At 66.5% G+C, this 56,239-nt stretch carries 57 protein-coding genes and 2 tRNA genes (1 of these 59 cut by a window edge); 27 read left to right on the top strand and 32 right to left on the bottom strand.

The window, feature by feature from the left end; translation table 11 throughout:
- The 4 genes from U1839_RS16710 to U1839_RS16695 all read right to left on the bottom strand — a co-directional run.
- Positions 1-488: the 5' portion of a hypothetical protein gene (locus tag U1839_RS16710; protein ID WP_332804723.1), read on the bottom strand. Its footprint begins 403 nt before the window's first position; 488 of the gene's 891 nt are visible here — the first part of the coding sequence; its start codon is at positions 486-488; its stop codon lies off the left edge, out of view.
- Positions 489-542: 54 nt separating this feature from the next.
- Positions 543-1,757, bottom strand: a complete 1,215-nt coding sequence (gene kynU, locus U1839_RS16705) for a kynureninase (protein WP_332804722.1) — start codon at positions 1,755-1,757, stop codon at positions 543-545.
- 4 nt (positions 1,758-1,761) lie between these two features.
- A complete protein-coding gene (locus U1839_RS16700; protein ID WP_332804721.1) occupies positions 1,762-2,661 on the bottom strand; it encodes an alpha/beta hydrolase family protein in 900 nt (299 codons plus the stop codon).
- Positions 2,662-2,728: 67 nt separating this feature from the next.
- Entirely contained in the window at positions 2,729-2,899 is a 171-nt protein-coding gene (locus U1839_RS16695; protein ID WP_281130187.1) for a hypothetical protein, read from the bottom strand.
- A gap of 104 nt (positions 2,900-3,003) precedes the next feature.
- On the opposite strand from U1839_RS16695, the gene gcvA reads away from it, so the two are divergent.
- The 3 genes from gcvA (at position 3,004) to U1839_RS16680 (ending at position 8,238) form a co-directional block, all read left to right on the top strand.
- On the top strand, positions 3,004-3,903 hold the full coding sequence (gene gcvA, locus U1839_RS16690; RefSeq protein WP_332804720.1) for a transcriptional regulator GcvA: 900 nt from the start codon (positions 3,004-3,006) through the stop codon (positions 3,901-3,903).
- Between the two features lie 171 nt (positions 3,904-4,074).
- Positions 4,075-6,936, top strand: coding sequence for a TonB-dependent receptor domain-containing protein (locus tag U1839_RS16685; RefSeq protein WP_332804719.1), 2,862 nt, complete (start codon positions 4,075-4,077; stop codon positions 6,934-6,936).
- Between the two features lie 255 nt (positions 6,937-7,191).
- Positions 7,192-8,238 (top strand): rod shape-determining protein, encoded by a 1,047-nt coding sequence (locus tag U1839_RS16680; RefSeq protein WP_332804718.1) that lies wholly within the window; start codon positions 7,192-7,194, stop codon positions 8,236-8,238.
- Between the two features lie 701 nt (positions 8,239-8,939).
- Here the strand turns inward: U1839_RS16680 and U1839_RS16675 are convergent.
- The 7 genes from U1839_RS16675 to U1839_RS16645 form a co-directional block, all read right to left on the bottom strand.
- Positions 8,940-9,332 (bottom strand): hypothetical protein, encoded by a 393-nt coding sequence (locus U1839_RS16675; RefSeq protein WP_332804717.1) that lies wholly within the window; start codon positions 9,330-9,332, stop codon positions 8,940-8,942.
- Positions 9,307-10,092 (bottom strand): HNH endonuclease, encoded by a 786-nt coding sequence (locus U1839_RS16670; RefSeq protein WP_332804716.1) that lies wholly within the window; start codon positions 10,090-10,092, stop codon positions 9,307-9,309. The genes U1839_RS16675 and U1839_RS16670 overlap by 26 nt, the downstream gene beginning before the upstream one ends.
- A gap of 91 nt (positions 10,093-10,183) precedes the next feature.
- Entirely contained in the window at positions 10,184-10,396 is a 213-nt protein-coding gene (locus tag U1839_RS16665; protein ID WP_332804759.1) for a hypothetical protein, read from the bottom strand.
- Positions 10,397-10,450: 54 nt separating this feature from the next.
- A complete protein-coding gene (mazF, locus tag U1839_RS16660) occupies positions 10,451-10,789 on the bottom strand; it encodes an endoribonuclease MazF (protein ID WP_332804715.1) in 339 nt (112 codons plus the stop codon).
- Positions 10,783-11,037, bottom strand: a complete 255-nt coding sequence (locus U1839_RS16655; protein WP_332804714.1) for an AbrB/MazE/SpoVT family DNA-binding domain-containing protein — start codon at positions 11,035-11,037, stop codon at positions 10,783-10,785. The genes mazF and U1839_RS16655 overlap by 7 nt, the downstream gene beginning before the upstream one ends.
- Before the next feature lie 119 nt (positions 11,038-11,156).
- On the bottom strand, positions 11,157-11,501 hold the full coding sequence (locus U1839_RS16650) for a type II toxin-antitoxin system RelE/ParE family toxin (RefSeq protein ID WP_332804713.1): 345 nt from the start codon (positions 11,499-11,501) through the stop codon (positions 11,157-11,159).
- Positions 11,502-11,506: 5 nt separating this feature from the next.
- Positions 11,507-11,794: a type II toxin-antitoxin system ParD family antitoxin gene (locus U1839_RS16645; RefSeq protein ID WP_332804712.1), complete on the bottom strand. Its 288-nt coding sequence runs from the start codon at positions 11,792-11,794 to the stop codon at positions 11,507-11,509.
- A gap of 171 nt (positions 11,795-11,965) precedes the next feature.
- On the opposite strand from U1839_RS16645, the gene parC reads away from it, so the two are divergent.
- Entirely contained in the window at positions 11,966-14,224 is a 2,259-nt protein-coding gene (gene parC / locus U1839_RS16640) for a DNA topoisomerase IV subunit A (protein WP_332804711.1), read from the top strand.
- A 664-nt stretch (positions 14,225-14,888) separates the two neighbouring features.
- Positions 14,889-16,535: a putative bifunctional diguanylate cyclase/phosphodiesterase gene (locus tag U1839_RS16635; RefSeq protein WP_332804758.1), complete on the top strand. Its 1,647-nt coding sequence runs from the start codon at positions 14,889-14,891 to the stop codon at positions 16,533-16,535.
- Here the strand turns inward: U1839_RS16635 and U1839_RS16630 are convergent.
- The 3 genes from U1839_RS16630 to U1839_RS16620 are packed head-to-tail and all read right to left on the bottom strand — an operon-like array spanning position 16,484 to position 18,869.
- Positions 16,484-17,695 (bottom strand): CCA tRNA nucleotidyltransferase, encoded by a 1,212-nt coding sequence (locus tag U1839_RS16630; RefSeq protein ID WP_443030631.1) that lies wholly within the window; start codon positions 17,693-17,695, stop codon positions 16,484-16,486. The two genes, U1839_RS16635 and U1839_RS16630, sit on opposite strands and share 52 nt — an antisense overlap.
- Positions 17,692-18,294 (bottom strand): CoA pyrophosphatase, encoded by a 603-nt coding sequence (locus U1839_RS16625; protein WP_332804709.1) that lies wholly within the window; start codon positions 18,292-18,294, stop codon positions 17,692-17,694. Before U1839_RS16625 ends, U1839_RS16630 begins: the two co-directional genes overlap by 4 nt.
- Positions 18,291-18,869 (bottom strand): DUF1285 domain-containing protein, encoded by a 579-nt coding sequence (locus tag U1839_RS16620; RefSeq protein WP_332804708.1) that lies wholly within the window; start codon positions 18,867-18,869, stop codon positions 18,291-18,293. The genes U1839_RS16625 and U1839_RS16620 overlap by 4 nt, the downstream gene beginning before the upstream one ends.
- A 136-nt stretch (positions 18,870-19,005) precedes the next feature.
- On the opposite strand from U1839_RS16620, the gene U1839_RS16615 reads away from it, so the two are divergent.
- A complete protein-coding gene (locus U1839_RS16615) occupies positions 19,006-19,542 on the top strand; it encodes a cytochrome b (RefSeq protein WP_332804707.1) in 537 nt (178 codons plus the stop codon).
- 2 nt (positions 19,543-19,544) lie between these two features.
- Here U1839_RS16615 and U1839_RS16610 read toward each other — a convergent pair whose 3' ends face one another.
- Positions 19,545-20,057 (bottom strand): GNAT family N-acetyltransferase, encoded by a 513-nt coding sequence (locus U1839_RS16610; RefSeq protein ID WP_332804706.1) that lies wholly within the window; start codon positions 20,055-20,057, stop codon positions 19,545-19,547.
- Between the two features lie 93 nt (positions 20,058-20,150).
- Between U1839_RS16610 and U1839_RS16605 the strand changes: the two genes are divergently transcribed.
- The 3 genes from U1839_RS16605 to U1839_RS16595 all read left to right on the top strand — a co-directional run bounded on the left by U1839_RS16605 (position 20,151) and on the right by U1839_RS16595 (position 21,556).
- Entirely contained in the window at positions 20,151-20,783 is a 633-nt protein-coding gene (locus U1839_RS16605) for a glutathione S-transferase family protein (protein ID WP_332804705.1), read from the top strand.
- A gap of 66 nt (positions 20,784-20,849) precedes the next feature.
- Entirely contained in the window at positions 20,850-21,221 is a 372-nt protein-coding gene (locus U1839_RS16600; RefSeq protein ID WP_281128184.1) for a dihydroneopterin aldolase, read from the top strand.
- The gene (locus U1839_RS16595; protein WP_332804704.1) at positions 21,218-21,556 is read left to right on the top strand and encodes a Rossmann fold domain-containing protein; all 339 of its coding nucleotides are present in this window, start codon (positions 21,218-21,220) and stop codon (positions 21,554-21,556) included. Before U1839_RS16600 ends, U1839_RS16595 begins: the two co-directional genes overlap by 4 nt.
- Here the strand turns inward: U1839_RS16595 and U1839_RS16590 are convergent.
- On the bottom strand, positions 21,553-22,416 hold the full coding sequence (locus U1839_RS16590) for a hypothetical protein (RefSeq protein WP_332804703.1): 864 nt from the start codon (positions 22,414-22,416) through the stop codon (positions 21,553-21,555). The genes U1839_RS16595 and U1839_RS16590 overlap by 4 nt on opposite strands.
- Positions 22,417-22,681: 265 nt before the next feature.
- Between U1839_RS16590 and U1839_RS16585 the strand changes: the two genes are divergently transcribed.
- The 4 genes from U1839_RS16585 (at position 22,682) to U1839_RS16570 (ending at position 25,260) form a co-directional block, all read left to right on the top strand.
- Complete coding sequence (locus tag U1839_RS16585; RefSeq protein ID WP_332804702.1) at positions 22,682-23,296, top strand: energy transducer TonB; 615 nt, start codon at positions 22,682-22,684, stop codon at positions 23,294-23,296.
- A gap of 72 nt (positions 23,297-23,368) precedes the next feature.
- Entirely contained in the window at positions 23,369-24,133 is a 765-nt protein-coding gene (locus U1839_RS16580; RefSeq protein WP_281128180.1) for a MotA/TolQ/ExbB proton channel family protein, read from the top strand.
- A gap of 90 nt (positions 24,134-24,223) precedes the next feature.
- A complete protein-coding gene (locus U1839_RS16575; protein WP_332804701.1) occupies positions 24,224-24,700 on the top strand; it encodes an ExbD/TolR family protein in 477 nt (158 codons plus the stop codon).
- A gap of 131 nt (positions 24,701-24,831) precedes the next feature.
- Positions 24,832-25,260, top strand: a complete 429-nt coding sequence (locus U1839_RS16570; RefSeq protein ID WP_332804700.1) for an ExbD/TolR family protein — start codon at positions 24,832-24,834, stop codon at positions 25,258-25,260.
- A 239-nt stretch (positions 25,261-25,499) separates the two neighbouring features.
- Here U1839_RS16570 and dcd read toward each other — a convergent pair whose 3' ends face one another.
- The 5 genes from dcd to U1839_RS16545 form a co-directional block, all read right to left on the bottom strand.
- On the bottom strand, positions 25,500-26,054 hold the full coding sequence (gene dcd / locus U1839_RS16565) for a dCTP deaminase (RefSeq protein WP_332804699.1): 555 nt from the start codon (positions 26,052-26,054) through the stop codon (positions 25,500-25,502).
- A gap of 73 nt (positions 26,055-26,127) precedes the next feature.
- Positions 26,128-26,832 (bottom strand): GH25 family lysozyme, encoded by a 705-nt coding sequence (locus U1839_RS16560; protein ID WP_332804698.1) that lies wholly within the window; start codon positions 26,830-26,832, stop codon positions 26,128-26,130.
- Positions 26,829-27,287, bottom strand: coding sequence for a cytidine deaminase (locus U1839_RS16555; RefSeq protein ID WP_332804697.1), 459 nt, complete (start codon positions 27,285-27,287; stop codon positions 26,829-26,831). The genes U1839_RS16560 and U1839_RS16555 overlap by 4 nt, the downstream gene beginning before the upstream one ends.
- On the bottom strand, positions 27,284-27,970 hold the full coding sequence (locus U1839_RS16550) for a glycoside hydrolase family 25 protein (RefSeq protein ID WP_332804696.1): 687 nt from the start codon (positions 27,968-27,970) through the stop codon (positions 27,284-27,286). The genes U1839_RS16555 and U1839_RS16550 overlap by 4 nt, the downstream gene beginning before the upstream one ends.
- Before the next feature lie 13 nt (positions 27,971-27,983).
- Positions 27,984-28,466 (bottom strand): UPF0262 family protein, encoded by a 483-nt coding sequence (locus U1839_RS16545; protein WP_281128172.1) that lies wholly within the window; start codon positions 28,464-28,466, stop codon positions 27,984-27,986.
- Positions 28,467-28,564: 98 nt separating this feature from the next.
- Here U1839_RS16545 and U1839_RS16540 point away from each other — a divergent pair, with 98 nt between their 5' ends.
- The 4 genes from U1839_RS16540 to U1839_RS16525 all read left to right on the top strand — a co-directional run bounded on the left by U1839_RS16540 (position 28,565) and on the right by U1839_RS16525 (position 33,873).
- Positions 28,565-29,203, top strand: coding sequence for a lysoplasmalogenase family protein (locus U1839_RS16540; RefSeq protein WP_332804695.1), 639 nt, complete (start codon positions 28,565-28,567; stop codon positions 29,201-29,203).
- The gene (locus U1839_RS16535) at positions 29,200-29,634 is read left to right on the top strand and encodes a DUF488 domain-containing protein (RefSeq protein WP_332804694.1); all 435 of its coding nucleotides are present in this window, start codon (positions 29,200-29,202) and stop codon (positions 29,632-29,634) included. Before U1839_RS16540 ends, U1839_RS16535 begins: the two co-directional genes overlap by 4 nt.
- A 118-nt stretch (positions 29,635-29,752) precedes the next feature.
- Positions 29,753-32,539: a DUF2339 domain-containing protein gene (locus U1839_RS16530; protein ID WP_332804693.1), complete on the top strand. Its 2,787-nt coding sequence runs from the start codon at positions 29,753-29,755 to the stop codon at positions 32,537-32,539.
- The gene (locus U1839_RS16525) at positions 32,536-33,873 is read left to right on the top strand and encodes a DUF3999 family protein (RefSeq protein ID WP_332804692.1); all 1,338 of its coding nucleotides are present in this window, start codon (positions 32,536-32,538) and stop codon (positions 33,871-33,873) included. Before U1839_RS16530 ends, U1839_RS16525 begins: the two co-directional genes overlap by 4 nt.
- A gap of 38 nt (positions 33,874-33,911) precedes the next feature.
- Here the strand turns inward: U1839_RS16525 and U1839_RS16520 are convergent, their stop codons facing one another.
- The 6 genes from U1839_RS16520 to U1839_RS16495 all read right to left on the bottom strand — a co-directional run bounded on the left by U1839_RS16520 (position 33,912) and on the right by U1839_RS16495 (position 39,223).
- The gene (locus U1839_RS16520) at positions 33,912-34,097 is read right to left on the bottom strand and encodes a DUF4169 family protein (protein ID WP_332804691.1); all 186 of its coding nucleotides are present in this window, start codon (positions 34,095-34,097) and stop codon (positions 33,912-33,914) included.
- 8 nt (positions 34,098-34,105) lie between these two features.
- The gene (locus U1839_RS16515; protein WP_332804690.1) at positions 34,106-34,462 is read right to left on the bottom strand and encodes a DUF952 domain-containing protein; all 357 of its coding nucleotides are present in this window, start codon (positions 34,460-34,462) and stop codon (positions 34,106-34,108) included.
- Complete coding sequence (gene gyrA / locus U1839_RS16510) at positions 34,459-37,209, bottom strand: DNA gyrase subunit A (RefSeq protein ID WP_332804689.1); 2,751 nt, start codon at positions 37,207-37,209, stop codon at positions 34,459-34,461. The genes U1839_RS16515 and gyrA overlap by 4 nt, the downstream gene beginning before the upstream one ends.
- 107 nt (positions 37,210-37,316) lie before the next feature.
- Complete coding sequence (locus tag U1839_RS16505; RefSeq protein ID WP_332804688.1) at positions 37,317-37,910, bottom strand: hypothetical protein; 594 nt, start codon at positions 37,908-37,910, stop codon at positions 37,317-37,319.
- A gap of 64 nt (positions 37,911-37,974) precedes the next feature.
- Complete coding sequence (locus U1839_RS16500) at positions 37,975-38,685, bottom strand: SDR family NAD(P)-dependent oxidoreductase (protein ID WP_332804687.1); 711 nt, start codon at positions 38,683-38,685, stop codon at positions 37,975-37,977.
- A gap of 112 nt (positions 38,686-38,797) precedes the next feature.
- A complete protein-coding gene (locus U1839_RS16495; protein ID WP_332804686.1) occupies positions 38,798-39,223 on the bottom strand; it encodes a hypothetical protein in 426 nt (141 codons plus the stop codon).
- Between the two features lie 276 nt (positions 39,224-39,499).
- Between U1839_RS16495 and U1839_RS16490 the strand changes: the two genes are divergently transcribed.
- Positions 39,500-40,783 (top strand): hypothetical protein, encoded by a 1,284-nt coding sequence (locus tag U1839_RS16490; protein WP_332804685.1) that lies wholly within the window; start codon positions 39,500-39,502, stop codon positions 40,781-40,783.
- Positions 40,784-40,841: 58 nt separating this feature from the next.
- Here U1839_RS16490 and U1839_RS16485 read toward each other — a convergent pair whose 3' ends face one another.
- A complete protein-coding gene (locus U1839_RS16485) occupies positions 40,842-41,306 on the bottom strand; it encodes an Lrp/AsnC family transcriptional regulator (protein WP_332804684.1) in 465 nt (154 codons plus the stop codon).
- A 188-nt stretch (positions 41,307-41,494) separates the two neighbouring features.
- Here U1839_RS16485 and U1839_RS16480 point away from each other — a divergent pair, with 188 nt between their 5' ends.
- The 4 genes from U1839_RS16480 (at position 41,495) to U1839_RS16465 (ending at position 45,172) form a co-directional block, all read left to right on the top strand.
- Positions 41,495-43,804: a sensor histidine kinase gene (locus tag U1839_RS16480; protein ID WP_332804683.1), complete on the top strand. Its 2,310-nt coding sequence runs from the start codon at positions 41,495-41,497 to the stop codon at positions 43,802-43,804.
- A 2-nt stretch (positions 43,805-43,806) separates the two neighbouring features.
- Positions 43,807-44,841, top strand: coding sequence for a polysaccharide deacetylase family protein (locus U1839_RS16475; protein WP_332804682.1), 1,035 nt, complete (start codon positions 43,807-43,809; stop codon positions 44,839-44,841).
- Between the two features lie 18 nt (positions 44,842-44,859).
- A tRNA-Ile gene (locus tag U1839_RS16470) sits at positions 44,860-44,933 on the top strand.
- A 162-nt stretch (positions 44,934-45,095) separates the two neighbouring features.
- Positions 45,096-45,172 (top strand) — tRNA-Pro (locus U1839_RS16465).
- 85 nt (positions 45,173-45,257) lie between these two features.
- Here the strand turns inward: U1839_RS16465 and U1839_RS16460 are convergent.
- Positions 45,258-47,480, bottom strand: coding sequence for a hypothetical protein (locus U1839_RS16460; RefSeq protein ID WP_332804681.1), 2,223 nt, complete (start codon positions 47,478-47,480; stop codon positions 45,258-45,260).
- Between the two features lie 257 nt (positions 47,481-47,737).
- Between U1839_RS16460 and U1839_RS16455 the strand changes: the two genes are divergently transcribed.
- Together U1839_RS16455 and U1839_RS16450 are read left to right on the top strand one after the other, a co-directional pair.
- A complete protein-coding gene (locus U1839_RS16455) occupies positions 47,738-48,307 on the top strand; it encodes a MarR family winged helix-turn-helix transcriptional regulator (RefSeq protein WP_332804680.1) in 570 nt (189 codons plus the stop codon).
- Positions 48,308-48,315: 8 nt separating this feature from the next.
- Complete coding sequence (locus U1839_RS16450) at positions 48,316-50,631, top strand: TonB-dependent receptor (RefSeq protein WP_332804679.1); 2,316 nt, start codon at positions 48,316-48,318, stop codon at positions 50,629-50,631.
- Positions 50,632-50,878: 247 nt separating this feature from the next.
- Here the strand turns inward: U1839_RS16450 and U1839_RS16445 are convergent, their stop codons facing one another.
- The gene (locus tag U1839_RS16445; protein WP_332804678.1) at positions 50,879-51,142 is read right to left on the bottom strand and encodes a hypothetical protein; all 264 of its coding nucleotides are present in this window, start codon (positions 51,140-51,142) and stop codon (positions 50,879-50,881) included.
- A 127-nt stretch (positions 51,143-51,269) separates the two neighbouring features.
- The gene (locus tag U1839_RS16440) at positions 51,270-52,670 is read right to left on the bottom strand and encodes a M20/M25/M40 family metallo-hydrolase (protein ID WP_332804677.1); all 1,401 of its coding nucleotides are present in this window, start codon (positions 52,668-52,670) and stop codon (positions 51,270-51,272) included.
- 105 nt (positions 52,671-52,775) lie between these two features.
- Here U1839_RS16440 and ettA point away from each other — a divergent pair, with 105 nt between their 5' ends.
- From ettA to U1839_RS16425, 3 genes are all read left to right on the top strand, one after another.
- Positions 52,776-54,455, top strand: coding sequence for an energy-dependent translational throttle protein EttA (ettA, locus tag U1839_RS16435; RefSeq protein WP_281128152.1), 1,680 nt, complete (start codon positions 52,776-52,778; stop codon positions 54,453-54,455).
- Positions 54,455-54,916 (top strand): nucleoside deaminase, encoded by a 462-nt coding sequence (locus tag U1839_RS16430; RefSeq protein ID WP_332804676.1) that lies wholly within the window; start codon positions 54,455-54,457, stop codon positions 54,914-54,916. The genes ettA and U1839_RS16430 overlap by 1 nt, the downstream gene beginning before the upstream one ends.
- A 166-nt stretch (positions 54,917-55,082) precedes the next feature.
- Entirely contained in the window at positions 55,083-55,838 is a 756-nt protein-coding gene (locus U1839_RS16425) for a class I SAM-dependent methyltransferase (RefSeq protein ID WP_332804675.1), read from the top strand.
- Here U1839_RS16425 and U1839_RS16420 read toward each other — a convergent pair.
- On the bottom strand, positions 55,835-56,110 hold the full coding sequence (locus U1839_RS16420) for an acylphosphatase (RefSeq protein ID WP_332804674.1): 276 nt from the start codon (positions 56,108-56,110) through the stop codon (positions 55,835-55,837). The genes U1839_RS16425 and U1839_RS16420 overlap by 4 nt on opposite strands.
- Positions 56,111-56,239: the final 129 nt, after the last annotated feature.

Here is a 56,239-nt window from a genome sequence, read left to right as displayed (position 1 = left end):
GCGTCGCCGGGATGGGCGCGCGCTTGCGATTCGGCATTGGCCAGCGCGTCGCGCAAATGGCCCAGCACCGCGCCGCTGCGACCGGCGGCATTGGCGTCGGCGCCGGCGACATCGGCCTTGAGCAGCGCGCCGCCCGAGGCGGTGACCGTGGCACTGGCTGCCCGGGCGAAGGGGCGGGCGAGCGCCGGGTCGATGCGCAGCGTCATCTGCGCAGTGACGTTGTTCTGGTCGTCGCGGTTATAGCGCACCGCGATGATGCGGCAGCGCGCCGGGCCGAGCTGGTCGCAGCCCTTGGCATGGCTCTCCTGCACCGCCTCGATATGGCTGGAGGGGAGGCGATAGGCATAGCGATAGTCATAGGCGGCGGGCTGATCGGGGGCGCTCGCCGTCCGATCGGCTGGCGGTGCGGCGCCCGACGGATTGGCGGCGCCGTCGCACCCCGCGAGCAGCAGCAACGGCAGGCAGGTCGCCAGAAAGCGCATCGACATTCCCCCAGGTTCGCCCGGTTATAGCCGAGGTGGAAACATGGTTAAATCCCGCGATCAGGTGACGGCGTGCCGTTTCGAGAATGAAGGATCGCGGTGCGCGCCGTCGGCGAGAATCGCGCGCAGGATATCGCCCGCACGCCAAATTTCCTCATGCCCGAGATAGAGCGGCGTCAGGCCGAAGCGCAGGATGTCGGGGTCGCGGAAATCGCCGATCACGCCGCGCGCGATCAGCGCCTGGCACAGCGCATAGGCTTCGGGATGGCGGAAGCTGATATGGCTGCCGCGCCGCGCCGGATCGCGCGGCGAGACGCAGGCCAGGCCGAGTCCGGTGCCGATCGCGTACATCTGGTCGAACAGCGCCACGCTCTTGGCGTGGACTTGGGCGATATCGATCTCGTCCCACAGGTCCAGCGCCGCCTCGAGCGCAGCCATGCCGAGGATCGGCGGGGTGCCGGTGAGCCAGCGCGTCATGCCCGGCGCGGGGGCGTAGCTATCGGTGAAGGCAAAGGGGGCGGCGTGGCCCATCCATCCTGACAAAGGGTTTGCGAGCATTTCCTGCCACCGTGTGTGAACATGCAGCCACGCCGGGGCGCCGGGGCCGCCATTGAGGAACTTGTAGCCGCAGCCGACCGCGAGATCGGCATCGGCACCGTTGAGATCGATCGGCACCGCGCCCGCGCTGTGGCTGAGGTCCCACAGTATCAGCGCCCCGGCGTCATGCGCGCGCGCCGTCCAGGTTGCCATGTCGAAGCGTTCCGCGGTCTTGTAATGGACATGGGTCAGCAGCAGCAGCGCGACATCGCCGCCGAGCGCGCCCGCCAGCGCATCGCGCGGCACGGCGCGCAGGCTGGCACCGGGCACGCAGCCGACCGCGCCCTCGGCGATATGCAGGTCGGTCGGGAAATTGCCCTGTTCGCTGACCACCACGGTGCGCGCGGGATCGCGGCGCAGCGCGGCGACGATCAGTTTGAACAGATTGGCCGAGGTCGAATCGGCGACGATCACCTCGTCGGGCCGCGTGCCGATCAACGGCGCGATCTTCGCACCGAGGCGCTGCGGCGCGTCGATCCAGCCCTCGTTCCACGAACGGATCAGGCGCTCGCCCCATTGCCGATCGACCGCATCGGCGATCGCGGCGCTGGTGGCGCGGGGCAGGGCGCCCAGCGAATTGCCGTCGAGATAGATCACGCCGTCGGGCAGCGCGAAGCGATCGCGCAGGCGGCGCAGCGGGTCGGCGGCATCCTGTGCGCGGGCCCCATCCAGCGTCATGACGTCATTTCCGGGCAAAGGCTTGTCCGATCAACTCTTTCGTCGCGGCCCAGGCGGCGGTTTCGGGGGCGACCAGTTCGACATGGCCCGTCGCCGGCACGAAGCGGATGTTGACCGCGTCGCCGACAAGCTGTGCCCGCGCGACATAGCCGGTGCCGTGGTGCGGCGGGATGATGCTGTCCTGCGCGCCGTTGACGAGATCCTGCGGCACGCCGAGCGGCAACAGGCGCGGCACCGAGGTATCGGCATAGACATCGCGGTGCGCTGGCAGCGGCGGGCCGACGAGGCGCGCGATGACCTCGGTGCCGCAGCCCTGTTTGGGATCGGCGGCGGCAGCCTCGAGATCGGGCAAGCCGCCAAGGCTGACGACATGGGCGATCAGCAGCGGATGCACGCCGCGCAGCGGGTTGCTCGCCGGCAGCTTGTGGCGTGCCGCCAGCCACAGCGCGAGATGGCCGCCGGCGCTGTGCCCGACCGCGACGATGCGCGACGTATCGAGATGGAAGCGCGTCGCATTGCTCGCCAGCGCATCGGCCGCCGCGGCGACATCGGCAAAGGTGCCGGGATAGCCGCCGCCGGGCCGGTCGACGCCGCGATATTCGATGTTCCATACCGCATAGCCGGCATGGCGCAGGTCGTCGGCGACCCAGTTCATCAGGTCGCGCGTGGCGATGTCGGTGGTCCAGCAGCCGCCATGGACCATCAGCACGGTCTTGAACGGCCCGGCGGCCTTGGGCAGCCACACATCGACCTGCTGCAGCGCGTCGCCACCATAGGACAGGGTCGCGTCGGGCGCGGGTCGCGGGCGGCCGAGCAGGTCGCCCCAGTCGAGCAGCGCAGGCGGGTCGTTCGGCATCGTGCCGATCGTCATGGCGCCAAAAGCGAGGAAGGCAAGACGGAGCATCGTGTTCCGCCTATCGCGCGCCGCCACAAAAGTCGCGTGCTCCCGCAGCGCCGGGAGCACGGACCGGCTAGCAGGTCGGGCAGTCGTCGCGCCGCGCGCGCTTGCGCCACGGGGCGTCGAACTGTTGGGCGGTGAGATGCTCCATGCTCTCGCCAAAGGCGCGGATCAGCTTATGGAAGCCGCCGGTGAAATGATGATGGTTGTCCGCCCAGGAGCGGTCGAGATAATCGTCGCGCATCGCTCTAACTCCGGTTGTAGTTGCGCCACCGTCATGCCGCGCGCGCCGCGCCGGCGCCAACAAAGCGTTGGACGCAGGTCACAAGCATGGCTTATGGATAGCGCATGCGCCGCATTCCGCCCCTGTCCGCCGTCCGTGTGTTCGAGGCTGCCGCGCGGCACGAGAACTTCACCGTCGCTGCGGGCGAGCTTGGCATGACGCAGGCGGCGGTCAGCTATCAGATCAAGTTGCTCGAGGAGCGGCTCGGCGTGGCGCTGTTCCGCCGCGAGAAACGCCGCGTCGTGCTGACCGAGGCGGGCAAGCGCGCCGCGCCGCAGGTCGCGCGCGCCTTCGACGCGCTCGATTCGGCCTTTGCCGGGATCCGCGCGGAAGATGAGGGATTGCTCACCGTGTCGACCTCCAACACCTTTGCCAATACCTGGCTGGCCTGGCGGCTCGGCAGCTTCCAGATTGCGCATCCCGAAATGGCGGTGCGGCTGCTGACCAGCGACGCGCTGACCGACTTTGCCGCCGATGACGTCGATGTCGCGATCCGCGCCGGGCGCGGGCCGTGGCCGGAACTGGCGCAGGACCTGCTCGTGCCGGTCGACTTCACCCCGATGTGCAGCCCCGACTTCCTCGCCCGCCACGGCCCGATCGTCGCGCCGGCCGATCTGCTGCGTCTGCCGCAGATCAGCCCGCACGATCCGTGGTGGACGCACTGGCTGCGCGAGGCCGGGGTCGATGTGCCCGACGGCCCGCCGCGTCCGGGCGTGCGGCTCGATTCGCAGGCGCATGAGGGGCATGCCGCGATGGCGGCGCAGGGCATCGCCATGCTCACGCCGTTCTTCTGGCGCAACGACCTGCGCGAGGGAAAGCTGGTGCGTCCTTTCGCGCAGGTCTCGACGCGCGGCTATGCCTATTGGCTGGTGTCGCCGATGGCGCGACGCGCCGTGCCCAAGATCCGCCGCTTCCGCGAATGGCTGCTCGCCGAGCTGGCGCGCGATCTGCCCAGCCCGGTTTAGCCGTGCCTCCAATCCGGTCCGGATCGGCGCAGTATGTTACTGATATGACACATTGGCCGTAAGATCGTTACGAACCGGTCATATCTCCCTTGCCTATTGTAACATATTTGTTTCACTTCCGGCTCAAGCGGAGGGGGTGTCGCGAAAGCATAATTCAGCTGGAGTGAATTGATGCGCGATATCAAACTGGGGAAATCGACTGGTGTAGCCTTTCTGGCGCTCGCCGCGGGATTGTGTGCGGTGCCGGCACAGGCACAGCAGGCGACCGACAGCGGTGCCGCAGACGACATCGTCGTCACCGGATCGCGCATCCGTCACTCGCCAGTTGACCAGGACAAGCCGATCGTTACCGTCGATGAAGCGGCGATCGCCAAGACCGGCCTGACCGCGATCGCCGATGTGCTGCAGCGTATCCCCAGCGCGGCCGGCGGCCTCAACACCAAGGTCAACAATGCCGGCAATATCGGCGGCCCGCCGGACGGCACGGGCGTCAGCTCGGGGTCGGCGGAAATCGACCTGCGTTATCTCGCCGCCAAGCGTACGCTGGTGCTGGTCGACGGCCTGCGCTTCGTCAACGGCTCGGCCGCCGGCGGTATTCCGGCCTCGGTCGATCTCAACGAGCTGCCGGTCAATATGATCGAGCGTGTCGAGGTACTGCAATCGGGCGCCTCGCCGCTCTATGGTTCGGATGCGGTCGCCGGTGTGGTCAACATCATCACCAAGCAGGGCCAGAAGGGCCTGCGCGCCTCGGCGCAGTTCGGCAGCTATCGCCAGGGCGACGGCCACACGCAGAATTACGAAGCCAGCTACGGCATCCAGTCGCCATCGACCGGCACGTCGCTGGTGTTCGGTGGCAGCTACACCAAGCAGGAAGCGGTCAAGACCGCCGACCGTTCGATCTCGCAATATCCCAATCCCGGCCAGACCAGCTGCACCGACGCCGTCGGCGGGTGCAGCAGCGCGACCCCGCGTGGTCGCTTCATCGTGTTCGGCCAGAACCTGACGCTGACCGCGCCGGTCATCGGCCGCACCACCACGCCGGCCGATTTCAAGGCGTTCACCAGCGCCGATCGCTTCAACTTCGCGCCGTTCAACTATCTGCTGACCCCGTCGGAGCGCTTCGGTGGCTTCTTCAACTTCAAGCAGGAACTGAGCGACGCCGTGAACATGCGCGTCAAGTTGGTCTACAACCACCGCCATTCGCGCACCGAGGCAGCCTTCCTGCCGTTGTTTGTCGGGCCTGACGCCGGCAACGGCAATTTGCTCGATACCATCTCGATCGACGCGACCAACCCGTACAACCCGTTCGGCGTGACGCTGTCGTCGGGCGCCAACGGCATCCCGGCGAACTATTCGTTCATCGCGCGCCGCTTCGTCGAGGGCGGGCAGCGCATCTTCACGCAGGACGTCGACACGATGTCGGCGACCACGACGTTCGACGGCTCGTTCCATATCGGCGATCACAAATGGTATTGGGATGTCAACGGCGTGTACGGCATCAACGATGCGCACCAGCTGTTCACCGGCAACGTCAATGCCGCCAAGCTGGCGCAGGCGCTCGGCCCGGTGGCGCAGTGCACCGGCGCGTGCGTGCCGTTCAACATCTTCGGCGGCACGACCGTCGGCGGTGTCGGCTCGATCACCCCGGCGATGCTCAACTTCGTCACCTTCGACGAGCGCGACAAGAGCTCGCAGCGGCTGTGGGACTTCACCGCCAACCTGACCGGCGATCTGTTCGACCTGCCGGCCGGTGCGGTCGGCATCGCGGTCGGCTATGAGCATCGCGACCAGCATGCCAGCTACACGCCCGACCCGATCATCGTCGCCGGCCTCGGCGCCGACGTGCCGACCAGCCCGGCGGCTGGCGGCTTCAATGTCGACGAGCTGTACGGCGAGCTGCGCGTGCCGCTGCTCAAGGACACGCCGTTCTTCCAGAAGCTCGAATTCGACGGCGCGGTGCGCCATTCGAACTATTCGTCGTTCGGCAGCAACACCACCTTCACCGCATCGGGGCTGTGGAAGCCGGTCGAGGATTTCCTGATCCGCGGCGGTTTCGCGCAGAGCCTGCGTGCGCCGAGCATCGGTGAGCTCTATGCCGGCCCGTCGCGCTTCGACGCGACGATCAACGATCCGTGCACCAGCGCCGCCGGCGGTTTCTTCGCCACCAACGCCACCGTCCGCGCCAATTGCATCGCCAACGGCGTGCCGGCCAATGGCAGCTATGCCGAACCGACCGGCGGCCAACTCGGCGTGTTCTCGCAGGGCAACACCGCGCTGAAGCCGGAAACCGCCAAGACCTGGACCGCGGGTGCGGTCTACAGCCCGTCCTGGGTGCGCGGCAGCAGCTGGGCGAGCGCGCTCAGCCTCGAGGTGAATTATTATAATATACGCCTCAAGAACGCGATAGACTCGGTCCCGGCGACGCTGACGCTGACGCGTTGCGCGTTCAATGCCGACCCGATCAGCTGCGCCGCGGTGCGTCGCACCGCCAGCGGCACGATCTCGAGCATCAATGGGCGGCTGCTCAACCTCAACGCGATCAACACCGACGGGCTCGACGCGTCGTTCGTCTATCGCTCGCCGACCTTCGCGGGCGGTTCGATCGGGCTCAACGTCAATGCGGCCTATCTGCTGCGTTACGACGTGCTGCCGCCGGCCGATCTCAACGCGCCGACGCTCAAGCTTGCCGGCACCGAACGCGGCAGCCCCGACCAGGCCTATCCGCGCTTCAAGCTCAACGACACGATCGACTGGTCGACGCTGGGGTACGGCGCCTCGTTCACCGCGCGCTATATCAGCAAGGTGGCCGAGCGTGACGGCGTCCACACCATGGGCGCGGTGTTCTATGGCGACGTACAGCTCTATTACTCGCCCGCATGGATGAACAACCGCATCCGCCTCACGCTGGGCGTCAACAACCTGTTCAACCGCGCGCCGCCGCCCTGCTTTACCTGCGACAGCGCCAATTTCGACCCGACGACCTATGACGTGCCCGGCCAGTTCGGCTATGCACGCCTCTCGTTCGGCTTCTGACGCGAAGACCGACACCGGCGGCGCGACGCGCCCCGGCATGACATGAACGGGAGCCGGGCAGGGGAGACCTTGCCCGGCTTTTCGTTGGGCGCGGCGCGCTGCCGCCCCGGCCCGCCACCGCGCCACAGCATCGTCCCGGCGCAAGCGCGCTTGACCCGCCGTGCGGTAACCGCCAGCCGGTAGGCCACCGGCCCCCCGCTTCACCCGCACATCCCGAGTGCGTCGACGCCCCCACGTCCAAATGATTGATTTCCGATGCGCTCTTTCAGCCGCCTTTTCACCCGCGCGTCGCACGACATGGCGATCGACCTGGGGACGGTGAACACCGTGGTGTATCTGCGCGGGCAGGGCATCGTGCTCAACGAACCGTCGGTCGTGGCGATCGAGACGGTCGGCGGGATCCAAAAGGTCCGCGCGATCGGCGCCGAGGCCAAGCTGATGATGGGCAAGACGCCGGCCAATGTCCGCACGATCCGCCCGTTGCGCGACGGCGTGATCGCCGACATCGATGTCGCCGAGCAGATGATCAAGCACTTCATCGACAAGGTGCATGGCGGCGCGAGCCGGTTGCCGCGCCGGCCCGAGGTGGCGATCTGCATCCCGTCGAGCGCCACCGCGGTCGAGCGCCGCGCGATCCGCCAGGCGGCGACCAATGCCGGCGCGAGCCTGGTGCAGCTGATCGAGGAGCCGATGGCGGCGGCGATCGGTGCGGGCCTGCCGATCACCGCGCCGAGCGGGACGATGGTGGTCGATATCGGCGGCGGCACGACCGAGGTCGCGGTGCTGTCGCTCGGCGGCCTCGCCTTCAGCAGCTCGACCCGCGTCGGCGGCGACCGGATGGACGATGCGATCGCCAATGCGACGCGGCGCAAGCACAATCTGATGATCGGCGAGGGCACCGCCGAGCGCGTCAAGTTCGCGATCGGGCTGGCGCGGATGCCGCAGGACGGCATCGGCACGACGATCCAGGTCAAGGGCCGCGACCTGGTCGACGGCATGCCCAAGGAGATCACCGTGACGCAGGGCGAGGTCGCCGCCGCGCTGAGCGAGCTGGTCGGCCAGATCGTCGAGACGGTGCTGCAATCGCTCGAGCAGATCGCGCCCGAGCTCGCCGCCGACCTGTATGACCGCGGCATCGTGATGACCGGCGGCGGCTCGCTGCTCGGCGACATCGACAAGGTGCTGTCCGACGCGACCGGCCTGCCGGTGGTGATCGCCGAGGACCCGCTGAGCTGCGTCGCGCTCGGCGCGGGCAGGGCGATGGAAGAGGCGGCGTATCGCGGGGTGTTGCAGGCGGCGTGAGGGGCAGGGGTTCCCTGCCAACACCATCATGGCAGGGAATTTGGCAGGGACTTCTACATTTATTGTCTTGGCCCGGCAGGGAATTACAGCAGCAACGCGCGAGCGTCGAGGGGCGCTTTGGGTTGCGTTCTCGGGGCCTTCCGTTAACGGAAATGTGCGATTTTTTCTTGATGGCTGCTGGCTGGTCTCGAGGCAGAAAAAACCTCTTTCATTCAGTGTGATGCGGGCGGTTCTCTTGTTCATGAATAACAAGGCGCGATCAAGAGAATAACAAGAGGACAGCACGCTCGCATCTGCGCATGCGCAGGCTTGCCGAGAGGCGCCATGGGCTGGGTGCATGAACGCGAGCCAGGGGGCGGTGCAGCGGTGAGTCGGGGAGCTAATCATAGTCCCACCAACACCCAATATGTCCGAAACTGAATCAGGCTCGATCCGTCAGGCGCTATGCCTCGCCACCCGCGTAGTGATCGAAAACCCATTCGTACGTCCGTGCCGTCTTGGCGTGCCAGATTTCATCGACATAGGGTGGCGGCAGCGAATCAAGGGATTGCTGGATCGCACTGCGCACCGCCGCCTTGGCGCGCTCCTTGAGGCGCCATACGACGACCTGCCGATCTGCTCGACTTCGTGTAGGGCGGGCGAATGTCTCCAATGCCCCCCGTTGCCCGGGTAAGTTTAAGCGGCCGGCTCAGTCGGTAGAGTTAGACTCTCGAAACCTCGGAGATCTGTGAGTCCCATTTCGTCAGCTTGCTAAAAGCGAATACGAACTCTGCCGAAGTACCCCAAAATGGACCGTCAACCGGCGATGGCACATCGACAAACGCAGAAAACTCGTGCCACCCGTGATCGTCATCGGTCGGGCCATCGCTTAGCGCATAGAGCGCTTCATAAAGCGGAGGGATGCCCACCTGCTCGGCGACGAAGAATTCGCCGTCTTGCAACTTCCTGACGATCAGCGCTCGATCCGCGTCCGAAAGCCGGCCGCTCAAATAAATTTGGCTGTGGCTCTTATAGTTAGAAGCGTCGCGATAGAGATATTCGAACGCGGTGACCGGGGTTGCGGATGCGTCAGGCATTGGCGTGAACTCGATCAAATAGGGTTGTTCGATGAATCCTAAGAAATTCCACATCGGGGTCGAACCGCGTGGCGGGTAGGAGAGTACGTCCCTCATAAGGCTCAAAATACATTCTGGTTTCAGAACTTGGACTGTTCAACAGCAATTTCGAGAAGCGGGCTCTGCCGACCTCATCCACGGCCATAAGGCCACGGTCGAACGCACGGTCGAATGTCGCCGAGAGGCAAAGGCCGTTGCGCGGGTTGTGCCGGTTCTTTTCGTCAGTCTTCCACGGCATGATGTGACTAGCGTTGAGCAAACGGATTTCCGTGATGCCCGTGACGCAGCAGCGGCTTTCGTAATTTGCCAGCACGGCCCGCCGGAAGAAGTCTTGTCCTTTGCGTTGCACGATCATCGCCGTGGTAGTGCTTGGTCCTGTGAAGTGATCGAAGGCGTCCGGTGTGGCAGCCTCCTTCAGCGTGCTGCCGCCGTTTAGCGGCTCGGACGCGAGCGCCTCCGCTTCCATGACCAGCCCCGTCCAATCATTTTCGAAATGAGCCCAAATCTGCCGATCCTGCGCCGAGGTGCCAGCCAGTCCAGCGCGACCGCTTTCTCGGATCTTTGGGTCCAAGCTGGCAAAGTTCGCTAGCTTCATCGCGATTGATGACGATGACCGGCCGAGTGCGCTCGCCAGTGCCATGATTTCGGGATTGCGCCGATGCAACTGGCCAAAGGGAAGCTGAAAATAGAGGTAGAGCGCACGCGTGGTTTCCGCCTCGCTCCACGCACCTGCCGCCACTACTCGGTCTCCCACTCCTGATCTCAGGCGTTTCGGCGAAAATTACGTGCCGCGCAATATCTTGCTAGAATGGTGATCACCAACCAACAAATCACCCGTCCCCGCTCGGAACGTGCCGCTCCAACTCCATGGCATCGTGCAGGATCCGCACCACGTCGATGACCGTGCTCGAGCCGACCCGATAAAGCAGCATATGGCGCGCGCGGCGGCCGAAGCGTGCGGTGTGCAGGATGCGCAAGCCGGGCGCGATATCGTCGCTGGGTTTCGCGGTCAGCGCGTCCGGTCCCTCGGCAAGGGCGAGGATCGCCGCACCGATCGGAGTGCGCCGACGTGCGATCAGTGAGCAAAAATCCCGGATCTAAAGGCCGAGCAGCGCGCCCAGCTTCGCCTTTACCTCGGCTAGCGTTGCCGGCGACACAGTCCCCTTACGCGTTGCCCGCCGCGCGCGCCAGTCGAGGCTCTTGACCTGATCGGCGAGGATCGCGCTCGGCGGGTCGTCACTGTCGACAACCTCGAGCGGGTACCCCTTGATGCGCGAGGTCATCGGGCAGCAGACCATCAGGCCGGTCAGCCCGTTATAACGCGCGGGTGACAAGACCAAGGCGGGTCGATGGCCGGCCTGCTCGCGGCCCGTCTGCGGGTTGAAATCCAGCCAGACGACATCGCCCGCATCGGGCACATAACCGGCCGCTACCAAAGCTCATTGCCCATCGGTGCACCGAAATCGACCGGGTCGTGCAGGTTTTCGGGCGTCACTCGGTCAAGCAGCGTATCGAGATCGAAAGCAGGCGCGGCGATGGGTTCGATGACGACGCGTCCGCCCTCCTCACGCACATTGACATGCTGATCGATATGCAGCGACGCCGCGGCCATGATCGCGGAGGGGATGCGCACCGAGGCGCTGTTGCCCCATTTCTTCACCTGGACCTTCATGACGCGTCCCATGTATCGACTTTAGTCGATACATATAGCGTGGCGGGTGGTATCCTGCAACGGCGGCACCTACGCGTCGGCTGGCGCGTCGTTCGCGCCGCCGATGGCCTGTCACGCCACCAACCCACACATCACCCATCCCCACCCAAATCATGCCGCTCCACATCCATCGCATCATGCAGGATCCGCAACACGTCGATCGCCGTGTCCGAGCCGACCCGATAAAGCAGCATGTGGCGCGCGCGGCGGCCGAAGCGTGCGGCGTGCAGGATGCGCAGGCCGGGCGCGATATCGTCGCGGGGTTTCGCGGTCAGCACGTCCGGTCCGTCGGAAAGGGCGAGGATCGCTGCGGTGAGTATCGCGGCATAGTTGCGTGCCTGCGCCTCGCCGAATTGTTCGGCGGTCCAGCTCAGGATCGACTGGTAGTCGCGTTCGGCCGCGGCGGTCAGCCGGACCTGCCACGTCCCCGGCGCCATGACGGTCAGTCGGCCGCCTGACGTACGGCCTGCTCGGTCAGCGAGCCCAGATGGTCGGATAGCGCGTCCCGGCTCGCAAAGGTGCGGTAGTTGCCGTTTTCGATGTCGGCGATGCCCAGCCGCGCAGCGTCGCGCAACAGATCGAGCTTCACCTCGCGTTGCTGCTCGCGTTCCTCGACGAGGCGCAAGCCGTCGCGCAGGACTTCGCTGGCATTCTGGTAGCGCCCCGAACCGACGAGACTGTCGATGATCTGCTCATGACGATCGGTCAGCACCACGTTACGCGTCGGCATTTCCGTGCTCCTCAATCCGAGCTTGCCATAGCATCTATGGCAGATAATGCCAACGATCCGACGCGGCTCGGTGGCGCTCGCTCGGCAGAAGGCCGGGAATTCACGCCGCGCGCGGCGGCGCACCGGAAACCAGATATTCCCATCCCCCCCAAACCCGACTAACCGCACCCCATGGCATCCGACATCACCGACCTTCCCGACAACCCGCCCATCGGCATCCTCGACGCCCCCTTCGACAGTGCGCTGAGCGAGCGCTATCTCGTCTACGCCCTCTCGACGATCACCGCGCGCTCGCTGCCCGATGTGCGCGACGGGTTGAAGCCGGTGCATCGCCGGCTGCTCTGGGCGATGCGGCTGCTCAAGCTCGATCCGACGATGGGCTACAAGAAATGCGCGCGCGTCGTCGGCGACGTGATCGGCAAGTACCATCCGCATGGCGACCAGTCGGTCTATGACGCGATGGTGCGGCTCGCGCAGGATTTCGCGCTGCGTTATCCGCTGGTCGACGGGCAGGGCAATTTCGGCAATATCGACGGCGATAACGCCGCCGCCTATCGCTACACCGAGGCACGGCTGACGCAGGTCGCGATCGACCTGATGGACGGGCTCGACGAGGATGCGGTCGAGTTCAAGCCGACCTACAACGGCGAGGAGCAGGAGCCCGAGCTGTTCCCGGGCGCCTTCCCCAATCTGCTCGCCAATGGCGCGTCGGGCATCGCGGTCGGCATGGCGACGAGCATCCCGCCACACAATGCCGCCGAGCTGTTCGGCGCGGCGATCCTGCTGGTCGATCAGCCCGATGCGAGCATCGCGCAGGTGCTCGAACATGTCACCGGCCCCGACTTCCCGACCGGCGGGCTGGTGGTCGACAGCGCCGCCGCCATCGCCGAGGCCTATGCCACCGGGCGCGGCGGGTTTCGCGTGCGCGCGCGCTGGCATGTCGAGGATCTCGGGCGCGGCACGTGGAACGCGATCGTCACCGAGATCCCGTACGGTGTGCAGAAGGGCAAGCTGATCGAGCAGATCGCCGGCATCATCAACGACAAGAAGCTGCCGATCCTCGCCGATATCCGCGACGAATCCGACAGCGAGATCCGCATCGTCATCGAGCCGCGCGCGCGCACCGTCGATGCGACGATGCTGATGGAGAGCCTGTTCAAGATGAGCGACCTGGAGAACCGGGTCAGCCTCAACCTCAACGTGCTCGACGCGCGCCGCACGCCGCGCGTGATGAGCCTGAAGGAGGCGCTCGGCGCCTGGGTCGAGCATCAGTTCGTCGTGCTGCAGCGCCGTACATCGCATCGCCTCGCCAAGATCGCCGACCGGCTCGAACTGCTGACCGGCTATATCATCGCCTATCTCAACCTCGACCGCGTGATCGAGATCATCCGCACCGAGGACGAGCCCAAGCCGGTGATGATCGCCGAGTTCGCGCTCAACGACCGCCAGGCCGAGGCGATCCTCAACATGCGGCTGCGATCTTTGCGCAAGCTGGAAGAGATGGAGCTGCGCAAGGAGCGCGACAAGCTCGAGGAGGAGCGCTCGGGGCTGGAGGCGCTGCTCGGCAGCGAGGCGCGGCAGCGCACGCGGCTCAACAAGGATTTTGCGAAGCTGCGCGAGCGTTATGGCGCGGAGACGAAGCTGGGCAAGCGCCGCACGACGATCGAGGAAGCCGCGCCGGCGCGCGACATCCCGATCGACGCGATGATCGAGCGCGAGCCGATCACCGTCATCCTGTCGCAACGCGGCTGGATCCGCGCGATGAAGGGGCATCTCGATGCCGCGCAGACCGCCGAATTGAAGTTCAAGGACGGCGACGCCGCCTTCCTGTCTTTCCCGGCGCAGACCACCGACAAGATCCTGCTCGCTGCCGAAAATGGTCGTTTCTTCACGCTCGGCGCCGACAAGCTGCCCGGCGGGCGCGGCTTTGGTGAACCGGTGCGGCTGATGATCGATCTCGACGGCGATGTCGGCATCGTCGCGCTGATGCCGGCGAGCCGCGCGGAAAAGCTGCTCGTCGCGGCGAGCGACGGACGCGGCTTCATCGTGCGCAGCGCCGACACCATCGCCGAGACGCGCAAGGGCAAGACGGTGGTGACGCCGCGGCTCGGCGCCAAGCTCAAGCTGGTGCGGCCGATCGCGCCGGGCGCCGACTATCTCGCGGTGATCGGCGACAATCGCCGGTTGCTGGTGTTCCCGCTCGACGAGGTTGCCGAGCTGGCGCGCGGGCAGGGGGTGCAGTTGCAGCGTTATCGCGACGGCGGCCTGTCCGACGCGGTGAGCTTCGTCTTCACCGAGGGGCTGAGCTGGGCGATGGGCGGCGACAGCGGCCGCACGCGCACCGAGACCGACCTGACGGCCTGGCGCGCGGCGCGCGGCGCGGCCGGGCGGATGCCGCCCAACGGCTTTCCGCGCGACAATCGGTTCTGAGGGCGGCGGTTCTGAGGGCGGCGTTTCTAAGGGCGGCGCTTCTAACGGCGCTGTTTTTTCCGGTGAAAAGCTGACGGGCGCGGCGTTGCGGGGGAGGCTGCCGCGCCCGTCCTGCGGAGCGACCTGGGTGGGGCCAGTCGCTCGCGGCAGCGGGTCGATCACGCAATTATTATGTCATGCAGCCACAGGCGGCGAACGACTCGATAGATAGTGCGCACTTTTACGCTGACAAGGTCAAGTGGAATTGGGTCCGGATTGCGTGCCATCGCGCGCGAAGCATGATCCCGCGGCACGATTTATTTGGCATATGCTATGCCGATACACCCGAATAATTAACTGACCCGCGCTATGCACGATCGGGAAAGTCACGAAAACTGTTGGACATAGCGGTAGCGATGACAAGCGTATGACACGCCCGTCCGGCACCTTTTGCTCTGCTTACCGTATCATATGCCGCCGCCCGTATCGCTCGCGGCGGTCATTGTCGCGCCGCAACGATCGCGATTAACTCCATGATTTTGCCGCCGCCTTTCAGCGGACCTTAACGAAATCGGGCTAGAGCCGGGATTGCATGGCGCTAACCAAGCTCCGCGCGTTGATCGCCCCCCGTGCTCCGGCTCCCGCCGGGGCGGCGGCCCCGCGCTATCCGTCGGTCGAGGCGGCGATGACCGCGATCGACCTGCTGCCGATCCCCGCACTGCTCATCACCTGGCACCAGCGCCGATTCACTTTCGAATCGACCAACAAGCCGTTCCGCGTCGCCGGGCTCGGCACGACGCCCGAGCAATCGACGCTGATCGCCGATATCGGCCCGCGCATCGCCGCGTTCATCGAGGGCGAATCGCTGCGCGAGGACTTCACCTGGGAGGTCGGTGACGCGGTCGACCGCCGTCATTACCGCGTCACGCTGGCGCGGGTGATCAAGAATCCGTTCGGCCGCTGCTTCGTCACGCTGGTCGACGAGACCGGCGAGCGCCGCACCGAACGAAATCTGCGCCGCGAGATGATGACCGACAGCCTGACCGGCCTGTCGAACCGCGCCGGGTTCAGCGACCGGCTCGAGGGGCTGCTCGCGGTGACCGCCAATCGCCCATGCTATGCCGTTCTGGTGCTCGATCTCGATCGCTTCAGCCGGGTCAATGCCTGTCTCGGCTCGATGGCCGGCGACGAACTGCTGATCACGGTCGCACGCCGCATCAAGGGCGCCTTGCGCGCCGGCGATGTGCTGGCGCGCACCGGGGGCGACGAGTTCGGTATCCTCGTCAAGCTCGAGGACGGGCCGAGCGACGCCGAGCATGTCGCCAAGCGCATCCAGGGCGCGCTCGCCACGCCGTTCCGCCTGTCGGATTTCGAGATCCGCGTATCATGCTCGATCGGCATCGCCTTCGGTGCGGCCGAGGTCGACGATGCCGAGGAGCTGATCCGCCACGCCCAGTTTGCGGTCAAGCGCTCCAAGACCAGCGGTCGCGCCGAGGCCTATCAGATCCAGGCGTTCGACATTGCGCGCGAGCAATTCGGCATGGAGACGGCGCTGCGCCGCGCGATCGAGCGCGGCCAGATGCGACTGACCTACCAGCCGATCTGCGACCTCGCCACCGGGCAGATCGTCGCGTTCGAATCGCTCGCGCGCTGGTGCGACGAGCATGGCACCGAATATATGCCGGGCGACTTCATCCCCGTGGCCGAGGAATCGGGGCTGATCGTTCCGCTCGGGCGCTGGGCGATCGATGAGGCGGCGCGCACGCTCGCCGCCTGGGATGCGCGGCTCGGTGAACAGAGCGTCGCCAAGCTCGCGGTCAATTTGTCGGCGATCCAGTTGCAGCGCGACGCCATCGCCCCGCTGCTCGAACGCGCGCTGTCGGAAAACGGCCTGACGGGCTCGCGCTTCACGCTCGAACTGACCGAGAGCGCGCTGGTCACCGATCCCGACCGCATCGCCGGGATCATGCAGGCACTGAAGGATGTCGGCGCGACGATCGCGATGGACGATTTCGGCACCGGTTATTCCAACCTCGCCTATCTGCAACGCCTGCCGATCGACATCCTCAAGATCGACCGCAGCTTCGTCACCGGCATGCTCGCCGACCGCGACAAGATCGCCATCGTCCGTGCGATCCTCAGCCTGGCACAGGCGCTGGGCATGAAGACAACCGCCGAGGGGATCGAGACCAACGAGCTCGGCCAGACGCTCGCCGCGCTCGGCTGCACCTATGGCCAGGGCTATATCTATTCGCGGCCGCTCGAGGCCGAGGCGGCGTATCAGCTGTTCTGCGAGCGCCGCCAGCCATCGACCGCCGCCGCCGCGAGCTGAGCTACGCGGGCTGCGTCGGGAAATTCCTCCGCGATCCACTGATCCTCGACCGCGCGCAGCAGCCGCGCGACGTCCGGCCCCTTGCGCACCCCCATCTCGACCAGCGCGCCGCCGGTGAGGGGTAGGCTGGGAGCATCCCAGTCCGCGATGGCGGCGAGCTTTTGAGCAACGGCGTCGTCGGGCAGGTCGGACAGCAGCAACTGATCGCTCGCGCCGGCGATGCCGAGGCGGTAGCGCAGCTCGAACGCACGCTCGGTCAGCAGCGGTTGGGCTGCGTTCGTCATGCGCTTGCGATCGGCGTTGGACAGCTTCAGTCGCGCGCCGACATCGTCGACCGCCGTGGCCGGCAGCAGCGCGGCGAGGCGGCGAATCGCATCGGGGGCGATGCCCGTCGCCGCTTCGCGCGCAGCGGTGCGGGTGAAGCGCGCGAGATCGGCGATTTCGGGCAGCACGGGCGTGAAGATGCCCTCGTCGAGCATCACCGCGACCACCGCGACGGCGTGGCGCGCGACGAGCAGGCGGAGCAGTTCGGCGGCGATGCGCTCGCGCGACAGCGCCATCAGGTCGTTGGCGCGCGTCGCACAGGCCTCCAGCCCGGCCGGGTCGATCGCGTCGCCGAAGCGGGCATGGAAGCGGAAGAAGCGCAGGATGCGTAAGTGGTCCTCGGCGATGCGCTGCAGCGGGTCGCCGATGAAGCGCACCACGCCCGCGTCGAGATCGGCCAGCCCGCCGAAATAATCGAAGATTTCGCCCGATACGGGGTCGGCATAAAGCGCGTTCATCGTGAAATCGCGCCGCGCCGCATCCTCGCGCCAGTCGCCCGTGAAGGCGACGGTGGCGTGGCGGCCGTCGGTCTCGACGTCGCAGCGCAACGTCGTCACCTCGACCGGGCCATCGGGCAGCACCGCGGTGATCGTGCCGTGCGCGAGCCCGGTCGGCACCGCCTTGATGTCGTTGCCGCGCAGCAGTGCGATGACGCGATCGGGCGCATGCGTCGTGGCGAGATCGATATCGGCCACGTCGATGCCGAGCAGCGTATCGCGCACCGCCCCGCCGACGAAGCGCACGCGGCCCTCGCCGGCGCCGAGCACCGCGCATAGCCGGTCGAGCCCGGCGCGGTGGCGCCAGGTAGCGTCAGGCAGGGTAGAGAGCTGCGTCACGGTGCCCAACGCAGCCGCCGCGACAGGTTGACGATCATCGCCGCAGTCGCGCCCCAGATGCGGTGGCCGCCCCAGCTGATCTCGTAATAATGCCGGTTGCGGCCCTGAAATTCGACGCTCGCCTCGATATGGTTGGCGCTGTCGAGCACGAAATCGAGCGGGACCTCGAACACCTCGGCGACCTCGCCGGTCGAGGGCACGAACACAAGGTCGGGCGCGATGACGCCGATGACGGGGGTGACCTCGAAGCCGGTGATGGTGCGATAGCGATCGGCGGTGCCGATGATCGTCACCGCGGTGCGCGGCAGCGCGATCTCCTCCTCGGCCTCGCGCAGCGCGGCGGCGACGGCATCGGCATCGCCCGGGTCGACGCGACCGCCGGGAAAGGCGACCTGGCCGGCATGGCGCGACAACGTATCGGTACGGCGGGTGAGGATCACGCCCGGCGCCGCGCGGTCGGTCACCGCGATCAGCACCGCGGCGGCGGCGGGCTCGGCGAGCGGTGTCGGGTCGAGCTCGCGGTGGTCGCCGGTCAGCAGCACGACCTCGTCGCCGGTGACGCTGTGCAGCGCCTCATGCAATCGCGTGACCAGCGTCATGCCGCCTGCTCCAGCGCGAAGCGGACGCCGTTGCTCCATACCGCCGGCGGCTGCTCGTCGCCGGCCAGCGCGATCTGCGCGAGCTCGTAATAAACCGGCCGTGCGACCAGCGCCTCGAGCCCGGCACCGATCGTGCCGCGTACATGGAGATAGGGCCGCGGACCGTCGTCGGTCTGTTCGAAGCGCAGCGGGTGCGTCGCATCGGCGTTGATCAACTCGCCGGTGTTGAGCCGGAAGGCGAGCCGCGCCTCGCGGCCCTCGCCCTCGGCCTTCACCTCCACCGCGACGAACGGCGCGTCCTCGACCGCGATGTCGAGCTTCTCGACCGGGGTGACCAGCACATAGCCGCCTTCGGGCTCGCGTCGCAGGATCGTCGCGAACAGCCGCACCATCTCGATCCGGCCGATCGGCGAACCCTGGTGAAACCACGTCCCGTCGCGCGCGATGCGCATCTCGCTGTCGCCGCAATGCGTCGGGTTCCAGCGCTCGACCGGTGGCAGTTTCTGCTCGGCGACGAGCCGCGCCACCTCGGCGAGCGACAAAGCGGCGAGGTCGGGGGGAGGGGTCATCGGCATGCCCTGCGGTTAGGCGGTGTGAACCAAGGCGTAAAGCATGCGTTGTTTTACGGATGGACTTGGCGGCGCGGACTGCGCGATGCGGGCTGCCATGCGACGGCGCGTCGTTGTCTCACCATCGAAGAGGGACTACCCTATGCCCGACCCACTGGCCGATGGCCGCTACACCCTGCCGGCACGGATGCTCCACTGGATCGTCGTGCTGCTCGTCGTCGCGCAGTTCGCCGTCGCCTGGACGATGCCCGAGATCGAGCGTGGCACGCCCCCGCTCGGGCTGATCGCCTGGCACCTGTCGATCGGCGCGGCGATCCTTGCGGTCGCGCTGGTCCGGCTGGGCTGGCGGCTGAGCCACAAGGCAGCGCCACCGCCGATGACGTTGTCGCCGGCGCTGCAGATGCTGTCCCGCGCGGTGCATTTCCTGCTCTACGCGCTGCTCATCGTCTTGCCGCTGATGGGCTGGGCAAACGCCGCGGCGCGCGGCTGGCGGGTTACTTTGTTCGGCGTGATCCCGCTGCCCGGGCTGGTTGCCAAGGGGTCGGCGCTAGGCCGTTCGATGGGCGACATCCACGGTACCACCGCGATCATCTTCCTGGTGGTGATCGGGCTGCACGTCGCCGGCGCGCTCTATCATGCGCTGGTGCTCCGTGACCGGACGCTCCAGCGCATGATCTGAGATCAGGCCAGCGCGGGCAAACGCGGGCCGATCGTCCCGTCGCCCGCGGGCACATCGTCGCCGCGCGCCAGGAGGCGGTGGCGCTCGACCGGTCCGGGGACCTGCCAGCCGGCGGTACGCTCGGCGGTGAAGCCGAAGAAGCGGCCATAATATTCCGGGTCGCCGATCAGCATCAGTGCGCGCGCCGCGCCCGAGCTTTCGGCGGCGGCGAGCGCGCGCTCCATCAGCATCCGGCCGATCCCGTCGCGCTGTCGCGCCGGATCGACCGCGACCGGGCCGACCATCGCCAGCGCGACGTCGCGCCCGTCCGCGCCGGCGAAGCGCACCGGCCAGCACTGGATCGTGCCGACCAGCGCGCCGTCTTCCAGCGCAGCGAAGCTGAGCCCGTCGACCGGTCGCATCCCCGCGCGGATGCGATAGGCGGTTCGGCCGTGCCGGTCGGCGCCGAACGCGCGGTCGAGCAGCTGCTCGATCGCGGGCGGGTCGATGGTGGCGAGCGGCACGAAACTGATCACTCCGGTTTCCTTTGAGAGGCCCGGGCATGGACGCACGGGGCCGCGCGCTTTAGCGTTCGTCGCGCTGAACGCAAGCGGAACGGGAATCGTGCCATGAAGCTCTATGATGCCGCCTGGGCGCCGAGTCCGCGCCGCGTGCGGATCTTCCTCGCCGAAAAGGGCATTACGGTCGAGCGCGTGATGGTCGATCTGCGTGCCGACGAGCAACTGCGCGACCCGTATCTCGCGATCAACCCGCGCGGCGCGGTGCCGGCGCTGGAACTCGACAGCGGCGAAGTGATCTGCGAATCGGCCGCGATCTGCCGCTATTTCGAGGCACTGCAGCCGGCGCCGACGCTGTTCGGCGACAATCCGCTCGATATCGGCCGGATCGAATCCTGGACGCGGCGCATCGAAAGCGACGGTTATGCCGCCGCCGTCTATGCGCTGCGCAACGCGCGCGAGAACTTCAAGGATCGCGGCGCGCCGGGCAAATGGCCGACCATGCCGCAGATCCCCGAACTCGCCGCGCGCGGCATGATCATGTGGGAGGCGTTCACCGAGGCGCTCGACAGGCATCTCGCGACCCGGGAGTGGATCGCGACCGATGCCTATAGCTTTGCCGATATCTCGGCGCTGGTCACGATCGATTTCGCCAGGGCGGCCAAGCTGATGCTGCCGGAGCGCTGCCACGCCATCGCGCGCTGGCACGAGCGCGCCTCAGCCCGGCCCAGCGCCGCGGCCTGATTCACGCGCCCCTTTCGTGGCGGCGCGCATCTGCTAAGGCGCCGCGACCGCGTGAAAGGGCCCGGCTTGGACGATTCATTACAACTCGAAGTGCATGACCTCGAAGTGCAGGTGCTCACCGGCATCTATTCCGAGGAGACGCACCTGCCTCAGCCGCTGCGCATCTCGCTGACGGTCGATCTCGATTGCCCGCCGCATTTCGCGCCCGACACCCCGCTCGGCGCCTCGAAAAACTATCTCGATCTGAAACATGCCGCGACGCGCGCGCTCCCCGAAGGCGTGCACTTCACGCTGATCGAGGGTGTCGCCGACCATATTGCCGAGACGCTGCTGCTGCAGGACAGACGCGTGCGCCGCGTCGCAGTCAAGATCGTCAAGCTGGCGATCGCCGAACAGGGCGAATCGATCGGTATCACGCTGGTGCGGCACCGGCGGTGAGCGCGTCCGATGTCGCGGCGGCGCTCGGCGAGGTGGCCGTGCTCGTTACGGCTGCGGGCGGAGACCCGGTCGAATCGGTGCTGCACCGCCTCCGCGCTGCCGCATCGGCGTCGAGCGAAACGATCTTGCTGGTCATCGAACCCGACGTCGCTGCGATCGACCGGGCCATGCTGCACGCCGCGCTCGGTCCGCTCGCGATCGAGTTTGCGCCGGGCAGCCGGATCAATGCCCTCGACGTTATGGCGGGCGCTGCCGACGATAATGTCATCGCCGCCGCCAGCTTCCTCGCCACGGCGCGTTCGACGACGGGCCAGGTGATCGTGCTCGAAGCCTAAAGCGCGCCGCCCCGGTCGCAGCGGCCCAGCGCTTGCCGGACAGAACTATAATCCTCGCGCGCGATCGCCGCGTCGGCGGGCTCGGCGCCCTCCAGGCTCGTCGCGGGCAGCGCGGCGGGCAGGGTGCAGGCGAGCCGATACCATAAGAGGGTGTCGCGCGGCGGCGGACCTGCGCCGGCATCGACGATGTCGCTCAGGCTGACCTTCCAGTTGCGCGTGCCGTCCGCGGCGCGATCGATCGACAGCGACACCGGCCGGCCGCCTTCGGTGGTGAGGAAGATCTGCGTCTCGCCCTCGCCCGGCAGCGCGCCGGCGGTGTGAAAGGCATGGCCGACGCCGGTGATGCGCGGCGGCGCGTCGCTGGCGAGCACCTCGCGCGTGATGCGCCGCACGAGCTCGTCGCCGCCCGGCGTCCAGTTGCGCTGCGCGTCGGGCCGGACGAGCTGGACCTGGCCCGGTCCCGCGGGTCGCGCGAACAGCAACACGCGCAGCTTCTTCAACGCCGGCAGCCGGCCTTTGGCATCGACCGGCACGTCGAGCAGATAGCCGATTCGCGGCGGCAACGGCTCGGTCCCGCGAATCAGCGCGGTGACGTCGACCTCGACATAGAGGCGCGCCTTGCCGGGGGCGAGGTCGGGCGCCTCGACCGGTTTGAGCCGGCTCGTGCCGTGGATCGTCGAATCGATCACCAGCGGCGCCGCTAGCACGAGATCGGCATAGTCGGCATAAGGTGGTGCTGGCAGCGGGGCGGAAATGGGTAGCACCGAATCGGTGCGAGACGAGGGGCGCTGCTGGGCCGGCGCCCCGGCGGCGATCCCGGCGCACAGCACGACGAGAGCGGCTTTGGGAACGTTAATCATGCTCATCCATTAGGGGATCGTGCCGATTTTATACAGAAATAATGCCCATGTTCGCCAAATGTACGATTATTGCGCGAGACAAAGCGTTTGCCTCACGGTTTGGACGGCGATAGAGGTTCCTCCTGACCAGGATACATTAACCCATGGCTGACCGATCGCGCCGACCCACAAGGCGGGGCGAGCGGTTCAGGACCACCATGCGGTACAGAAGGAGTTTCATACCTTAATGGCGTATGCTGATCGCGATGTAGCTGGCAGCCGGATAGTGGCGACGGTAATCGTCTCCATCCTGGTGTTCTTGCTGACATGGGCCTTCGTAACCGGGCTCACGTCGAAGTTCACCAAGGCGGTGCAGGATAAGCTCAACACCTTTGACGTGGCGCCTCCACCGCCACCCCCTCCGCCTGACAAGCCGCCGCCCCCGCCGCCGGACCAGCCGATGAAGGCCCCGCCAGTGGTGTCGCCGCCGGTCAACGTGCCGGTGCAATCACCGATGCCGCAGATCGTCTCGGTTCCCGTCGCCGTGCCGGCGCCGCCGATGGCGCCGCCAGCGCCGCCGGCGCCGCCGCCCAAGCCGGTCGTGTCGCAACGCGCCGGTGTGATCGGCAATCCCGGCCGTTTCTTCGGTCCGGAAGCCTATCCGCCCGCGGCCATCCGCGCCGAGGCGCAGGGTCGCGTCGTTGCCGCGCTGACGATCGGCACCGATGGGCGCGTCACGGCCTGCACCGTCACCTCGTCGAGCGGCAACAGCGATCTCGACGATGCGACGTGCCGTATCGCACGCAGCAAGGTGCGCTACACGCCGGCGAAGGACGATGCCGGCAACCCGACCACGGGTTCGGCAACGCTGCCGGTGCGCTGGGTCCTGCCGACCGACTGAATTGACACGGGGGCGGGCCCGGCGGCCCGTCCTCGTCACTTAGCCATTTGAATCTAGAGGGAAGCAAAACTCATGTTCACCACCATCCTGGCCGCGGGCGGCGCGAACGCTGCGGCGAACTACGGCTTCATGAACGCACTCAACGAGGGCGGGTTCATTTCGTGGAGCACGGCGATCGTGCTCGGCGGATTCCTGTTCTTCACGCTGTTCATCCTGTTCACCAAGATGTTCGAGCAGCAGAAGATCATCAACCAGTCGAAGCGCGTGCGCGCCTCCTTCTGGTCGGCAAACAGCCTGCGTGAGGGCGCTGCCAAGCTCGAGAAGAACTCGGCTTACAAGCAGATCGTCGACGACGGCATCCAGGCGCAGGACCAGCATTCGCGCCTGACCGACCCGGTCGAAGCGCATGACTGGCTGCACGGCTCGCTGTCGCGCTCGGAAGCGGCGATCAACTCCCAGCTCGGTGGCGGTCTCGCCTTCCTCGCGACCGTCGGTGCGACCGCACCGTTCATCGGTCTGTTCGGTACCGTGCTCGGCATCTACCGCGCGCTGATCAAGATCGGTCAGGCCGGTCAGGCGTCGATCGACAAGGTCGCCGGCCCGGTCGGTGAGGCGCTCATCATGACCGCACTCGGCCTCGTCGTCGCGGTTCCGGCTGTGCTTGCCTACAACTTCCTGCAGCGTCGCAACAAGGCGATCGCCGAGAACCTCTCGGCCTTCTCCAACGACGTGCTGGGCTATCTCGCGTCGAACGGCGCGGTTCGTCCGGCGGCACCGGTGCGCAAGGGCGCGCCTGCGCCGAAGCCTGCCGCGGCCACCACGACCGCTGCCAAGTAAGTACCATCGGGGCCGCGGTTCGCCGCGGTCCCGGGTTTCGCTCCCGGGTTGGTCCGGGCGCGCGCATGACACGGATAGGGATGCCTCTACATGGCAATGAGCGTAGGCGGAGATTCCGCCGAAACCCCGATGTCGGACATCAACACGACGCCGCTGGTGGACGTCATGTTGGTGCTCCTGATCATCTTTCTGATCACCATTCCGGTGGTGATCCAGAACATCAAACTGAAGTTGCCGGACGTGATCTACGATCCGACGACGACCAAGCCGGAGAACGTCTCCCTGTCGGTGACGCTCGACGATTCGGGGCGCTGTGCGGTGTACTGGAATCTGACCCGGGTCACCCACAGGGAACTGTACGACCGCGCACTGGCAAAGATGCAGGCCGACATCAGGCGGTTCGGCAGTGCGATCACTGCCGACGACCTGCCCGAGGCGCATATCCGCGGCGACGTGGCGACGCCTTACCAGTGCATCGGTGGCACGATCTACACGATGCAGAGCGCAGGCTTCATCAAGGTCGGGTTCATTTCGCAGCCGCCGGCGCGCGAAATTCCCGGAGAATGACGATGGTTCGCGCGGCCTCTGTGTTGGAAGCCGCGCGGCCGTCACTGCCTTTGAACGACAATTTGCTGAGCATCGCGTGGTTCGCCACGCAGCGTGACAACAGCGTGCCAGGCACGCAGGGAGTATAAGATATGGCAATGAGCGGAGGCCGCGACGACGGCTCGCCCATGATGGACATGAACACGACGCCGCTGATCGACGTCATGCTCGTGCTGCTCATCATGTTCATCATCACCATTCCGCCGCAGACGCATGCGGTGAAGGTCGATTTGCCGATCAACGACCCCAATGCGGTCAAGCCGCCGGTTGATCCGCAGAAGAACACCGTGTTCATCGACCCGACAGGCACCGTGACGTGGAACGGCACGCCGGTCGATCTGGTAACGCTGCGCCAGTTCCTCGACCAGACCAAGGGCATCTCGCCCGAGCCGGAGCTGCATTTCCAGCCGCATCCGCAGGCGCGCTACGACAAGGTCGATCAGGTTCTTGCCGTGATCAAGCGCTCGGGCATTCAGAAGCTCGGCTTTGTCGGCAACGAGCAATACGCCAACGACTTCTGAGTCTTCCCTCGGAATTTCGCGTTTTGGGGCGGTCCTTCGGGGCCGCCCTTTTCGTTTGGGGCGGTGTCGATGGACCATATGTCTAAGGAGGTCCGTCATGCAGGACGTGTTCCGGCATCCACGGCTCCGCTACGCAGGACGGCGGTTGGCATGTTGCACCGTGGCCCGCGGAGCAAATCCGGGGTGACGGCGGTAGTGTGGAGCCTGGCGAACCTCGCGACCGCGTGTCGCGGATAGTCCTACAGCCTGGGCAGCGTTACGCCGCGCTGGCCCATATATTTGCCGGCGCGATCGGCATAGCTCGTCTCGCACGGTTCGTTCCCTTTGAGGAACAGGAACTGGCACGCGCCTTCATTGGCGTAGATCTTGGCGGGCAGCGGCGTGGTGTTGGAGAATTCGAGCGTGACATGCCCCTCCCAGCCGGGTTCGAGCGGGGTCACGTTGACGATGATGCCGCAGCGCGCATAGGTCGACTTGCCGAGGCAGATCACCAGTACGTCGCGCGGCACACGGAAATATTCCACCGTCCGCGCCAGCGCGAAGCTGTTGGGCGGGATGACGCAGCAATCGGTCTTGCGGTCGACAAAGCTGTTCGAGTCGAAATCCTTGGGATCGACGATTACCGAATCGACATTGGTGAAGATCTTGAATTCGTCGGCGACGCGCGCGTCATAGCCGTAGGAAGACAGGCCATAGCTGATGCAGCCGTCGCGGCGCTGGCTCTCGACGAAGGGCTCGATCATGCCCTGGGTCTGTGCCGCTTCGCGGATCCAGCGGTCTGACAGGATGGACATCGGCGCTACCTTCGAAATTGTCGTCGTCGCTGCCCGGATGCGGGGGAGGCGCGGGCCGAGTCAAGCGCCGGCCTCAACGCCGTGCGACGTTCCAGTCGACGCGGCCGTCGATACCGGGGAGGCGGCGAAAGCTCGACGCCTGCCACAGGGTCCAGCGCCGTGCGCCGAAACGCGGTTCGCGCAGGATGCTGCGTAGCCATAACGGCCGATCGAAGCGCTTGCTGATGCCGTAGGTGCGGTCGAATTCGTCGGTCAGATACAGGATCACCGGCTTTCCGTAGCGCCGTTCGACCAGACCGATGAAGATCGCCAGTTCGCGCTGGAGCGCCGCGACCGACACCGGCGTGTCGCAATTGCCGAGAAATTCGAGATCGATGGCCGGCGGCATTGCATCGGTCTCGAGCGGCACGACCCGGATGAAATTGGCGGCCTGCACCGCGCCGGGGCGGCAGCGGTTGAAGAAATGATAGCCGCCCCGCTCGATTCCGGCGGCCTTTGCGCCGGCCCAGTTATCGGCGAAGGTCGGGTCGCGATAATCGCCGCCCTCGGTCGCCTTGATATAGGCGAAATCGACCCCGGCATCGGGCAGGCGCGACCAGCGGATCGCGCCCTGATAATGCGAGACGTCCACGCCCTGGCGCGGATAGAGGATGGTCGAGGGGTGCCAGTCGCCCGCCGCAGTCCGCGTCAGCCACCACACCGTTGCCGCTACCAGTGCGGCGAGCGCGAGCCACGGCCATCCCGACCAACCGCGCCGGCGCCGTACGCGGCGACTCACACCACGCCCAGGTCGGCCGGTCCGAAGGCATGGGGCAGCAGGTCGGACAGCAGATAGCGCTCGACCGCATCGCCCTCGGCGCCTGCGCACCACACGATGATGTCGCGCTGGCCTATCTGCGCCGCCTCGTTGATCACCTGGCGGCAACGGCCGCACGGGCCGACCGGCTTGGTGCCCGTGACATGGCCGTCGCCGTCGATCATCCCGCCGATCACCGCGACCGCGAGCACGTCTGCCAGGCGTCCGGCGGCATTGGCGGTCGCCAGCGCGACGGTCTCGGCACACAGCGACAGGCCGTAGCTGGCATTTTCGAAATTGCAGCCGGTGATCGTCGTGCCGTCCGACAATAGCAGTGCCGCGCCGACTCCGAAACGCGAATAGGGGGCGTGGGCGTTCTTCGCCGCATGTCGCGCCGCCGTGATCAGCCGGTCGCGTGTGAAATCGTCGATCGTCATGGTGCCACCACGTCCCAGTTTACCGCGCCCGCGACGCCGTCGATGCGTCGCATGTCGTTTGCCTGCCACATGCGCCACGGTCTGGCGGCATAATCGGGCGGAAAGAAGTCCTGCACCGCCCAGACCGGTCGCGGGATCGCCGCGCTGACCTGATAGGCGGCGTCGAAACGCCGTGTCAGCTTCATGAGCACGGGCTTGCCGGTATGTTGCTCGACCATCGTCATGAAGCGCCGCAATTCGTCGATCACGACATGCTGTTCGGGGCGTGATTCGCAGCCCTTGGTGAAATCGATCTGCACCGCCGCGGGCAGCGCGTCGGCGACGCGCGGGACGGTGGTGTTGAAATTATTGGCCTGATCGGCAGCGAGATTGCAGATCGAATAGACGTGCAGCGCGCCGCGCCGCATGCCGGTCGCATAGATGTCCGCCCAGTTGGCGGCAAAGCGCGCGTCGCGCCCGGTGCCGCCGAAGGTCGCGCGCACATAGGCGAAATCGGCGCCGCCGGCGCGCACGGTCCACCAGTCGATCGGGCCGTGCCGCTCGTCGACATCGACGCCCTGGAACGGAAAATTCGCCGAGGCCGGGCGCCAGCTGAGCGCGAAGCTCCAGGCGACGACCAGCGCAAGACCGATAACGATCAACAGCGGAACGATGCGCCCGAAACGGCGCGTCCAGCGTCGCACGGCCACCCCCCGGTCAGCCCTTGATATGCAGGACGCAGATCAGCGTGAACAGCCGCCGCGCCGTATCGAAGTCGATCTCGATCTTTCCCTCCAGCCGTTCCCTGAGCAATTCGGCGGCCTCGTTGTGGATGCCGCGTCGCGCCATGTCCACGGTTTCGATCTGCGCGGGCGTCGCATTGCGGATCGCTTGATAGTAACTGTCGCAGATCGCGAAATAATCTTTGATCGGGCGGCGGAAGCGACCCATTGCGAGGACATAGGTTTCGAGGTGCGAACCATCCTCGCGATTGATCGCGATCGCCAGCCGGCCTTCCTCGACGCTGAGCGCGATGCGAAACGGGCCGCCATAGCCATCGGGATATTCGCGCTGCGGCGCGAAATGATTGCCTTCGATCAGGTCGAAGATCGCGATTCGCCGTTCCTGCTCGATATCGGCCGAACGCCACAAAATGGTGCGTTCGTCGAGCGAGACATGGATGATGCGCGGATCGGCCATGGCATCGCCCTATCGGGGAAGCGCGGCTGTCACAATGTTTCGTATCAATCGAAACCGCCCGCCTTGCGTCGTGAGCCGTCAAACGGCATCGCTGGCGGATGGATCGTGAACTTTACGCCAAGACGCTTGCACCCCTGCTGCTGGTCAGCGCGCTGTTCGCCGGGATCAGTTTCTGGCCGATGTCGCATGTGCTGACGCACGGCGCGGGGTTCGTGGTGTGGAAGACGCTCGGCGTCGCCTTGCTGGCGCTGTGGGCACTGCTGGTCGCGCGCAACGGTGCGGGGCGGCTGCTCGCCGTCGCGCTGGCGTTCAGCGCGCTCGGCGACGCGCTGCTCGAACAGTCGCAGACCTGGGGCGGGGCGGCCTTCCTTGCCAGCCATGGTCTCGCCTTTACGCTGTACCGCGCGCATCGCCGCCCCGGCGGGCAGGCGATCGGCATTGCCATCGCGCTGGTCATCCCGCTCGTCGCCTGGCTGCTGACGCATGATCTTGGCGTGCTGGTCTATGCCTGCGGACTGGGCGCGATGACCGGCTCTGCCTGGGCAAGCCGCCTGCCGCGCCACCAGGTCGCGCTTGGCGCGATGATGTTCGCCGTGTCCGACCTGCTGATCTTCTCGCGCTTTCATGTGCTGCACGATTCGGCGCTGCCGCCGTTGCTGATCTGGCCGCTCTATTTCGGCGGTCAGGCGTTGATCGCCTGGGGCGCCGGACGGGCGCTCGCCAGGGAGGCGCAATGAAACGCATTTTTACGATTGGGTATGAGGGCGCGACGGTACCCGAGTTCCTCGCCGCACTGACCAAGGCGGGCGCCGAGCAGGTGATCGACGTGCGCCAATTGCCGCTGTCGCGCCGACCGGGTTTCTCCAAGACGCCGCTTGCCGCCGAACTGGCCGAAATCGGCATCGGCTATGTCCATCTGCGCGCGCTCGGCACGCCCAAGCCGGGGCGCGATGCGGCCAAGAAGGGCGACCGCGCTACGCTTGAGGCGGTCTATGCCGGTCAGCTCGAACTGCCCGAGGCGCAGGCCGAGGGGGCGAAGATGCTGGCGCTGGCCGCGGAAAAACCCAGCGCGCTGTTGTGTTTCGAGCGCGATCCGGCGGTTTGCCACCGCACGCTGTTGATGGATGCGATCGGCGAGGGTTGGGACGTGGTCGACCTGTTCGCCTGATCGCGCTTCATCGGCCCCGTGCGTGCGTCGCCATCGATTCCGCGCTCGACGGGCGCCACGCACTACGGCAAGCTCCGCTACACCGGCTTGACCGGTGCGACCGGGAGCCGTTGTTATCATGATCCTGTGGGGGCTGCTGGTCGGGGCGCTGATCGGCTGGATCATGGCCGATTTCGAAAGCTGGGGCTTCATCGCCGGCGCGATCCTCGGCAGCGGCGCGGGCGCGTTGCTGGCGGTCGCGGTACGCGCGCAGATCCGCCGCGCGACGCAGGCCTTGCGCGACGAGATCGCGGAACTGCGCCACGCAAATGCCGCGCCGGTCGTCACCGCGCCGGCGCCGGTAGCCGAACGGCCCACTCGAACAGCGCCGGAGCGCCCCCCGGTCGCGGCGATGGCCGTGCCACGCGACGCACCGATGGCGGTGACGCGGCCGGCTGCGCCTGCTTCGCCGGAAGGCGCTGGGCGGCCGAACCTGGCGGAGGAGGCTGGCGCCCTGCTGCGCGGCTGGCTGTTCGGCGGCAATACCATCGTGCGGGTCGGGCTGGTGATCCTGTTCATCGGTCTCGCCTTTCTCGCCAATTATGCGGCTGCGGCCGGGCTGTTCCCGATCGAGGTTCGGCTGGCGCTGGTGGTCGCGATCGGCATCGCGCTGCTGGTCGTGGGGTTTCGCACCCGCACCCGGCGTGCCGGCTTCGGGCTGGCGTTGCAGGGCGGTGGGGTGGCGACGATCTATCTGACGGTTTTTGCCGCGGCGCGCGTTTTCGACGTGATGCCGGTCGGCCCGGCCTATGCGCTGATGATCCTCGTCTCGGCGCTTGGTTGTGCGCTGGCGTTGCTCCAGAATGCGCAGAGCCTCGCGGTGATATCGTCCGCCGGCGGTTTCGCCGTGCCGCTGCTGCTGGCTGACAAGGGCGGCAGCGCGGCGGCATTGTTCGGCTATTATACGATCCTCAACCTCGCCATCCTGTTCGTCGCCGCACGGCGGACATGGCGCGGGCTCAGCCTGCTCGGCTTCTTCGCGACCTTCGGCATCGCCACCTTGTGGGGGCTGACCGGCTTCCAGCCGACGGATTATCCTGTCGCGCAATTCTTCCTCGCGCTGTCGGTTGTGATCTACGTGCTCGCCGGCATGTTCTATGCCCGTGCGACGCCGGGGCAGCGCGGCAATGTGATCGACACGACGCTGCTGTTCGGGCCGGCGATTGCCGGCTTCGGGCTGCAGGTCGGGCTGGTCCATGATCGCCCCTATGGCAGCGCCTTCGCCGCGATCGGCTTCGCGGCGCTGTATCTCGCCCTGGCCAGCGTTGCCGCACGACGCCGCGATGCCGGGTTGCGGACATTGCAGGAGGCGATGCTGGCGATCGGCGTGGGCTTCGTCACGCTCGCCGTGCCGCTGGCGCTCGATGCCCGCTGGACGTCGTCGGCCTGGGCGCTCGAAGGGGCAGGGGCCTTCTGGGTCGGGATGCGCCAGGCGCGCTGGAAGCCAAGGCTGTTCGGGCTCGCATTGCAGGGCGTCGCCGCGCTGGTGCTGCTGTTCGGTGTCGGGCCCGATATTGCGCGCTACCCGTTCGCCAATCCGGCGTTCACCGGCACGATGCTGATCGCGCTGCCCGCGCTCGCCACGGCATGGTGGCTGCGCGGTGCGCTGGCGCATAGCGGCTCGACTTTCGCGCGGCGCGATGTCGGCGTCGAAGCGGCGCTTGGGCGGCCGGTCTTCCTGTGGGGCTTCGCCTTCTGGTGCGCGGCATGGATCGTCGAGATGCTGCGTGCGCTGCCGCCGCTGGTGGTCGGCGCTGCGCCGGAGTCGGTGTTTGCGCCGGCCATCCAGGGCTTGTTGGTGATGCTTGCAGTCGTCGCCAGTGCCTGGGGATGGGCGGCGCTGGGCCGGCGTCGTGTGTGGGACGTGGCGACATGGCCCGGTCGCGTGACGATCGTCGCGTTGGCGGTCGCTCTGCTGGGACAGCTTGCTACCGGGCGTCACGTGCTCGATTCGCCGGGCTGGGCGATCTGGCTCGTCACACTCGGGCTGCATCTCCATCTGCTCAACCGCAACGACCGCTCCGCGCCGGGCGCGGCGCAGCAGCTGCTCGCGACGATCGGGCATGTCGGCAGCGTCTGGCTGGCGACCGCGATGCTGGCCGATTGCCTGTGGCGCGGAGTCGATCGCGCCGGCCTGTGGCATAGCTCCTGGGCCGGCGTCGTTTTCCTCGTCAGCGCGGTGGCGACGCTGGCCGTGCTGTCGGCGGCAACGCGACGCGGCGCGACGCGCCACTGGCCGTTCGATATCCACGCGGTGGCCTATTACTGGATCGCCGCCGTGCCACTGGCGATGCTGGTGTTCGGCGGCGCGCTCGTCACCGCGCTGCTTGCCGAAGGCGTGACCGATCCCTTGCCCTATGTCCCGCTGCTCAACCCGGTCGACCTGTCGCTCGGGCTGGCGCTGGCGGCGCTGTTCGGCTGGCGCCGCGCGATCGCGCAGATCGTGCCGCCGCCGTCCGCATCGGCGGTGGTGACCGGGCGCGAAGTGCTGGTCGCGCTTGCCCTGCTCGCCTTCGTCATCGTCAACACCATCTGGCTGCGGCTGGCGCATCACTGGCTCGGGGTCGGCTGGAGCCCCGAGGCGCTGCTGGCCAGTTTCGTGGTCCAGACGGGTCTTGCGATCCTGTGGACATTGCTCGCGCTGGGGATGACGATCATCGCGCATCGGCGCGGCCTGCGCGTGCTGTGGATGGCGGGCGCGGCCTTGCTCGGCCTCGTCGTCGCCAAGCTGACCCTCGTCGACCTGACCAATGCCGGCGGGGCGGCGCGAATCGTTGCGTTCCTCGTGGTCGGCGCGCTGATGCTGGTGGTCGGCTATGTCGCACCGCTGCCGCCACGTCGCGAAGAGGGTGAGGTGCCGGCATGAGACGGGGACTGATCGTACTGGCGGCAGTGTTCGCGCTGACGGGCGCAGCCCGCGCGGCGGGTGACGATGCACCGACGCGCTATCCGGTGCAGCTGCGCGTCACGCCGGTGGCGGGTGCGCCGGTGCAGCGGCTTGCCTTGCCGCTGTCGATCCTCGCGGGATCGCGCAGTTCTGATCTCGCGGATGTACGGTTGTTCGACTCCGCAGGTGGGGCGGTGCCGATTGCCCGGGCGCCTGCGCCTGCCATGACGGCGCGACGTGAAACGCGGTTGCCCGCGCTGCCGATCATCGGGGCGGCGGACACACCGCGCGTCACCGGTGTATCGGTCCGGCTCGATGCGCGCGGGCAGCCCCGGCTGGTTTCGCTCGCTGCCGGGGGCGGCGAGGGCAGGACCGCGACGCTCGCGGTGCTGTTCGATGCGCGACACCTTGGCGAGCCGAGCGATACGCTGATCCTCGACGCCGACTGGCCCGCGTCGCGCCCGGTCACCTTCGTGGTCGAGGCGAGCGGCGACCTGCAGCATTGGCGCACGATCGGGCAGCGCGTGGCATTTCGCAGCGCCGACGGGATGGCGGAAAAGCCCGAAATTACGCTGCACGATGCCGCTCCGGGGTGGATCAGGGTAAGCTGGGACACTGCATCCACTGTCACCGTGCGCTCCGGTCTGTTCGCCGCAACGACGACACGCGATCCGGCGCCGCTCATGCTTGAGGCGATGCCCCCGCCGCCGACCGACACGCACGAAATCGCATTCGCCGTACCTTTCGCCACCCCCGTCGCGGCACTCCAGATCGTCCCGGCCGGCATCGGGACATTGCTGCCGGTGCGGATCTTCGGCCGCGACAGCGCCGAGCAGGCCTGGCAACCGATCGGTGCCGGCACGGTCTTTCGCCTCGCCGCCAAGGATGGCGAGCGGGTAGGGGAGCCGATAGCGCTCGACGACGCGCATTTTCGCTACTGGCGAATCGCGGCGGACGGCAAAGGACCCGGCTTCGTAGCATCGCCGCGGCTCCGCTTCGCCTTTGCGCCGGCGGAGATCGTCTTCGTCGCATCGGGTCCGGCGCCGCTGCTGTTGGTCGCGGGCCGCGCGGCACAGCCCGACACCTACCTGTCGCTTGACAGCGTCCTGGCCGGAAGCGGCTCACGCGAGGTGAGCAGCTTGCCCGTCGCCGCTACGGCGCCATCGGCGGCGCCGGCTACCTTGCAGCTGATAACCGGTGATGGCGACAGCGACGCCGTCCGTCGGATCGCCTTGTGGGCGCTGCTGCTCGCTGCAACCGCCGCGCTCGGTTTCATGGCGTGGCGGCTGGCACGACGACCCGCCGCGACCTGACGTGCGTCGGCGTCAGTACCGGCGCGCGGTTTCAATCTTCACGCGTCATCACTGGTAAGGCGCACGTCGTCGAGCAGCTTTTCACGGCGTGCCAATTCGGTCGTGTCGCCCAGCCGTTCCGCCTTGGTCCGTCCGAACTTTGCACGATTGGCCTCGGCCTGGGCGGATGCCTCGGCGCGCTTGCGTAGCTTGCGGGCGGCACGCAGATTGACGACATCGCCCATCCGCCCGCTCAGCCGGCGACCGGCAGCTTCACCGTGCCATCGGCCTCGCGCTCGAGCGGGCCATAGGCGATGACGGTTTCGAGCAGCAGCGGTCCGCCATAGATGTGCGGGAACAGCGCGCCGCCGCGCGATGCCTCCCATCTCACCGCGTCGCCCAACGATTCGAGATCGACCGCCGCGACGTGCAGATCGCCTTGCCCGGCGAAATGCTTGTCGACCGTCTCGGTCAGCTGCTCCGCCGTCGATAGATGGATATAGCCATCGGCCAGGTCGATCGGCGCGCCAGCGAAGCTGGCGTTGCGTTCGAGCGTCGCCATCTGGTCGCCGGTCAGCACCTTATAGGCGGTGGTCGGCTGCTCGCTCATGCCTCGCTCTCGGGTTCGTCCGGGACAGGGGCCGGGGATACGTCGTCCGGGGCGGCCGCAGCGTCGGTGACGGCTTCCGTCTCGACCTCATCCTCGGCTTCGATTCGCGCCGCCGAGACGACATGCTCATTGTCGGCGACGTCGAACAGCTTCACGCCCGCAGAGCCGCGCCCGATGACGCGCAGCGAGGTCAGCGGCATGCGGATCATCTTGGCCTGGTCGGTGACCAGCATCAGCTGGTGCACCTTGGTCGCCGGGAAACTGGCGACCACGGGGCCATTTCGCTTGATGTTATCGATGTTGGTGATGCCCTGGCCGCCGCGCCCGATGCGGCGATATTCATAGGCGCTCGACATTTTGCCATAGCCATTGGCGCAGATCGTCAGGATGAACTGCTCGTTCGCCTCGAGTTCGGCGAAGCGTTCGTCGCTCATCTGGCGTTCGCGCTCGTCGCCTTCCTTTTCGCCCTTCCACGGTGCGAAGCGGAGATAGTCCTCGCGCTCCTCCTGGCTGGTGCCGACGCGGTGCAGGATCGACAGCGAAATGACCTCGTCGTCGCCCTTCAGCGTCATGCCGCGCACGCCGGTCGAGTTGCGGCTCTGGAATTCGCGCACATCGTCGCCGGCGAAGCGGATCGCCTTGCCCTCGCGCGTGGCGAGCAGCACGTCGTCCTTCTCGTCGAGCAATGCCACGCCGATCAGCCGGTCGCCCTCATCCTCGCCCTCGAACTTCATCGCGATCTTGCCGTTCGACGGCACGTTTGTGAACGCGTCCATCGAGTTGCGCCGCACGCTGCCGCGCGCCGTCGCGAACATGACATGGAGCTTGCCCCATTCCGCCTCGTCCTCGGGCAGCGGCAGCACGGTCGAGATCTTCTCGCCCTCGGCCAGCGGCAACAGGTTGATCATCGGCCGGCCGCGCGTCGCGGCGCCGCCCTCGGGCAGGCGCCACACCTTCATGCGGTAGACCTTGCCGTGGGTCGAGAAGAACAGCACCGGCGTGTGCGTGCTGGTCACGAACAGTTCGGTGACGGCGTCCTCGTCCTTGGTCGCCATGCCGGCGCGGCCCTTGCCGCCGCGTGCCTGCGCGCGGAAGGTGTCGAGCGTGGTGCGCTTGATGTAACCCTGCACGGTGACGGTGACGACCATCTCCTCGCGCTCGATCAAATCCTCGTCCTCGATCCCGTCGGCGGCGGCGGCGATCTCGGTCTTGCGCGGCGTGGCGAATTCGAGCCGCACCGCGGCAAGCTCGTCCTTCATCACCGCGTAGAGCTTGGCGCGATCGTCGAGGATCGCGAGCAGTTCGGCGATCGATTCGGCCAGCGTCTTGAGCTCGTCGCCGATCTCGTCGCGGCCCAGCGCGGTGAGGCGGTGGAGCCGCAGGTCGAGAATCGCGCGAACCTGGATGTCGGACAGGCGGTAGGTGTCGCCAGCGATCTCGGTTTCGATCGCCTCGACCAGCCGGATGTACGGCAGGATCTCGGCGATCGGCCAGTCGCGCGCGGCGAGTGCGGCACGCGCCACGACCGGGCTCGACGAACCTCGGATGATGCGCACCATCTCGTCGAGATTGCCGACCGCGACGACCAGGCCGAGCAAGATGTGTGCGCGCTCGCGCGCCTTGGCGAGCTCGAACTTCGAGCGCCGCGTGATCACTTCCTCGCGGAACTTGACGAACGCCTCGATGATGTCGCGCAGTGTCAGCGTCTCGGGGCGGCCGCCGCGGATCGCCAGCATGTTGGCCGGGAAGCTCGACTGCGCCGGGGTGTGCCGCCACAACTGGTTGAGCACGACCTCGGGAGTCGCGTCGCGCTTCAGGTCGATGACGATGCGCACGCCGTGGCGGCTCGATTCGTCGCGAATGTCGCTGACGCCCTCGACGCGCTTGTCCTTGGCGGCCTCGGCGATCTTCTCGACCAGTGCATTCTTGCCGGTCTGATAGGGGATTTCGGTCAGCACGATCGAGCGCCGGTCGCCGCGCGCTTCCTCGATGATGTAGCGCGACCGCACGATGATCGAGCCGCGCCCGCTCTCATAGGCGTTGCGGCAGCCGGTGCGGCCGAGGATGATCGCGCCGGTCGGGAAATCCGGGCCCGGCACGATCTCCATCAGCTCTTCGGTGGTGATCGCGCCATTCTCGATATAGGCGAGGCAGGCATCGACCACTTCGCCGAGATTGTGCGGCGGGATGTTGGTCGCCATGCCGACCGCGATGCCGCCCGCGCCGTTGACCAGCAGATTGGGGAAGCGCGCCGGCAGCACCGTCGGCTCCTCGCGCGAGCCGTCATAATTGGGCGCGAAGTCGACTGTGTCCTTGTCGATGTCGCTGAGCAGCGCCATCGCCGCCTTGGTCAGTCGTGCCTCGGTGTAGCGCATCGACGCCGGCATGTCGGGATCCATCGATCCGAAATTGCCCTGGCCGTCCATCAGCATCACGCGCATCGCCCAGTCCTGCGCGAGGCGGGCGAGTGCCATGTAGATCGAGCTGTCGCCGTGCGGGTGATAATTGCCCATCACGTCGCCGACGATCTTGGCGCATTTGCGGTACGGCCGGCCGGGGACGAAACCGCCTTCCTGACTGGCATACAGGATGCGGCGATGCACCGGCTTCAAGCCGTCGCGCACATCGGGCAGCGCACGGGCGACGATCACGCTCATCGCGTAGTCGAGATAGCTGGTCTTCATCTCCTCGACGATGGAGATGGGGGAGATATCGGAAGGGTCGGCGAGGACGATCTCGTCGGTCAAAATAAGCGCTTTCAGCTATGTTACGGGATGGAGACAGTCCTAGCCCCACCGGCGCGAAATAGCCACCCCTCGCGCGTACGCGTACGCGCGCACGCGGGCGGCGCGGATCAATGTAGCGCTGTCTCGCACATCCTGGCGACCGTCTCGGGTGAACCGATCCGCGTCGCCAATTGTGTTTCCTGTCCCAGTATCACCGACATGTCGCCGGCCTCGGCGTTGCTTTTGGAGGATCGCTCGAGCCGTTGCACGAATGTGGCGAGCACCGGCTCCCAACGTGCCGCGGGCGCGCCGTCACCGGAGCTGTTTCGATATCCGATGGCAAGGCCGTCGAGCAGCGCGATCGTGCCGGCACACATCTCGTCGCGCTCTGCCGCGCCTGCCGGCAGGGTGCCGGACGCTGCGCCGCCGGCGCGAGGTTCTTCCTTGAGGCAAGTCGCCGCGATGTCTGCTGCGCTCTTCGCGGCAACTGGATAAGTGCCGATCGTCGCCGTGAGGGACTTCACACGCTCGAAGAATGGCTCGTGACCGGGTGCCTCGCGCGCGGCGATCATGATGAAATAGACCGACCGAACGCCATCGGCGAATGCTAGCGTCCCGGCGGCGCGCGCGACCTGGCGTGTGGCCGAGGCGCAGCGCATCGCGCGCTCAACCGTCATCGGCGCTTCCGTCGGGGTTGGCGATTGCGCCTGCGCGGCGAGCATCAACAACAGCGAAATCATGCCTGTCCCCTTAAAGGCCGAGGCAAGGACATAGCTTCGCCGCGCCTTATGGCGCTACCTCTATTCCTTCGTAATCGAACAGTTTTCCGCTGTCGGGCGGGCGCAGTGCGTCGATCGTGTCGAGCAATTGCAGCGCGGCGCGATCAGGGGTGAACAGCGTGCCGGGGCGGACATTGCCCTGAAAGGGGCGCGACAGTCCGGTGTCGACCGTGCCGGGGTGCAAGGCGACGACGATCGCGCGATCGTTGCGGCGCTTCTCCTCGATCGCGAGCGTGCGGATCAGCATGTTGAGCGCGGCCTTGGACGCGCGATAGCCATACCAGCCGCCGAGCTTGTTGTCCGAGATGCTGCCGACCCGTGCCGACAGCACGGCAAGGACGCTGCGTCCACTGCGCGGCATCAGGGGCAGGAAATGTTTGGCGACCAGCGCCGGGCCGATCGCGTTGACCGCGAAGTTGCGCGCGAGCCAGGCGGGGTCGAGGTCACGCAGCGACTTTTCGGGCCCGCGCTCGCCATCATGCAGCAGGCCCGTCGCCACGATCACCAGCCCCGGCGCGGGCCCGCGCGCGATCCGCGCCGACGCGGCGGCAATGCTCGATTCGTCCTCGAGATCGAGGTGATTTTCGTCCGTCGCCGTGCGAGTGAGACCATGGACCGTGGCGAAGGCGCCTTCCTCGCGCAACGCGGCGACGATCGCCGCGCCGATCCCGCCGGTAGCGCCGATCACCACCGCCGACTGTTTGTCCTGCTGTTCCATAACGGCCGGCTAACCGTCGAGCGAGGGGCCGTCAAAGAAAACGGCGCCGCGCGATGAACGCGGCGCCGATGTCGTGATGCGCATGTCGCCCGCAATGCGGGCAGGCTGCGGGCTATTTGCAGGCGGTCTTGGTCGCGTTGCCTGCCTTCGAGCAATTATAGGTAATCGTCTTGCCCGTCTTGGTCGTGGTGGTCACCATCCGGCCGGCCGCGGTCGTGGTGGTTGTGCCGGCAGCGGGCTTGGGTGTCGGCGCCGGCTTTGGCCGCGGAGATGCCTTGGGCGTCGGGGCGGGCTTGGGCGAGGGGGTCGGCTTCGGCGCGGGTGTCGGCTTCGGTGCAGGTGTGGGTTTGGGCGTGGGTGTCGGCTTGGCAACCGGGGTGGGTTTAACCACCGGAGTCGCGCGCGGCTTTGGCGTCGCTCTGGGCGTGGGCGTGGGCTTGGTGGCTGTCGGCGTCGGCTTGGGCGCCGGATTTGCGGCGATCGCCGGCGCGGCGATCAGCGCCCCGGCCAGGATGAGAAGTGAAATCGTCCGTGTCATAGAAGCGTCCTCTCAGAACCCCCCGGCTTCTACCGAGCGCCCGACCTTGTCGCACCGCGCTTGTCCCGTTGGTGGCATCGACATGAAATATCCGTCATCTGGCTGCCATGATCACCCGTCGCGCTTGCGCGATGGCGTCCGCCTCGTTCAATCACGGTTCAGCGCCGCGGCGGCATTCGCATCGCCACGGCCATCGCGTCGCTTGAACCACGCCGTCGGCATGGCTAGAGCGTCGCGGCACGCTGGCGCCCGGCGCCTGATGAGGAGAGTTCCGCCATGAAGAAGGTTTCATCGACCGCGATCGCCGCGGCATTGCTGGTCGGCTTTGGGAGCATTTCGCTCGCCGCGCCGGCTTTTGCGAAGAAGGAAGAAGCGGCGAAGGGGCCCGTGCTGTCCGCCGCGGTGCGGACGCCGGCGCTGGCCGCACAGACCGAACTCGCCGCCGCCACGCCCGATCTCGCCAAGGTCGAGGCGAGCCTCGCCGCCGCCGATGCCGCGGCCAAGACCGACGACGAGCATTATATCGTCGCCACGCTGCGGCTGCAGTTGGTGGGCAGGCAAATCAAGGCCTTGCCGGTTGCCCAGCAAAGCGACGCGCCGTTGGGCGCCCCGCTCGACGCGCTGATCGCCAACCCCAAGACGCCCAAGGACAAGCTCCCGCTTTTCTACAATTATCGCGGTCAGGTCGCTTACAATAGCAAGCAATATGCCCAGGCTGCTTCGATGTGGCTGAAGGCGCGCGAGCTCGGCTACACCGATGCCGACCTGCTGCTCAACATCGCCCGCGCCAAGGTCGAGGGCGGCGACGTCACCGGCGGGATGACCGTGATGCAGGATGCCGTGAAGGCCGAGGAAGCTGCCGGCAAGAAGGCGCCCGAGCCGTGGTATCGTTACGCGATTTCGCGGCTGTTCAAGGCCGGTGACATGGCGGGCACCGACACCTGGACGCGCGCGTGGCTCGCCGCCTATGGCACCAAGGAAAACTGGCGCTCGGCGATCTATACCTTCGGCTTCAACGGCGCCGGCGCCAAGCGCCTCTCCGATCGTCAGCGCGTCGATCTCTATCGCCTGATGAAGGCGTCGGGCAGCTTGGCAGGCCCGCGCGAATGGCTCGATTATGCCGCCTATGCCAAGCGCATCGGCCTTCCCAACGAGGCGCAGACGGTGATCGTCGACGGCCGGGCCGCCAAGGTCATCACCGCCAGCGATGCCGAGGCCGAGCAGGTCCTGCGCGAGGCCAAGGCATCGATCGCTGCCGACAAGCCGCTGGCGGCGCAGGAAAAGGCTGCGACCTCCGCCGCCACCGGCGATCTCGCCAGGCAGGCCGGCGATGCCTATCTCGGTGCAGGCAGCTATGCCAAGGCGATCGAGATGTACAAGCTGGCGATCGGCAAGGGCGGGATCGATCTCGATCCGGTCAATGTACATCTCGGTATCGCGCTGACCCTGGCTGGCAACAAGGCCGAGGCGCAGGCCGCCTTTGCCGCGGTCAAGACGTCGCCCAACGCCGACATCGCCAAGCTCTGGACGACGTTCCTGATCTCGCCGCCGGCGGCCTGATCGTTCGTCCCATGGGATAACAGAAGGGGCGGCCGCGCGGTCGCCCCTTTTTGTGTTATTAGATCGACACCGGGACCCCGGGCAGCGCCTTGGCGGTGCGAATCGTCAGCGACGTCTTGACGCTCGCGACATTGGGCGCCGGCGTGAGATGCGTCATCAGGATGTCCTGGAAGCTTTTCAGGTCGCCGGCGACAATCTTGAGGATGAAGTCGATTTCGCCGTTGAGCATGTGGCATTCGCGCACTTCGGGGATCGTCGCGACATGCTCCTCAAAGGCGGCGAGGTCGTGCTCGGCCTGGCTGCGCAGGCTGACCATGGCGAACACGGTGATCGGATAGCCCATCACCGCGGCATCGAGGTCGGCATGGTAGCCGCGAATTGCGCCGCGCTCCTCCAGCGCACGGACGCGGCGCAGGCAGGGCGGTGCCGTCAGCCCGACCTGTTCGGCCAGATCGACATTGGTCATGCGGCCGTCGCGTTGCAGCAATTCGAGAATGCGACGGTCGATCGTGTCGAAGGCCATTACGTGAAGCTCCCCGGCGCAGCGCTTTTTCGGGCGAAGCGCGCCCGTTCAGCATAAGATAATTGCGAGCGAACGCAATTGTCCCACAATGCTACGTGCCAAAAAGATTGGTTCCGGCCGGGGCCGGAACCGGTTAAGAATTTATTACGACGCGGGTTCGCCGCCGTCGGGCCGAGGACCCCGCACCCGTGCGTTTCGATGACAGTCTGGAAACGGTGCTCGCGGCAGATATCTCGTCGCCGTTCGGCGCGCAGTCGGCCTGGCGACAACTTGTCGATCTGGTCGGACGCGGCCGTGTCCTCGCGACGTCGTCGACGATCGAGCGCTTGCGGGCGATTCGGCCGATGGTCGCGCCCCCGGTGCGCGCTGCCAGCGCGCGCGCGATCGCCGGCGCCAACCCACCGGCAGCCCTGGTGCGCCTGTTCGTCGAGGACGAGATCGCCGTCGCCGCGCCGCTGCTGCGAGTCGTTTCGCTGCCCGCGCATCACTGGGTCGCCATGCTGCCGGCGATGACTCCCACGACGCGCTCGATCCTTCGCCATCGCCGCGATCTCGCGCCGGAGGTGCGGCGCGCGCTGGAAAGCTTCGGCACGGTCGATTTCGTGCTGTCCTCGCCGATCGAGCCTTTGGCGGCGGTCCTGGCGCCGGAAACCGCGACGACGGATATCGCAGTCGAATCGGTGACGCCCGGGCCTGAGCCATTACCGATCGCCTCCGAGGTCGCTGCGCCCGAAACCGATTCGCCGGCGGCGCTGCCCGATGCGCCCGTCGCAGTGCCGGAACCGGTGGTTACCGCACCTGACACGCTGACCTCACAGGCCGCCCCGCCGGTCAATCCGATCGCGGCATTGACGCCTGCGCCCGAACCATTGACGATCGACTGGACCGATGTTGTCGGCCCGATCGCCAGCGATCCTGACGCGGCGCCGACGATCGTCGCGGATGCGCGTCTGATCGGCGAGCAGGCCGTGCCGGCGTTCGAGCCCGACACGGGACGGGCGCCGACGGGAGCAGCGGCCGGGGACGACGCTCGGGTCGATGAACCCGAGGCGGCGGCGGCGCTCGTACCTCCAGCCACCAGTTTCGTGTCGATCGCCAGCGTTGCGCGCGGGTTACCCGTGGTTGCCGAAGCGTTGCGCCGCAGCAGCGAAGCCGCGGTCGAGGTCGTGCGGCCCAGCGATAGCGTCGTGCAGGACACACCGGCGCCGAGCGAGACGGTCGTGGCGCCCGCACATGACCCCGCGCATGACGTCGCCCCGGCGACGGCGGCGATCGTCGACATCGCCGCGCCGCCGATGCCGCCGATGCCGCCGCCCGAGGCGACCGCCGGTACCTTCCAGATTGCCGAACTCGTCGCCCGCATCGATGCCTATCAACGCCAGCGCGAAGACCGACCGGCGATGCCGCTGCCGAGCGCGGGGCCGGAAGTGCAGCCCGAATTGTTCGTGCTCGACCATGCGCCGGCCGAGCATTTCCGCTTCGAAACCGACGCCGCAGGCGTGGTGCGCTGGATCGAAGGCGCGGCACGCGCGCCGCTGATCGGCCTGTCGCTCGACCTCGCGGCGCTGCCGCACGGGTCGCAGGTCGATGGCGTCGCCGCCGGTGCCTTTCGCCGTCGTGCCAGCTTCACTCACGCCCGGCTCGTCGTCGAGGGCCAATCCGATGCGGCCGGTCAGTGGCGCATCTCGGGCGTGCCCGTATTCGATCGCGCGAGCGGTCGCTTCACCGGTTACCGCGGTACGGCGCGACGCCCGCGTGCCGACGAGATGGCCGAGCCGGCGCGCGAGGGACGCAACCCTGCGACCGATGCGCTGCGCCAGTTGGTCCATGAACTGCGCACCCCGGCCAATGCCATTGCCGGCTTTGCCGAGATGATCGAGTCGCAGTTGCTCGGCCCGGTGCCGCAACCCTATCGCGTCCATGCCGCCACGATCCGGAATCAGACGCACGATCTGCTCGGTGCGATCGACGACATCGACATGGCGGCGCGGATCGAATCCGACGCGCTCGAGTTGCGCGCCGCCGACGTTCCCGTTGCGCCCCTGCTGGCGCGTATCGGTGAGGATCTCATGCCGCTTGCCCGGTTGCGCGGCGCCACATTGGCGATCGACCCCGGTGCCGATGGCATGGCGATCGCCGGCGACGATCGCGCGGTCGAGCGCCTGATCGCGCGCCTGGCGGCGACGCTGGTCTCCTCGGCGAGCCCTGACGAACGGATCGCCATCGTGGCGGGCGGCGAGGGCGACCGCACGGTTTCCTTGCGTTTCGACCGGCCGCGCGCGCTCGGCGCCTATGCCGAGGACAAGCTGCTGACGATCGATGCCGAGGTCGAGGCCGAGCGCGAGGGCGCGCCCTTGCTCGGCACCGGCTTCGCGTTGCGCCTGGCGCGCAATCTCGCGACCGAACTTGGCGGCACGCTGACGATCGGCGAGGATCGCTTGACTTTGCGGCTCCCCGCCGCCTTCCTGCCGCAGGTGGAGCAGGTTTTCTCGAACTGATCGTGGCGACGCCGGCAGCGCCTGAAACGGGGTACGTCGTACCGCCACCCGATCCCGCGACCTTGGTCGTCTGGCCCGACGATTTCGGCACGCGTTTCACCGTGTTCGTCGATACCGAAGAGGAGTTCGACTGGCACGCCCCGCTGAGCCGCGATACGCACGGCACCAGCGCGGTCGCGGCGCTCCCCGAGGCACACCGTCGCTTCGCCGATCACGGCGTGCCGCTGACCTTCATGGTCGATTATCCGATCGCGACCGATCCGCGCGCGGTCGAAGCGCTGCGTGCTGCGCTTGCTGACGGCGTGTCGGCGATCGGCACGCAACTGCACGCCTGGGTCAACCCGCCCTTTGATGAGCCGCTGTCGCCCGCCAACAGCTATGCCGGCAATCTGCCGGTGACGCTCGAGGCGGCCAAGCTCGATGCGCTCGGCGATGCCATCACCACGGCGTTCGGCGCCGCGCCGCGCGTCTATCGGGCTGGGCGCTATGGCATCGGCCCCGCCACATTGTCGCTGCTCGCGGCGCGCGGCTATCGCATCGATAGCTCGATGCGCGCGCGCTACAGCTATGCCCGGGATGGCGGCCCCGATTTTGGGGCGATCGGCAATCAGGCGTTCCGCGTCGGCGACATCGTCGAGTTGCCGCTCACCACGGTATTCACGGGTCGCGCCGCACGGGGCGGGGGGCGACTTTACGCGTGGCTCGGCGCGATACCCAAGGGCAGGGGGCTGTTCGCGCGCGCCGGGTTGTTGTCGCGTGTCGCGCTCACCCCGGAGGACATGCCGCTCGACGACGCGCTCGAGGCGGTGGCGGTGGCGGTCGGCGAGGGCGTGCGCGTGCTCAACTTCTCGTTCCACTCGCCATCGCTCGTGCCCGGGAACACGCCCTATGTTCGCGATGCCGCGGATCTTGCCGCCTTTCACCGCTGGTGGGATCGCATCCTTGCCGATCTCGCGCGACGCGGCGTCCGCGCCGCCGCGCTCGATGAACTAATCGCGGCGAGTGCGGCCTTGCCAGCGACGCCGACCATCCGCTAACCCGCTGCGACGCGCGGGGGGCCTGTAGCTCAACTGGTTAGAGCTGGCCGCTCATAACGGCTAGGTTGCGGGTTCAAGTCCTGCCGGGCCCACCGCGCGCTGGGGCCATCAGTGGCACTGCTGCACCGGCCGGTACGATGTGAGTCGGCCGCTGCGAGCATCACGTTGTGCAATCGGGTCCCGCGCTCATTTCGCCCGATGTTGCCATCGCGCTTGCCATCCGCCCCGCATCATCCTAACCGCCGCATCGACCTCGGGGAGTGGCGCAGCCTGGTAGCGCATCTGGTTTGGGACCAGAGGGTCGCAGGTTCGAATCCTGTCTCCCCGACCATAACGCTTTTCCGACGGTGGCGGGAAAGTGAGGAATGCCTGAAAGGCACAAGCGGGCAGGGCGGTGAAGGCGACGCACCTGCTGGTCAGCTCTTCATCTCGTCGTCGTCGACCTGTAGCTCGCCCTCGCCCTCGCCCTCGCCCTGCGGGTTGGACAGGAAATCGACCGGCGTCTCGGCATTGTTGGTGGTGGCCAGCGGCGTGCGTTTGCGCTTGCCCAACGTCACCTCCGGAAGATCGTCGTCGACACCGGTATCGACCTCCTGCTCGATCTCGATCTGCCCGGTCGGGGCGACGGGGTCCTGCCCGAGATCGGGATAGCGTAGGAGCAGCGCTTGCTGCTTGCGCTGCAGCTTCTCGATCTGGATCTGCATTTTTGCATAGCGCGTCGCGGCCACGCTCCTCGGCAAGCTCGTGATCCGGTCGACTTCGCGATGGACGTCGTCCTCGCCGTCCGAGAAGATCTCCAATCCGTCCTCGGTCGCCTCCGCGCTCTTTTTGTCATGGACCTGCATCATCTTGGCCGAGATGAAATGCGACAGGTCTTCCTTCGCGACCGGCTGCTTCGGTGCGGTGCTGCTCCGGTCGCGCTTCCTGCGCTTCTTCGGCGGCTCGGCGGTGCCCTGCTCATTCTCCGCGTCGCTCTCCGCAGCCTCGCGCTCGGCCGCCATGGTCGTGAAGAGCGAGGGATCCAGTTGGAGCATGGAGTGAACCTTGCGGATCTGGCCCAGGTTCGAGGTCGCGCTGGAAATGGCGAAGGGGTTTTCTTCCTTGCTGTCGAGCAAGTTGCCGATCGTCATATAGGGTTTCTTGCGCTCGAACGAGGTTTCGAGCTTGGTGGCGCGGTTCTGGCTGGGCAGGGCGCCGAAGGAATGTTCGCCGCCCCGACCGCCGACGAAAAGCTGCCGATAATCCTCCTCGGTCTTGACCTTGCCCAGCAGGTGCTCCGTGAGCGCGCTGTTGCCCGGGAAATCGGTGATGTCGGAAATCAACACGGTGGCGGCGGCTTCCACGCCGTCGTTATACGCCTCCTCGTCCATGATGTCCTTGCGCGGCTTTCCCTGGAGGCCGGCAAGAAAGCTGGCTTCATTGTCCTTATGGTGCGCCATGAGGACTGCCAGTTCCTCGGTTTTCAGGTCTTTGCCGCCCGTTCGGCTCACGCGCGGGTTTATGCGCACGCCCTTCGGCTCGCTTTTTGCTGCGTCCTTCTTCTTTCCTCGGCCACGCCTGGGCGCCTTCGTCGTGGTTACAGGCGAATCGCTGTCGGGGACCTGCAGCGTGCTCGTCGGCGCGTCGGTGATATCCAGCGTGGGGGCCTGCAGCGAAGGCGATGGCGGCGTGAGCGAATCCTGAGGTGTCACGGTTGTCCCGGAATCCTGCTCCTTGAGCGGCGTCGACTCGCCGCCCGTCCGGTCGAGCCGCACGGTCAGACCGAGCCCGAGATGGGAGTACGGGAACTGGTTTCCCTTGCCGGGACCGAAGGTCGTCTTGTCGACGACCGACTTTTCCGCCTCCGACTGCGCATAGACGGTGTGAAGCATCTTGAGATATTGCGGGTCGTCGTCCTGCGCCTCGAAGACGGGCGCGGTTACGCGCTTGCGACGCTCGCCGACGCGCTCCTGCCACGTGGGATCGAGCCGGAAGGCAAAGTCATAGTTTTTTTCCCCCGACAGATTGATCGGCTCGAGATCCTGCTGGGGGGCATTGTCATTGTCGATCGTGAACGCGTCGTCCTGTCCGGATCCCTCGGGAGATATCTCGCCGCTGACCAGGTCGTATGATTTGTTCCGCGGCGATATATTGTAGATTTTCGTGCCGGAAATCACAGGTTCCAGGGTGTAGGCGTTCTTCGTTAGATGTTTTCTTGCAATATATTGAATTTGTGTTTTGTTATTAACGACTCTTTTGCCGTCGCCATTATCGCCGATCACGCGCTGGACGACCGTCGCTCCACCCAAACGCGACACGGCGACGGGTCGGGCAAGCGGCGCGGCGGGCGGCGGCATCGGCGGGCGGTTCGCGGCGTCCGCTTCGCGAGCCATCGGGTGATCGTCGTCGGCCCGGGCAGCGGCGAGCTCGTGCGCGGGTTTTGAGTGGATCGCCGCTGCCGCCGGCCGCTGGGCGGGCGCGCGGGCGGCGAGCTTTTCGCCGAGCGCGCGCAACCCCGTGACCGGCGGCTGTCCGTTCAGTTCGTCGCCGGTGCGTAGTAGTTGCCTCACCTTGGTCGTTGCCGGAGTTGGGCCGCCGGTGGGCAGCGATGGAGACGAATCGGCTGGCACCATGCGGTTGTGTTCGACGTGCTGGGCCATGGGCTCTTCTCCCGGGCGGCGCGGTCAATGCGGCCCCGCCAAGATGCGTCCGGAGTGACGCCTTTGTCAAAGAGCGAGAAGGACTTAAGTCCGGACGCGAGGCGATGGGGTCCATCTTTCGATAGCGCGGTGGCGCGCATCATCCCGTTATCATCGAAAATCATGATCTCGATGGCACGCCTCCCACGAGCGGCAGCCCAGCGCGCCTCCTAATTGGCGCGGCTCAAAGGTGTCAGATCACGTCTTGCGATAATAGTATGGCAGGCGTACTGTTATGTTACAGTGCGACTTGTGCGGCCGCTTTTTTTGGGGGGATGGGAATGGCATGGCGCGCCCGCTTCGGTGACGATGCTTTTGGCGTGATCGCCCATCAGGTCGGGTACCAGCTGCGCCGGCTCGATCTGCTCGCCATGGGGTTGTTGTGGGATTTTCTGACCCCGCTGGGGGTAACGCCCGGGCGGGCGACGGCGCTTGTGTTCATCGGCGAGCATGAGGGTTGCGACCAGGTGGCGCTCGCGCGGGCGCTTGGTATCAACCGCGCGAGCGCGATGGCCGCCGTCAACGAACTGGTCGCGCTGGGCGCGGTCGAGCGGAAACCGGGCCGCGACCGTCGCAGCAATGCGTTGCACCTGACGCCCGCCGGCGTCGCGCTGCGCGCTGATGTCGAGGCGGCGATCCTCCATCACGACGCAACCGTTTTCGGAGGCCTTACGCCGGAAGAGCGCGAGGCCTTCCAGCACACGATTCACAAATTGCGGGCGCTCAACGCCCAGGGCGCGTCCGTCGAACCGCGAAACAAGCGGGCATTGTTGAGGAGGATCAAATGAGGGAAATCATGTCGACACCATCTATCGCCCGGCTGCTCGCCGGAGCCGCGCTGCTCGCCATTCTGCCGGTCGCCGCCCAGGCCCAGACGACGCCCACCGGCCCGGAAACGACGGGAGCCAACCCCGCCACGCCCGACGCCACTACCACCGAGGGCGATATCCTGGTCACCGCGCGGCGCCAGTCCGAGCGGTTGCAGGACGTGCCGATCGCCGTCACTGCGTTCAGCGGCGAGGCGCTGGCCAGCCGCAGTGTCGATACGCTCGACCAGATTGCCAAATATACCCCCAATATCCGTTTCGATGGCGCCGCGGCACTGTCCGGCGGCAATTACAACGCCACCGTGTTCATCCGCGGCGTCGGCCAGAACGACTTCGCGATCTTCTCGGACCCGGGCGTCGGTTTCTATGTCGACGACGTCTATTATGCCCGCTCGATCGGCAGCGTGCTCGACGCGGTCGATCTCGACAGCGTGCAGGTGTTGCGTGGCCCGCAGGGCACGCTGTTCGGCAAGAACACCGTGGGCGGCGCCGTGCTGATTACCACCGGCCAGCCCGACACGACGCGCTTTTCGGGCAAGATCGAAGGGACCTATGGCAGCTTCAATCGTATCGATGTGAAGGGTTACGTCAACATTCCGATCGTCTCCGACCGCGTGGCGCTGCGCATATCGGGCGCGACGGTTCACCGCGACGGCTATGTGAAGCGGCTGCTCGACGGCGGCACCGAGGGTAACCGCAACGCCGATTCGCTGCGTGCCAAGCTGCGCATCAAGGCGACCGACGATCTGACGATCGACATCTCGGGCGACTATACAAGGGCACGCGAGAATTCGGCGCCATCCAAGCTGATCGCGGTCGCCAACGCACCGGGCATTACCGGCACGCCGTTCCTGACCAACTACAATGCCTATATCGCGCCTGGTCTCGGCATTACAGCGCCCAACGGGCAGAAGACGCTCAACGCGTCCTTCATCACCAGTGATCCGTTCACCACCTATGCCACCGGCCGCAACCGCAACGACCTCGATCTGTGGGGCGTGCAGGGCGTGATCCGTTATGGCATCGGCAATGCCGAGCTCAAGTCGATCACCGCCTATCGCGACATGAAGGCGGGGTTCAACCGCGACGGCGACAACACACCCTTCACCTTCCGCGAGACCGTCAACGACGACAAGCAGTGGCAGTTCAGCCAGGAACTGCAACTGACCGGCAAGGCGGTCGACGACCGGTTGAGCTATGTCCTGGGCGGCTATTATTTCAAGGAGAAGGCGTCCGACATCGCCCGCGCCGATCTCGCGCTCGGGCTCCAGCCACCCGCCGCGCTGACCCCGCCCTACACGCCGGCGGTGTTCATCCAGAACTATACCGACAATTACAGCTATGCGTTCTTCGGCCAGGCCAGCTTCGAGATCGTACCCCGGCTGAACATCGAGGTCGGCGGTCGCTGGAACAAGGACCACAAGATCTTCATCTCGATCAACACCCGCCAGCGCGACAATGTCCAGTTCATCAACGTCACGCGTGCGGCAAGCTGGTCGGCCTTCACCCCGCATGTCGGCGTGAACTTCAAGCCCAACCGCGACATCCTGCTCTACGCCAGCTTTTCCAAGGGCTTCAAACAGGGTGGGTTCAACGGCCGCCCGCTCGCCAGCGCCGATGAGGTCACCGCCTATGAGCCCGAGACGCTCGACAGCTATGAGATCGGGATCAAGGCCGATCTGCTCGATCATACGCTGACCGCCAACCTTGCCGGCTTCCATTCGATCTACAAGAACATCCAGCTGACGGTGAACCAGACCCCGCTCAACTTCGTCGCCAATGCCGCGGCGGGGAAGATCGACGGCTTCGAACTGGAGCTGATCGCCCGGCCGGCGCGATGGTTCAAGGCCAATGCCTCGCTCGGTTATCTCGACGCGCGCTACACCTCGGTCGGTCAGGGCCTCGGCCCGACCCAGATCCTGCCGATCACGCTCGCCAGCAAGTTCGTCAAGACGCCCAAATTCACCGCCACGGCGGGCGTCGAGATCAGCCACGACTTCAATGGCAATGGCAACCTGTCGCTGCGCGGCGACATCACGATGTACTCACGGATCTACCAGGACGTGGCCAATACCCCGCTCATTACCGAGCCGGGCTATGTGCTGGTCAATGCGCGGCTGACCTATGCGTTGCCGGGCGATGCGATCCAGTTCTCCGCTTTCGTCACCAATCTCACCAACGCGCTGTACCTGGCATCGGGCAACGCCAGCAGTTCGTTCGGCCTGGCCGAAGTGAGCTATGGCCGGCCGCGCGAATGGGGCATTTCGGCCAGCTATCGCTTCTGATGCAAGTTTGCCGCCCGGCCGCTAAACGGTCGGGCGGCGGTCCCCTGGCAGAGCGTGGTGTCGCGTCGCCGCGGGATATCGTTCCTGTCAGCTATTTGTGTTGCATGCTGCTCGTGGTGACGGCGCGATCGCGCGCGAAAGGCCTGATCGCTTCGTGCCTGACGCTGTGACAACAAAAAAGGGCGCTCCCGCAGGAGCGCCCTCGTTTTGAAGCAACCAGCCGGGCGACATGCGCCCGGCAAGCGGCTCACTTCATGTTGTCGATCTTGGCGTCGGCAGCGGCCTTAACATTGTCGGCAGCGGCATGCATGTTGTCGGCAGCGGCAGCGGCGTTCGACGTCATCGCGTCGGCGGCGTTGTCCGCACCGGCGACGATGTTGTCGGCGGTCATGTCGAGGTTGCTGGCCATCATGTCCGCGTTGTTCTCAACGGCGGCGGCTTCAGGCGACTTGTTGCAGGCGGCCAGAGACATCAGGCCGGCGGCAGCAGCGATAAGAACGATCTTCTTCATCAGGAGCTCCCAAACAGGATTATCGCGGCCGACCCGAGTGCCGTCGCGAAGCGCAGGCAAATAGCGTGCTCCCCAGACCCGTCAATCATCAAATTGTCGCAATCCCGCCGGGTTGCCGCCACCCGGTTCACGGTTTCGGGGTTACGGGACCGATCTCTTCCGGCGCATTGGCGACGATTGCGAGCATCGCCGTCCACGCCGCGACGTTCTGCGCCAGCTGTGCCGGGTCGATGCGGTCGAGCGTGTCCTCGGGCGTATGGTGCCAGTCGAAATAGCGCAGCCCCGACTGGTTGAGATCGATCGCCGCGACACCCGTCTTGAGCGTCGGCTCGACATCGGTGCCGTCTCCGGCCACCGCCGTCCCGCGCACGATCCCCAGCGGCGCCAGCGCGACCGCGAGGCGATCGCCGACCGCCTTGGCACTGTCCGGCAGGTTGACGTTGAAACGCCATACCCGGTCGGCGCCGAAGTCCGATTCGGCGGCCAGCGCATGGCGCTCGCCGGCATGGGCCTTGGCATAGGCGATGCCGCCGAAACCGCCGGTCTCCTCATCGCCGAACCATACGACACGGATCGTCCGGCGATGCTTGCCATCGGCGTGGACCAGCCGTGCCGCCGCCGCGGTGATGGCGATGCCGGCGCCGTCGTCGATCGCGCCGGTGCCGAGATCCCAGCTGTCGAGATGCCCGCCGACCAGCACCACGCCCGCCGCCGGGTCGGTTCCGGGCAGTTCGCCGACGACATTGCCCGACGGACCCTCGCCGAGTTGCTTCGGCGTGAGCGTCAGGTGCAGCGTCACCGGCTTGCCGAGCTTGACGATACGTTCGAGATTTTCGGCATCCGCCACCGACAGCGCGGCGGCGGGAATCGGCGTCACGCCGCGGGCGAAATTGGTGTTGCCGGCATGCGGCCCGCGCCCGTGATCGGTGCCGATCGAGCGAATGACGATCGCCGCCGCGCCCTTGCTCGCCGCGATATTCGGACCAACGAAGCGCGCCATGCCCTGGCTGCCATAGCTCGATCCGTCCTGGGTCGGCTGCATCGCGTTGGAGACGAAGGCGATCTTGCCGGCGAGGCTGCCGGCTGGTGCGAGCAGCAGGTCGTTGAAGCTGGCGAAATAGGCCACCGGCAGCGTCACACCTTCGGGCGGCGTCGCACCCGAATTGCCCAGCGCGGTCAGCCGCAGCGGCTGGGGGAAGGGGGCAACGACCTCGGCGGTCTCGATCCCGCGCTGCCAGATCGGCAGCGTGAACGGTTCGATCCTGACATTCTGGAACCCCAGCGCCTTCATCTTCGCCACCGCCCAGGTCCGGGCACGTTCCTCGGCGGCCGAACCATCCGGGCGTGGGCCGACCTCGGTCGTGACGCTCTCGACGATGGCATAGGCGGTGTCGTCGCTCAGTGCCTTGTCGCGCAGCGCCGCGATTCGCGGGTCAGGCGCGACCGGCGTCGGCATCGTGCGCTGAGCCAGTGCGGGGGAGGAAAGGGCGAGGAGGGCGGTAGCCGCCAGCAGGGGAGATGTGCGCATCCCGTGCTGACTAGGGTGCCGCGACGGGTTTGCCAATCGGCCTCGCGCCCACTACATGCGCGGGCGAAACATCCCGACATTCAAATCTCCCGGAGCGCTGCGAAGATGGCCGTTCAATATAGCTATGTCATGAAGGGCCTGACCAAGACCTTCCCCGGCGCGCCCAAGCCGGTGCTCAACAACATCCACCTGCAGTTCTTGCCCGACGCCAAGATCGCGATCATCGGGCCGAACGGCTCGGGCAAGTCGACGCTGATGAAGATCATGGGCGGCATCGACCCCGATTTCGTCGGCGAGGCCTGGGCCGCCGAGGGCATCAAGGTCGGTTATCTGCCGCAGGAGCCGCAGCTCGATCCCGACAAGACGGTGATCGAGAACGTCAAGCTCGGCGCCGGCCCGGTCGCGCTGATGGTCGAGCGCTTCAACGCGATCACCGCCGAGATGGGCGACCCGCAGGACGACACCGATTTCGATGCATTGATGACCGAGATGGGCGAGCTGCAGGAAAAGATCGACGCCGCCGATGGCTGGGCGCTCGACAGCCAGCTCGAACAGGCGATGGAGGCCTTGCGCTGCCCGCCCGGCGACAGCCCGGTCACCAACCTGTCGGGCGGCGAGAAGCGCCGTGTCGCGCTGTGCAAGCTGCTGCTCGAAAAGCCCGACATCCTGCTGCTCGACGAGCCGACCAACCATCTCGACGCCGAGAGCGTCCAGTGGCTCGAAAATTACCTCAAGGAATATACCGGTAACGTCATCCTCGTGACGCACGATCGCTACTTCCTCGACAACGTCGTCAACTGGGTGCTCGAGCTCGATCGCGGCCGCTATTACACCTATGAGAGCAACTATTCGGGTTATCTCGAAAAGAAGGTCAAGAGGCTCGAGCAGGAAGAACGCGAGGAGCAGGGCAAGGCCAAGGCGATCGCCGACGAGCTCGCCTGGATGCGCCAGACCCCCAAGGCCCGCCAGACCAAGTCCAAGGCGCGTATCCGCGCGTTCGACGAGTTGATGGAGAAGCAGGAAAATCGCTCGGTCGGCAAGGCGCAGATCCTCATCCAGCTGCCCGAGCGGCTCGGCGGCAAGGTGATCGAGGCCAAGGGCCTGACCAAAGCCTATGGCGACAAGCTCCTGTTCGAAAATCTCGACTTCGTGCTGCCGCCGGGCGGTATCGTCGGTGTGATCGGCCCGAACGGCGCCGGCAAATCGACGCTGTTCAAGCTCATCACCGGCCAGGAACAACCCGACAGCGGCACGATCGAAGTCGGCACCACGGTCAAGCTCGGTTATGTCGACCAGAGCCGCGACGACCTCAACCCCAACAACAATGTCTGGGAAGAGATTTCCGACAAGCTCGAAATCTTCCGCTTCGGCAAGCAGGAGCTCGGCACGCGCGCCTATGTCGGCGCCTTCAACTTCCGCGGCCAGGACCAGCAGAAGAAGGTCGGCCAGCTGTCGGGCGGTGAGCGCAACCGCGTCCACCTCGCCAAGATGCTCAAGGAGGGTGGCAACGTCCTGCTGCTCGACGAACCGACCAACGATCTCGACGTCGAGACGCTGCGCGCGCTGGAAGAAGCCCTTGAAAGCTTCGCCGGCTGCGCGGTGGTGATCAGCCACGATCGCTTCTTCCTCGATCGTCTCGCCACCCACATCCTCGCCTTCGAGGGCGACAGCCATGTCGAGTGGTTCGAAGGTAACTTCGAAAGCTACGAGGAAGACAAGCGCCGCCGCCTTGGCGATGCGGCCGATCGTCCGACGCGGCTGGCGTACAAGAAGCTGACGCGCTGATGAGCGACGCGACCGGCTTCGCGGTTCGCCCGGAGCTGGTCGCGCGCTGTTACGAACTCGCCCGCCAGAGCTACGTTGAGGGCGGCTTGCCGATCGGCTCGGTGCTCGCGCGAGGTGCCGAGGTGATCGGCGAGGGGCACAACCAGCGCGTCCAGCAGGGCGACCCGATCGCGCATGGTGAGATGGATTGCCTGCGCAATGCCGGCCGCCAGGCCAGTTATGCCGGCATGACGCTCTACACCTCGCTCAGCCCGTGCATGATGTGCGCGGGGACGATCGTGCAGTTCGGCATCCGCCACGTCGTGATCGCCGAGAACGCCAATTTCGGCGGCAACGAGGATTTCCTGCGTGAGCGTGGCGTGCATGTCGACATTGTCGATGACCCCGCCTGCACCGCATTGATGGCGCGCTTCATCGCCGAGCAGCCGGCGCTGTGGCATGAGGATATTGCGGTCGATTGACCTTAGCACTGCCTCGCGATGCGAACCGTCGCGGCCGGGACTTTGCATCGACCACAGCGGCATCTAATCTCCCTGCGATTCGTCGAGCGTCTTTCGACGATTTTGCCTTTGAAAAGCAGGCGGCGCGGTTGGAGCGCCGGTGAGCCTGCAGAAGGAGAGGACGTTCATGCGTCGTTTGCCCGCCGCCATCCTGGCGACCGTTCTGGCCGTCACCCCGGTCACGCTGTTCGCCGCGTCGGATGGCATTCCCGCGGTGATCGCGCGCGCGGTCGCCGATCCGTCGCGGCCAAGCGATGAGCGGGCTACCGACGCCAACCGCTTGCCGGCGGAGACGCTAGCCTTTGCCGGCGTCAAGCCCGGGATGGTGGTCGGCGAATTCTATCCCGGTGGCGGCTATTTTACCCGCATGCTCAGCGACGTAGTGGGGCCGTCCGGCCATGTCTACGGCATCGAGAATGTCGTGTGGAAGAGCTCGTACAAGGCCGATCTGGCCTTGCTGGCCGACGGCAAGATGAGCAACGTCACCATGTCGGCGCGGCCGTTCGGCACGGTCAATTTTCCCAAGCCGCTCGATCTGGCGTGGGTGACGCAGAATTATCACGATCTCAAGATCGCCCAATATGGCGTCGTCGACACGATCGCCTTCGATCGCGGGGTCTTCGCCGCGCTGAAGCCCGGCGGGACCTTCATGGTGCTCGATCATGAGGCGCCGGCCGGGCTGGACGACGCTGGGATCGCGAAGCTCCACCGCATCGAAAAGGCCCAGGTCATTCGCGAAGTGACCAGCGTCGGCTTCAAGCTCGTCGCCGAGGGCGCGTTTCTGCACCGCGGCACCGACGACTACAGCCTGCCGATCTTCGACAAGAAGGTGCAGGGCCATACCGACCAATATGCGCTGCGGTTCGTCAAGCCGCGACGCTAGACCGTAAAGCGCTTGGTGAAGCCCTTCACTGCCTTTTCCTGGGTGACCGACAAGGCCTCGACATGTTCGACCTCGGCAAGGCGTGGTCCCGAGCGTAGTGCGTCGAGCAGCTTGCCGAGCGCGACCTCGTCGCCGTCGGCCAGCACCTCGACGCGTCCGTCGCTGAGGTTGCGCACCCAGCCGGTCAGGCCCAGTTCGCGCGCGTTGCGCACCGTCCAGTCGCGATAGCCGACACGTTGCACCCGGCCGCTGACCAGCAAACGCTGCATCATCCCCATTGCCTCATACCAACGGCCTTAAAGATTGACCTGTGCCCAGCTTCGCGTTGTGACAGAAGCAACGCGGGCGAGGTCGTTGGCGAAGAAATTCCAGGCATCGCAACATTTTGAGACGACATGATC

The organism is Parasphingomonas halimpatiens (genome assembly GCF_036663795.1).
GTDB lineage: Bacteria > Pseudomonadota > Alphaproteobacteria > Sphingomonadales > Sphingomonadaceae > Sphingomonas.
This window is presented reverse-complemented; position numbering and strand designations above follow the sequence as displayed.

Coding starts and splice junctions, on each gene's coding strand:
- U1839_RS16685 (WP_332804719.1), top strand. CDS start 4,075: ATGCGCGATATCAAACTGGGGAAATCGACTGGTGTAGCCTTTCTGGCG.
- U1839_RS16575 (WP_332804701.1), top strand. CDS start 24,224: ATGGCAATGAGCGTAGGCGGAGATTCCGCCGAAACCCCGATGTCGGAC.
- U1839_RS16535 (WP_332804694.1), top strand. CDS start 29,200: ATGAAACGCATTTTTACGATTGGGTATGAGGGCGCGACGGTACCCGAG.
- U1839_RS16500 (WP_332804687.1), bottom strand. CDS start 38,685: ATGGAACAGCAGGACAAACAGTCGGCGGTGGTGATCGGCGCTACCGGC.
- U1839_RS16555 (WP_332804697.1), bottom strand. CDS start 27,287: ATGACGATCGACGATTTCACACGCGACCGGCTGATCACGGCGGCGCGA.
- U1839_RS16490 (WP_332804685.1), top strand. CDS start 39,500: ATGAAGAAGGTTTCATCGACCGCGATCGCCGCGGCATTGCTGGTCGGC.
- U1839_RS16570 (WP_332804700.1), top strand. CDS start 24,832: ATGGCAATGAGCGGAGGCCGCGACGACGGCTCGCCCATGATGGACATG.
- U1839_RS16580 (WP_281128180.1), top strand. CDS start 23,369: ATGTTCACCACCATCCTGGCCGCGGGCGGCGCGAACGCTGCGGCGAAC.
- U1839_RS16700 (WP_332804721.1), bottom strand. CDS start 2,661: ATGCTCCGTCTTGCCTTCCTCGCTTTTGGCGCCATGACGATCGGCACG.
- dcd (WP_332804699.1), bottom strand. CDS start 26,054: ATGTCCATCCTGTCAGACCGCTGGATCCGCGAAGCGGCACAGACCCAG.
- kynU (WP_332804722.1), bottom strand. CDS start 1,757: ATGACGCTGGATGGGGCCCGCGCACAGGATGCCGCCGACCCGCTGCGC.
- U1839_RS16655 (WP_332804714.1), bottom strand. CDS start 11,037: ATGGGACGCGTCATGAAGGTCCAGGTGAAGAAATGGGGCAACAGCGCC.
- U1839_RS16680 (WP_332804718.1), top strand. CDS start 7,192: ATGCGCTCTTTCAGCCGCCTTTTCACCCGCGCGTCGCACGACATGGCG.
- U1839_RS16625 (WP_332804709.1), bottom strand. CDS start 18,294: ATGACGCTGGTCACGCGATTGCATGAGGCGCTGCACAGCGTCACCGGC.
- U1839_RS16590 (WP_332804703.1), bottom strand. CDS start 22,416: ATGATTAACGTTCCCAAAGCCGCTCTCGTCGTGCTGTGCGCCGGGATC.
- U1839_RS16485 (WP_332804684.1), bottom strand. CDS start 41,306: ATGGCCTTCGACACGATCGACCGTCGCATTCTCGAATTGCTGCAACGC.
- U1839_RS16615 (WP_332804707.1), top strand. CDS start 19,006: ATGCCCGACCCACTGGCCGATGGCCGCTACACCCTGCCGGCACGGATG.
- U1839_RS16605 (WP_332804705.1), top strand. CDS start 20,151: ATGAAGCTCTATGATGCCGCCTGGGCGCCGAGTCCGCGCCGCGTGCGG.
- U1839_RS16460 (WP_332804681.1), bottom strand. CDS start 47,480: ATGGCCCAGCACGTCGAACACAACCGCATGGTGCCAGCCGATTCGTCT.
- U1839_RS16545 (WP_281128172.1), bottom strand. CDS start 28,466: ATGGCCGATCCGCGCATCATCCATGTCTCGCTCGACGAACGCACCATT.
- U1839_RS16540 (WP_332804695.1), top strand. CDS start 28,565: ATGGATCGTGAACTTTACGCCAAGACGCTTGCACCCCTGCTGCTGGTC.
- U1839_RS16620 (WP_332804708.1), bottom strand. CDS start 18,869: ATGCCGATGACCCCTCCCCCCGACCTCGCCGCTTTGTCGCTCGCCGAG.
- U1839_RS16520 (WP_332804691.1), bottom strand. CDS start 34,097: ATGGGCGATGTCGTCAATCTGCGTGCCGCCCGCAAGCTACGCAAGCGC.
- parC (WP_332804711.1), top strand. CDS start 11,966: ATGGCATCCGACATCACCGACCTTCCCGACAACCCGCCCATCGGCATC.
- U1839_RS16505 (WP_332804688.1), bottom strand. CDS start 37,910: ATGCTCGCCGCGCAGGCGCAATCGCCAACCCCGACGGAAGCGCCGATG.
- U1839_RS16450 (WP_332804679.1), top strand. CDS start 48,316: ATGTCGACACCATCTATCGCCCGGCTGCTCGCCGGAGCCGCGCTGCTC.
- U1839_RS16530 (WP_332804693.1), top strand. CDS start 29,753: ATGATCCTGTGGGGGCTGCTGGTCGGGGCGCTGATCGGCTGGATCATG.
- U1839_RS16430 (WP_332804676.1), top strand. CDS start 54,455: ATGAGCGACGCGACCGGCTTCGCGGTTCGCCCGGAGCTGGTCGCGCGC.
- U1839_RS16645 (WP_332804712.1), bottom strand. CDS start 11,794: ATGCCGACGCGTAACGTGGTGCTGACCGATCGTCATGAGCAGATCATC.
- U1839_RS16440 (WP_332804677.1), bottom strand. CDS start 52,670: ATGCGCACATCTCCCCTGCTGGCGGCTACCGCCCTCCTCGCCCTTTCC.
- U1839_RS16495 (WP_332804686.1), bottom strand. CDS start 39,223: ATGACACGGACGATTTCACTTCTCATCCTGGCCGGGGCGCTGATCGCC.
- ettA (WP_281128152.1), top strand. CDS start 52,776: ATGGCCGTTCAATATAGCTATGTCATGAAGGGCCTGACCAAGACCTTC.
- U1839_RS16425 (WP_332804675.1), top strand. CDS start 55,083: ATGCGTCGTTTGCCCGCCGCCATCCTGGCGACCGTTCTGGCCGTCACC.
- U1839_RS16445 (WP_332804678.1), bottom strand. CDS start 51,142: ATGAAGAAGATCGTTCTTATCGCTGCTGCCGCCGGCCTGATGTCTCTG.
- U1839_RS16515 (WP_332804690.1), bottom strand. CDS start 34,462: ATGAGCGAGCAGCCGACCACCGCCTATAAGGTGCTGACCGGCGACCAG.
- U1839_RS16525 (WP_332804692.1), top strand. CDS start 32,536: ATGAGACGGGGACTGATCGTACTGGCGGCAGTGTTCGCGCTGACGGGC.
- U1839_RS16420 (WP_332804674.1), bottom strand. CDS start 56,110: ATGATGCAGCGTTTGCTGGTCAGCGGCCGGGTGCAACGTGTCGGCTAT.
- gcvA (WP_332804720.1), top strand. CDS start 3,004: ATGCGCCGCATTCCGCCCCTGTCCGCCGTCCGTGTGTTCGAGGCTGCC.
- U1839_RS16455 (WP_332804680.1), top strand. CDS start 47,738: ATGGCAGGCGTACTGTTATGTTACAGTGCGACTTGTGCGGCCGCTTTT.
- U1839_RS16635 (WP_332804758.1), top strand. CDS start 14,889: ATGACCGCGATCGACCTGCTGCCGATCCCCGCACTGCTCATCACCTGG.
- U1839_RS16695 (WP_281130187.1), bottom strand. CDS start 2,899: ATGCGCGACGATTATCTCGACCGCTCCTGGGCGGACAACCATCATCAT.
- U1839_RS16650 (WP_332804713.1), bottom strand. CDS start 11,501: ATGGCGCCGGGGACGTGGCAGGTCCGGCTGACCGCCGCGGCCGAACGC.